Source organism: Paenibacillus solanacearum (assembly GCF_910593845.1).
Classification (GTDB): domain Bacteria; phylum Bacillota; class Bacilli; order Paenibacillales; family NBRC-103111; genus Paenibacillus_G; species Paenibacillus_G solanacearum.
On record NZ_CAJVAS010000002.1, the window covers coordinates 1 to 57,671 of the forward strand.

54 protein-coding genes (1 of these 54 running past the window's edge) are annotated in these 57,671 nt (G+C 53.4%); all 54 read right to left on the reverse strand.

Features of this window, described 5'->3' with window-relative positions:
* Positions 1-665: 665 nt before the first annotated feature.
* Positions 666-923, reverse strand: coding sequence for a hypothetical protein (locus KXG62_RS02305; RefSeq protein WP_218090311.1), 258 nt, complete (start codon positions 921-923; stop codon positions 666-668).
* A 65-nt stretch (positions 924-988) separates the two neighbouring features.
* Positions 989-2,998, reverse strand: coding sequence for an endonuclease MutS2 (locus KXG62_RS02310; RefSeq protein WP_218090312.1), 2,010 nt, complete (start codon positions 2,996-2,998; stop codon positions 989-991).
* Between the two features lie 405 nt (positions 2,999-3,403).
* Positions 3,404-6,010: an ATP-dependent helicase HrpB gene (gene hrpB / locus KXG62_RS02315; RefSeq protein WP_218090313.1), complete on the reverse strand. Its 2,607-nt coding sequence runs from the start codon at positions 6,008-6,010 to the stop codon at positions 3,404-3,406.
* 42 nt (positions 6,011-6,052) lie between these two features.
* A complete protein-coding gene (locus tag KXG62_RS02320) occupies positions 6,053-6,451 on the reverse strand; it encodes a YmaF family protein (RefSeq protein ID WP_218090314.1) in 399 nt (132 codons plus the stop codon).
* Between the two features lie 49 nt (positions 6,452-6,500).
* Complete coding sequence (locus KXG62_RS02325) at positions 6,501-6,695, reverse strand: YwbE family protein (RefSeq protein WP_218090315.1); 195 nt, start codon at positions 6,693-6,695, stop codon at positions 6,501-6,503.
* A gap of 20 nt (positions 6,696-6,715) precedes the next feature.
* Positions 6,716-6,901, reverse strand: coding sequence for a hypothetical protein (locus tag KXG62_RS02330; protein WP_218090316.1), 186 nt, complete (start codon positions 6,899-6,901; stop codon positions 6,716-6,718).
* A 125-nt stretch (positions 6,902-7,026) separates the two neighbouring features.
* Positions 7,027-8,469: a nicotinate phosphoribosyltransferase gene (locus KXG62_RS02335; RefSeq protein ID WP_218090317.1), complete on the reverse strand. Its 1,443-nt coding sequence runs from the start codon at positions 8,467-8,469 to the stop codon at positions 7,027-7,029.
* A gap of 69 nt (positions 8,470-8,538) precedes the next feature.
* On the reverse strand, positions 8,539-9,006 hold the full coding sequence (gene nikR / locus KXG62_RS02340; RefSeq protein ID WP_246627286.1) for a nickel-responsive transcriptional regulator NikR: 468 nt from the start codon (positions 9,004-9,006) through the stop codon (positions 8,539-8,541).
* 156 nt (positions 9,007-9,162) lie between these two features.
* Positions 9,163-10,176: a zinc-binding alcohol dehydrogenase family protein gene (locus KXG62_RS02345; protein ID WP_218090319.1), complete on the reverse strand. Its 1,014-nt coding sequence runs from the start codon at positions 10,174-10,176 to the stop codon at positions 9,163-9,165.
* 249 nt (positions 10,177-10,425) lie between these two features.
* Positions 10,426-10,590 carry a hypothetical protein gene (locus KXG62_RS02350; RefSeq protein ID WP_218090320.1) on the reverse strand — a complete coding sequence of 55 codons (165 nt, stop codon included), beginning with the start codon at positions 10,588-10,590 and terminating at the stop codon, positions 10,426-10,428.
* 153 nt (positions 10,591-10,743) lie between these two features.
* Positions 10,744-11,217 (reverse strand): YlbF/YmcA family competence regulator, encoded by a 474-nt coding sequence (locus KXG62_RS02355; protein ID WP_425517325.1) that lies wholly within the window; start codon positions 11,215-11,217, stop codon positions 10,744-10,746.
* 30 nt (positions 11,218-11,247) lie between these two features.
* Positions 11,248-12,834 (reverse strand): tRNA (N6-isopentenyl adenosine(37)-C2)-methylthiotransferase MiaB, encoded by a 1,587-nt coding sequence (gene miaB, locus KXG62_RS02360; RefSeq protein WP_218090321.1) that lies wholly within the window; start codon positions 12,832-12,834, stop codon positions 11,248-11,250.
* A gap of 251 nt (positions 12,835-13,085) precedes the next feature.
* Positions 13,086-13,655 carry a phosphate propanoyltransferase gene (pduL, locus tag KXG62_RS02365; RefSeq protein WP_218090322.1) on the reverse strand — a complete coding sequence of 190 codons (570 nt, stop codon included), beginning with the start codon at positions 13,653-13,655 and terminating at the stop codon, positions 13,086-13,088.
* Between the two features lie 105 nt (positions 13,656-13,760).
* The gene (locus tag KXG62_RS02370; protein WP_218090323.1) at positions 13,761-14,627 is read right to left on the reverse strand and encodes a 2-oxoacid:ferredoxin oxidoreductase subunit beta; all 867 of its coding nucleotides are present in this window, start codon (positions 14,625-14,627) and stop codon (positions 13,761-13,763) included.
* The gene (locus KXG62_RS02375) at positions 14,615-16,366 is read right to left on the reverse strand and encodes a 2-oxoacid:acceptor oxidoreductase subunit alpha (RefSeq protein WP_218090324.1); all 1,752 of its coding nucleotides are present in this window, start codon (positions 16,364-16,366) and stop codon (positions 14,615-14,617) included. Before KXG62_RS02375 ends, KXG62_RS02370 begins: the two co-directional genes overlap by 13 nt.
* Before the next feature lie 241 nt (positions 16,367-16,607).
* Positions 16,608-17,558 carry a dipeptidase gene (locus KXG62_RS02380; RefSeq protein ID WP_343223417.1) on the reverse strand — a complete coding sequence of 317 codons (951 nt, stop codon included), beginning with the start codon at positions 17,556-17,558 and terminating at the stop codon, positions 16,608-16,610.
* Between the two features lie 109 nt (positions 17,559-17,667).
* A complete protein-coding gene (locus tag KXG62_RS02385) occupies positions 17,668-17,928 on the reverse strand; it encodes a stage V sporulation protein S (protein WP_006286829.1) in 261 nt (86 codons plus the stop codon).
* Between the two features lie 144 nt (positions 17,929-18,072).
* On the reverse strand, positions 18,073-18,867 hold the full coding sequence (locus KXG62_RS02390; RefSeq protein WP_218090326.1) for a TIGR00282 family metallophosphoesterase: 795 nt from the start codon (positions 18,865-18,867) through the stop codon (positions 18,073-18,075).
* A gap of 88 nt (positions 18,868-18,955) precedes the next feature.
* The gene (gene rny / locus KXG62_RS02395; protein ID WP_218090327.1) at positions 18,956-20,500 is read right to left on the reverse strand and encodes a ribonuclease Y; all 1,545 of its coding nucleotides are present in this window, start codon (positions 20,498-20,500) and stop codon (positions 18,956-18,958) included.
* 245 nt (positions 20,501-20,745) lie between these two features.
* Positions 20,746-21,441 carry a RecX family transcriptional regulator gene (locus KXG62_RS02400; RefSeq protein ID WP_218090328.1) on the reverse strand — a complete coding sequence of 232 codons (696 nt, stop codon included), beginning with the start codon at positions 21,439-21,441 and terminating at the stop codon, positions 20,746-20,748.
* A 327-nt stretch (positions 21,442-21,768) separates the two neighbouring features.
* On the reverse strand, positions 21,769-22,827 hold the full coding sequence (gene recA / locus KXG62_RS02405; RefSeq protein ID WP_218090329.1) for a recombinase RecA: 1,059 nt from the start codon (positions 22,825-22,827) through the stop codon (positions 21,769-21,771).
* 182 nt (positions 22,828-23,009) lie between these two features.
* A complete protein-coding gene (locus KXG62_RS02410; protein ID WP_218090330.1) occupies positions 23,010-24,257 on the reverse strand; it encodes a competence/damage-inducible protein A in 1,248 nt (415 codons plus the stop codon).
* 93 nt (positions 24,258-24,350) lie between these two features.
* A complete protein-coding gene (gene pgsA / locus KXG62_RS02415) occupies positions 24,351-24,938 on the reverse strand; it encodes a CDP-diacylglycerol--glycerol-3-phosphate 3-phosphatidyltransferase (protein WP_218090331.1) in 588 nt (195 codons plus the stop codon).
* Positions 24,935-26,263: a 30S ribosomal protein S12 methylthiotransferase RimO gene (rimO, locus tag KXG62_RS02420; RefSeq protein ID WP_218090332.1), complete on the reverse strand. Its 1,329-nt coding sequence runs from the start codon at positions 26,261-26,263 to the stop codon at positions 24,935-24,937. The genes pgsA and rimO overlap by 4 nt, the downstream gene beginning before the upstream one ends.
* 138 nt (positions 26,264-26,401) lie before the next feature.
* On the reverse strand, positions 26,402-26,893 hold the full coding sequence (locus KXG62_RS02425; RefSeq protein WP_218090333.1) for a YajQ family cyclic di-GMP-binding protein: 492 nt from the start codon (positions 26,891-26,893) through the stop codon (positions 26,402-26,404).
* Positions 26,894-27,016: 123 nt separating this feature from the next.
* Complete coding sequence (locus KXG62_RS02430) at positions 27,017-27,886, reverse strand: helix-turn-helix domain-containing protein (protein ID WP_281426606.1); 870 nt, start codon at positions 27,884-27,886, stop codon at positions 27,017-27,019.
* A gap of 57 nt (positions 27,887-27,943) precedes the next feature.
* Positions 27,944-28,735: a DUF3388 domain-containing protein gene (locus tag KXG62_RS02435; RefSeq protein ID WP_218090335.1), complete on the reverse strand. Its 792-nt coding sequence runs from the start codon at positions 28,733-28,735 to the stop codon at positions 27,944-27,946.
* Between the two features lie 88 nt (positions 28,736-28,823).
* Complete coding sequence (locus tag KXG62_RS02440; protein WP_218090336.1) at positions 28,824-29,660, reverse strand: hypothetical protein; 837 nt, start codon at positions 29,658-29,660, stop codon at positions 28,824-28,826.
* A gap of 108 nt (positions 29,661-29,768) precedes the next feature.
* Positions 29,769-30,023 (reverse strand): DUF3243 domain-containing protein, encoded by a 255-nt coding sequence (locus KXG62_RS02445; protein ID WP_218090337.1) that lies wholly within the window; start codon positions 30,021-30,023, stop codon positions 29,769-29,771.
* Positions 30,024-30,194: 171 nt separating this feature from the next.
* On the reverse strand, positions 30,195-30,953 hold the full coding sequence (gene ymfI, locus KXG62_RS02450) for an elongation factor P 5-aminopentanone reductase (RefSeq protein WP_218090338.1): 759 nt from the start codon (positions 30,951-30,953) through the stop codon (positions 30,195-30,197).
* Positions 30,950-32,236 (reverse strand): EF-P 5-aminopentanol modification-associated protein YfmH, encoded by a 1,287-nt coding sequence (gene yfmH, locus KXG62_RS02455; RefSeq protein WP_218090339.1) that lies wholly within the window; start codon positions 32,234-32,236, stop codon positions 30,950-30,952. The genes ymfI and yfmH overlap by 4 nt, the downstream gene beginning before the upstream one ends.
* The gene (gene yfmF / locus KXG62_RS02460) at positions 32,237-33,520 is read right to left on the reverse strand and encodes an EF-P 5-aminopentanol modification-associated protein YfmF (protein ID WP_246627265.1); all 1,284 of its coding nucleotides are present in this window, start codon (positions 33,518-33,520) and stop codon (positions 32,237-32,239) included.
* 115 nt (positions 33,521-33,635) lie between these two features.
* Positions 33,636-34,463, reverse strand: coding sequence for a spore cortex-lytic enzyme (gene sleB, locus KXG62_RS02465; protein ID WP_218090341.1), 828 nt, complete (start codon positions 34,461-34,463; stop codon positions 33,636-33,638).
* A gap of 127 nt (positions 34,464-34,590) precedes the next feature.
* Positions 34,591-37,182 (reverse strand): FtsK/SpoIIIE family DNA translocase, encoded by a 2,592-nt coding sequence (locus tag KXG62_RS02470; protein ID WP_218090342.1) that lies wholly within the window; start codon positions 37,180-37,182, stop codon positions 34,591-34,593.
* 73 nt (positions 37,183-37,255) lie between these two features.
* A complete protein-coding gene (locus tag KXG62_RS02475; RefSeq protein WP_218090343.1) occupies positions 37,256-37,486 on the reverse strand; it encodes a YlzJ-like family protein in 231 nt (76 codons plus the stop codon).
* A complete protein-coding gene (locus KXG62_RS02480) occupies positions 37,483-38,223 on the reverse strand; it encodes a ClpP family protease (protein ID WP_218090344.1) in 741 nt (246 codons plus the stop codon). Before KXG62_RS02480 ends, KXG62_RS02475 begins: the two co-directional genes overlap by 4 nt.
* A 160-nt stretch (positions 38,224-38,383) precedes the next feature.
* On the reverse strand, positions 38,384-40,060 hold the full coding sequence (locus tag KXG62_RS02485; RefSeq protein WP_218090345.1) for a ribonuclease J: 1,677 nt from the start codon (positions 40,058-40,060) through the stop codon (positions 38,384-38,386).
* A gap of 212 nt (positions 40,061-40,272) precedes the next feature.
* Positions 40,273-41,148: a 4-hydroxy-tetrahydrodipicolinate synthase gene (gene dapA / locus KXG62_RS02490; protein ID WP_218090346.1), complete on the reverse strand. Its 876-nt coding sequence runs from the start codon at positions 41,146-41,148 to the stop codon at positions 40,273-40,275.
* 19 nt (positions 41,149-41,167) lie between these two features.
* Entirely contained in the window at positions 41,168-42,382 is a 1,215-nt protein-coding gene (dapG, locus tag KXG62_RS02495) for an aspartate kinase (RefSeq protein ID WP_218090347.1), read from the reverse strand.
* A gap of 133 nt (positions 42,383-42,515) precedes the next feature.
* Positions 42,516-43,556: an aspartate-semialdehyde dehydrogenase gene (locus KXG62_RS02500; protein WP_218090348.1), complete on the reverse strand. Its 1,041-nt coding sequence runs from the start codon at positions 43,554-43,556 to the stop codon at positions 42,516-42,518.
* A 44-nt stretch (positions 43,557-43,600) separates the two neighbouring features.
* Entirely contained in the window at positions 43,601-44,194 is a 594-nt protein-coding gene (locus KXG62_RS02505) for a dipicolinate synthase subunit B (RefSeq protein WP_218090349.1), read from the reverse strand.
* On the reverse strand, positions 44,191-45,090 hold the full coding sequence (dpsA, locus tag KXG62_RS02510; protein WP_218090350.1) for a dipicolinate synthase subunit DpsA: 900 nt from the start codon (positions 45,088-45,090) through the stop codon (positions 44,191-44,193). The genes KXG62_RS02505 and dpsA overlap by 4 nt, the downstream gene beginning before the upstream one ends.
* 211 nt (positions 45,091-45,301) lie before the next feature.
* Positions 45,302-45,757, reverse strand: coding sequence for a dUTP diphosphatase (dut, locus tag KXG62_RS02515; RefSeq protein WP_281426610.1), 456 nt, complete (start codon positions 45,755-45,757; stop codon positions 45,302-45,304).
* Entirely contained in the window at positions 45,750-47,000 is a 1,251-nt protein-coding gene (locus tag KXG62_RS02520) for a M16 family metallopeptidase (RefSeq protein WP_218090351.1), read from the reverse strand. The genes dut and KXG62_RS02520 overlap by 8 nt, the downstream gene beginning before the upstream one ends.
* Before the next feature lie 43 nt (positions 47,001-47,043).
* Positions 47,044-48,087 (reverse strand): polysaccharide deacetylase family protein, encoded by a 1,044-nt coding sequence (locus KXG62_RS02525; RefSeq protein WP_218090352.1) that lies wholly within the window; start codon positions 48,085-48,087, stop codon positions 47,044-47,046.
* 262 nt (positions 48,088-48,349) lie between these two features.
* Complete coding sequence (gene pnp, locus KXG62_RS02530; RefSeq protein WP_218090353.1) at positions 48,350-50,452, reverse strand: polyribonucleotide nucleotidyltransferase; 2,103 nt, start codon at positions 50,450-50,452, stop codon at positions 48,350-48,352.
* A gap of 239 nt (positions 50,453-50,691) precedes the next feature.
* The gene (gene rpsO / locus KXG62_RS02535) at positions 50,692-50,961 is read right to left on the reverse strand and encodes a 30S ribosomal protein S15 (RefSeq protein WP_218090354.1); all 270 of its coding nucleotides are present in this window, start codon (positions 50,959-50,961) and stop codon (positions 50,692-50,694) included.
* A 164-nt stretch (positions 50,962-51,125) separates the two neighbouring features.
* Entirely contained in the window at positions 51,126-52,082 is a 957-nt protein-coding gene (locus KXG62_RS02540) for a bifunctional riboflavin kinase/FAD synthetase (protein ID WP_218090355.1), read from the reverse strand.
* Positions 52,083-52,146: 64 nt separating this feature from the next.
* Complete coding sequence (gene truB, locus KXG62_RS02545; RefSeq protein WP_218090356.1) at positions 52,147-53,073, reverse strand: tRNA pseudouridine(55) synthase TruB; 927 nt, start codon at positions 53,071-53,073, stop codon at positions 52,147-52,149.
* Positions 53,070-54,056, reverse strand: a complete 987-nt coding sequence (locus KXG62_RS02550; RefSeq protein ID WP_218090357.1) for a DHH family phosphoesterase — start codon at positions 54,054-54,056, stop codon at positions 53,070-53,072. The genes truB and KXG62_RS02550 overlap by 4 nt, the downstream gene beginning before the upstream one ends.
* Complete coding sequence (gene rbfA, locus KXG62_RS02555; RefSeq protein WP_218090358.1) at positions 54,053-54,409, reverse strand: 30S ribosome-binding factor RbfA; 357 nt, start codon at positions 54,407-54,409, stop codon at positions 54,053-54,055. Before rbfA ends, KXG62_RS02550 begins: the two co-directional genes overlap by 4 nt.
* A 6-nt stretch (positions 54,410-54,415) precedes the next feature.
* Entirely contained in the window at positions 54,416-57,229 is a 2,814-nt protein-coding gene (gene infB, locus KXG62_RS02560; RefSeq protein ID WP_218090359.1) for a translation initiation factor IF-2, read from the reverse strand.
* A gap of 24 nt (positions 57,230-57,253) precedes the next feature.
* On the reverse strand, positions 57,254-57,547 hold the full coding sequence (locus KXG62_RS02565; RefSeq protein WP_425517326.1) for a YlxQ family RNA-binding protein: 294 nt from the start codon (positions 57,545-57,547) through the stop codon (positions 57,254-57,256).
* Positions 57,540-57,671, reverse strand: partial view of an RNase P modulator RnpM gene (gene rnpM / locus KXG62_RS02570; protein ID WP_218090361.1) — the 3' end only. 183 nt of this gene lie beyond the right edge of the window; 132 of the gene's 315 nt are visible here — the last part of the coding sequence; its start codon lies beyond the right edge, outside the window; the stop codon is at positions 57,540-57,542. Before rnpM ends, KXG62_RS02565 begins: the two co-directional genes overlap by 8 nt.

Sequence of the window (57,671 nt, forward strand, 5' to 3'; positions counted from 1 at the left end):
CCTTTAAAATTTCCAGTACAATCTGAGCCTTCTCTTCGGGTGTAAATCTCCGTCTAGTAGATGACATACAACTAAAGAACTCCTTTTTTGCTGTCTAGATTCTATGTAGCATTATAATTTAATATATCCTGAGCTCATCACCCTAACTTTTTATGTTAGTCGTTTCAACACGCGCTATCATCATACTTGTTACATACCGCTTGGGCTAGCTTATTTGACATGCACTTAAACCAAACCGATTCACCCTGCTTCAATTCGCTTTTATTACCATTCTATCAGACTGAAAAAACTCCACCACAATAACAGGTGTCTGACCTCAAGGCACATGTTATTAGTAGAGTAGTCATTATGCTCTTCTGCCTGCTTTCTGAGCAAAGGGGATAGTGAGCATAAGCACTGAGAGAAGGTGGGAACTGTCTACTACTGTAACCAGCGAAACCTGCGGGTCAGGTTTTTAGATGTTTGTCGAACGGTCCTTTTTCATAAAGGCTATGCCAAACCTTTTTTGGTTCCTAAGTTGGCGATGACAGCTATATAGATATGAAAGAATTCGTCCCCCCGTTGGCATACTGCTTAACATCTGGAGTCAAACAAACATACTGTTCTCGCAAAAAAAGCCGCAGAGTCTTCTCTGCAGCTTCCTTAGAACCACTATATTTTTGCTGTTATAGCGAGCTTTTGGCCACGTCAACCAATTGTTCGAACACTTCGTCATTGTCCTCCAGCATTTCTTCTACCGCTTCCAGCTGCTCCTCGTTCCCCGATTCCTTCAAGAAGAACAAGCCGTAGCCCCATTCTTTGCCGTTTTTGCTGAATAACGTAATCTCGTAAGGGAGTTTATGCCCTTCGACTTGAAACCCCACTTTGCCGACATAACCGTCGCCTTTGTTATACTGCATCGTTGCTTCCAATACTTGAATCATGCCGATCACCCTTTAATGTAAAATGCGTTCCGGACCCTGCACTCATCAATTTGTGCGGATTTTACCTACTTGTCTTCCGCCGGTGTTATGATGAAGTTGCCGGGATCGTGTCGTTTGTTCATTTGCTTTCGTTTTTTCCTCGTATCCTTTGATTCAAACACGATGTCCATGTCGTAGCTCTCATCAGGATACAATTGTTTCTTTTCAATGTAAAGGGAAAGTCGTTTTCGGTTAATTTTGACCTTTTCCTTTTGAATCATAACCACAATGTTCCCTCTCTCGTCGGGTTGGCTGCATACGATTCCGGTACGCCGTAATGAATGGACCCAAACGCAATCCCCTAGCTCCAATACAGGCAGCGAAGCTTCTCGCTTTTGGCTTGCTGCTTGCCTGTCTTTTGCCGCCTCCTTCTCCGTTGATCCCGACGTTATACCGGAAGAATCGGGTTTATCTCCAGCGCTAACCGCTTCTGACCATACTGGAACGGCATCTGTCGCCATTCGATGCTCTGCAAGCGCCGCTTCCATCGAAACGAGCGGATCGCCCTGATGCCGGCTGTACGTGATCGCCTTGGAACGTTCGATAATATGGTTTGGAACGCCCAGCTTAAGAGCAATCTGGAACGCGTAGCTGCTGCCTGCAGCGCCGATGGTAAGCTTGTAAAGCGGCTGAAGCGTCTCCAGGTCAAAAGCCATGCTTGCATTTTGGAATCCCGGAGCTTCTTCCGCAAACCGTTTGATTTCATTATAATGCGTCGTCGCAATGACTGTCGCTCCACACTTATACAGCTCTTCCAGCACCGCGATCGACAATCCGATCCCCTCTCCCGGATCTGTCCCGGTTGCCAGTTCGTCCAGCAAAATTAAGGAGGAAGGGCCGGCCGTATGCAGAATGCGAATGACATTTTTGATATGCGACGAGAATGTGCTTAGCGAATGCTCCAAGCTTTGTCCATCGCCGATATCTGCCGATACGTCGGAGTATATGGCAAAGTCGCTTCCTTCATCTACCGGTACGAGCAGTCCGGACTGAACCATCATCGTCAACAGTCCGATCGTTTTCAACGCTACGGTTTTCCCCCCGGTATTCGGTCCTGTAATGATCAAAGCACGATAGCCGTTGCCAATCTCGAATTGAAGAGGCACGGAATGGTTACCCAGTAACGGGTGTTTCCCTCCTGCGATTCGAATGATTCCTTCCGTATTCAACCGGACCGTGCGCCCATCCAATGATCGAGCATACTTGGCTTTGGCTGTCAAAAAATCATAGTGCCCGATCGTTTCCAGGTTAATCGCAATCTCGTATCGATACGATTCCGTCAAATCGGTCAAATACGCAATGATCTTCATTTCTTCCGCAGCCTCGTCTGCGCGCCAGCCATTAAGCTCAAAGGAGAGCTGAGCCAGATCAGCCGGCTCGATAAAAACGGTCTGACCGCTCGCAGACTCATCCAGCACCGTACCCGGTATTAATTTTCTGTGTTCTTTCTTCACCGGAACTACGTAACGGTCTCCCCGCATGCTGACGACGTATTCTTGCAAATATGAACGGTACTTTTGCATGGTTCCGTCCAGCTTTTTCTTGATCCGCTCTTCGATAATGACCATTTTTTTGCGAATTTTGCTCAGCTCCGGGCTGGCCTGATCGGTCACTTGCCCATGGCGAATACAACGCTCGATTTCGCGCTTCAACTCGGTCAGATCATGCATGGATTGCGCATATGCGCTCACGTTAGGCGCTACCGATTCCTTCTTTGCCATAAACCGCTTCAGTTGCTCCGTGGCCTCCAGCAGTCTGCCGATCAATTGGAGCTCCTCGATCGATAGCAGTATTCCTTTTCCAAAGCCTGCGACGAGCTGCTCCATTCCATCCAGCGCCGGGATCGGGATGCTGGCTCCAAATTGGATGATGCATACCGCCTCTTCCGTCTCCTCCAGCAGCCGCTCAATGACTCGTTTATCTGTCAGCGGCACCATTTGCTTCACAAGATTTTTCCCGAGATACGACAAGGCAAAGTCGGTCAACCGAGCTTTCACTTTGTCAAACTCCAAGCGATTCGTTACATCAAAAACCATAGATCGTTCCTCCTTAAGATCTTTTGTAAAAAGCAAAAAAGCAGAAGACGAACAATTCGTTCATCTTCTGCCTGCATATCGATCGTATCCTATAGTTGGCGAATGACAAAGAGTACCCGAAAAAGGGCACAAAAAAACGTGCTGCAAGAGCACGGTTTCCGCCAATGGATCGACCTGTATAACGGCGTAAGGTTCCCGATGTTCTTAACTAGATTTCAATACCGCAACGTCATTGTGCGATTCACGCGTATATCCCAAAATGGACATACCTGTAGCGTTAACGCAATTCACGAAGCGATACTATGAAATTAATTAGTTAAGAACCCATCCGGACATCAAAATTTCCCCTTAGTCGTATTTACCGTTATCATATGACTTTTTCCCAGCATTGTCAATCCGCCGCGGTTAACTCCTCGGCTTCGCCCGGTTGGTCGGCATGGCGGCCAGCGGATCGTCGGGCCAATAATGCTTAGGGTATCGTCCCTTTAAATCTTTTTTCACTTCGAAATAAGCGTTCTGCCAAAAGCTTGCCAAATCTTTGGTCACCTGAACCGGGCGTTGGGCTGGAGACAGCAAGTGCAGCGTGACAGGAACGGTGCCTCTGGCTATACGCGGCGTATCCTGAAGGCCGAACATTTCCTGCAACCGCACGGATAGCACCGGCGAAGTCAGGTCGCTGTAGTCAACTGGAATGCGCGAACCGCTCGGAACGGTAATATGCGTAGGAACCGAAGCATCGAGCTCCCTGCGCTGTTCCCATGTAAGCATTGCCTCCAAAATGTCGGTAAGCCGAAGCCGTGCGAGATCGTTACGGCTCTTTAACCCGTATACATGCGGGCCAAGCCATTGCTCCAGCGCAGCTAGCAGCGCTTCATCGGACAAATCCGGCCAGGAAGCATCCACGGCATGCATGAAGCCTGCCCGGTGCTGAAGCTGGCGGGCTGCCCGGGTCCAAGGCAAGATGTCTAGCCCCTCTTCGGCGATCCCTTGCATGAGCGCAAACAGCAATTCCTCGGGTGTAGGACTTGCCGTCGGATGTTCCTTCAGCACGAGTGCACCAAGCTTATGCTTCGTAGTCGCCCGGACGCGGCCTGCTGAACGGTCCCACTCAACAGATTTCTCCTGCTTGATCAGTGATGGACAATACAATTCCAATTGCTCCGCATCTACCGGACTCGCCAAGTATATCCGACTTTCTGCACCACCGTCGTCCAGATCGACCGCAACAAGATACGATGCGGATGAGATAACCTGCGTACCGGCATCGGGCAATATCGCCCCGCGCCCGTTGCTCAGCAAATAGCGACCGTCAGCTCTTTTTTGAGCAATACGATCAGGGTAGGCCAAGGCAAGCAGCAGCCCGGAAGAATGAATATCTGCGACCGGCTCCTGATCCGCAGGCGGATGTGATTCGTAAATATGACGCCCCTCGGCAGCGATTCGGCGGCAAGCAGCGACATCCAGCGAATAACCGGGCAGTGCCGGACTCCGAAGGTTCGCGATCTGCCCATCATCTGAATGCGCCTGATCTACAGCAGCGGTCGGCTGCCCGGAAACGTACGGTTTATGCGGTTTGTGCGGGGAAGCTGACATGATCTTATGCACGGCCTCGATCCGGACGCGCAAATCGGCATCCGCCGTCCCCGTGTCTTTGCGCATGAAATCCCGTTCGTTTAGGACTGCCGCAATCATGCAGGCCAGTTTCGTTTGCTTGAGCGCAGCGGCCTGAACGAGCATATGGGCGAACCGCGGATGAAGCCCCCGCTCCGCCAAGTCGCGGCCGTACGGCGTAATGCTGCCCCGCTCATCCATCGCGCCAAGTCTGTGCAGCAGTTCCCTTGCATGCGCCATGGCTGCGGCCGGAGGCGGATCAAGCCATTGCAGCTCCGACGGATCGGCCACGCCCCAAGCCGCCAGTTCAAGCGCAAGCCCGGTCATATCGGCTTCCAAAATTTCCGGCGTGGACTGCTCCTTCAGATTCCGGTCCTCCTGGACCGTCCACAGCCGGTAACAGACGCCGGAATCAAGCCGTCCGGCCCGTCCTCGGCGCTGGTCCGCCGAAGCGCGGGAGACGCGAATCGTCTCCAGTCTCGACATCCCGGTTCGCGGCAAGAACCGGGGGACGCGCATAAGACCGCTGTCGATGACGATACGGACCCCTTCCACCGTTAAACTGGTCTCGGCAATCGATGTAGCAAGCACAATTTTCCGCTCTCCCGGCGCACAGGGAGCTAGAGCCGCATCCTGCTCCTCTTGTGACAAAACGCCAAACAACGGCGCGATTCGAAACTGACTCCCAAGCTTTCTTTCGCGCAACCGCGCTTCCACACGCCGGATTTCGGCCGCCCCCGGGAGAAATACAAGCACATCGCCCGGATCGTTCTCAAGCGCGTGCGCAACGCTGCGCACGATCTGCTGCTCGAGCCGTTCATCCGACGGCCTGTCCAAATAACGAGTCTCCACAGGAAAGCTGCGCCCTTCGCTTCTGACGATTGGCGCGGAACCAAGAAGACTCGCTACCGGTTCCGCTTCGATCGTTGCGGACATGACGACGATGCGCAAATCTTCGCGAAGCAGCTGCTGCGTCTGAAGACAAAGCGCGAGGCCCAGGTCCGCATGCAGGCTTCGTTCGTGAAACTCGTCAAAGATGACCGCCCCTATGCCTTCGAGGGCCTGGTCTTCCTGGAGCATGCGCGTGAGCACCCCCTCGGTTATGACCTCGATGCGCGTTCGGGCACCTACCTTCGTATCCATGCGCACGCGATACCCTACCGTTTCGCCGACATGCTCCCCGAGCTCCGATGCCATGCGCCTTGCGGCGGAACGTGCGGCCAGACGACGTGGCTCCAGCATGACGATGCGCTGGTTGCGGAGCCACGGCTCGTCCAGCAACGCCAAAGGGACGCGGGTCGTCTTCCCCGCGCCTGGAGGCGCAACAAGCACTGCGCTGACAGCGCTGCGCAATAGGTTCTGTAATTCCGGGAGGACCGGATCGATCGGTAATTGTTTCATTCTCTGCTCTCCATCAACTTCATCCGGTTATACCGGTTCCGGTCACCACCCCGGAGGCCAATAGCCGATACCTGGTCCGGTCGGACCTTCAAATGTATGTTCATGCCTGGGAATTCCGGTCTCGGTGGAGTAATAGCCTCCCTGAAACGAAAACGGCTCATCGTCTACCCGATCGTATACTTCATGGATATGGGACCCGTCCGGCAGCGGAATGGCCGGCCCGGTCGTACCGATGACACGGTGGAAATGTCCCCGGTTCACCATCGTATGTCCCTGATAGTTGTGTTGATGCCCATCATAAGCATCTCCGTTGGCCGGATAAACATAAAACTCCAGTATATGCGAGTGCCCGAGGCTGACGCTGGTGACGGCGCGGTAAAAATGCGCATGAGCCGGTTGTTCTCTCACCTTCTGCTGCGGCATAGCCGATTCTTTGTCCATGCTCTCCCCCCTTCATCAGCTTATGCCGATTCCGGAGGGTTTCATCACTTTACTTGATGATTTCCTTGACTCGTCCGACTTGACCGTCGGTCAGGCGAACCTTGATACCGTGCGGATGTGATGGTGAATTCGTCAAAATATCCTTGACCACACCGCGCGTCAGCCTTCCTGTCCGCTGATCCTGCTTCAGCACAATATGTACTTCCAATCCTGGGGCTATGTCTTTACGCGATTGTCCGTTCACTTATGATGTCTCCTTGCACTTTACTTTTCAGGCAGAGCAAGCCACCCGTTGTATATTGCATAATAGAACATGAACATGCTGATTAAACCGAGCGCCAAAAAAAGGAAGGCGATCTTCATTTTACGTTGAAAAAATAATACAAACGCTGCGCTCACTAATGATCCCATAACGAGCAAACAGAGCATCAGCACAATCGTCGCTGGCATAACAAACAGACTCCTCTCCGGTAAATCCGCGAAATATCTTTTTTAAGATAACATACCTGCGTGCGGCTGAACACCTGATTTTTCACCGGAAAATAACAATCCTGTTAACAATGCGACAATTCGGACTACTCCCTGTATTTTTCGATAAGGTCCATCTTCAGCTTCCATGCGGCGGGACTCAGAACGACCGGATAAATCTCCGGGTTGAGCTTGCGCAAATATTCCGGCCAGTAAAGCGCGAGCTGACGCTTATGATGCTCTCGAATATCCGACAATGCCGGCAGCGGATCCAGTAGCTTGCCGTCCGCATAAATTTGCCGAAGCAGTGGAATCGCTTCGTAATTGGAGATGTTTTTGCTCATATAGGGGTGCACCGGGTCGAACAGCTTTAACGGACGCTGCTCTTCAATATCCCGCTCTCCGGCCAAGGTAATGTAGTCCGCCTCCGCTTTTCCTGTTTCCTTATTAACGATACGGAATACTTCTTTACGTCCCGGCGTCGATACTTTTTCCGGGTTACCGGATATTTTGATGACGGGCTCCAGCTTGCCATCCCGCTCGCGGGCCACCAGCTTGTAGACGCCCCCGAGGGACGGCTGGTCTGCCGCGGTAATAAGCTGTGTCCCGACTCCCCAGGAATCGATCCGAGCCCCCTGCGCTTTCAAATGCAAAATAATGCTTTCATCCAAATCGTTCGACGCTACGATCTGAACATAATCGAGCCCCGCTTCATCGAGCATCGTGCGGGCCGTTTTGGACAAATACGCCAAGTCACCGCTGTCCAGGCGTATCGCTTTCATGCGTTTGCCTTTAGTCTCAAGCTGCTTCGCAATACGGATCGCGTTAGGGACTCCGCTTCTGAGCGTATCGTACGTATCCACCAGCAGTGTCACATGATCCGGAAGCGCCTCTGCAAAGCGCCGGAACGCCTCCTCCTCCGTCTCGTGATCCTGGACCCATGCATGCGCATGCGTTCCTTTCGTCGGAATGCCGAACAGCATGCCGGCGCGCATGTTGGACGTCGCATCGAAACCGGCGATATAGCTTGCTCTTGCTCCCCAGACGGCCGCATCTGCTTCCTGCGCCCTCCGCGTGCCGAATTCCATCAATATATCGTCCGGCGCGACTTGGCGAATTCTGGCCGCCTTGGTGGCGATCAGCGTCTGATAGTTCATGAAGTTCAGCAGAGCCGTTTCCACCAGCTGCGTCTCGAAAATTCGGCCTTCGACGCGAATCAGCGGCTCGTTGGCAAATACAAGCGAGCCTTCCTGTGCCGACCACAAGCTCCCGGTGAAACGGAACTGGCGAAGCGCCTCGAGGAAAGCGGGATCGTAATTTTCTTCTTGCGTGGCGAGATAGGCAAGATCGGCTTCGCTAAACCGCAGATCGCGAAGGTAAGAAACAATGCGCTCCAATCCGGAAAACACGGCAAAGCCGTTGCCGAACGGCAGCTTGCGAAAGTACGCCTCAAACACCGAGCGCTGATCCAGCGTTTGGTGAAACCAATGGGCGTACATCATGTTGATCTGATATTTATCCGTATGCAGCGTCAAATGTTCGCTGGACATGGAATCCCTCCCTCGTGTAACAACAGCGCTTACTGCACGGCTTGCAGTCTTTCGCCGCCGCACAGCGCATTACTCGTGATGATGCAAATGGCTGTGCGCATGGCCGTGATGCGCATCGTTATGCGTATGGCCGGAATCGGAATCATGGCCGTGTCGGTGGTCATCCACGAACGTAACGGACAGTTCGGCATAAAGCACGCCCTTCTGCACTTGAATTTTGTTCTTCAGTTCGCGAAGCTCCGACAAGACTCCGCGTACAGCGATGATTTCCAGACACTGTTCGTGATTCAAATGAACGTGCATATTCGAAATGATATGCTGATGATATTCGTGCTGCAGCTCCATCAGATCGAGCGGCAGGTTGGTCACATGATGATCGTAGACCAGGACGATGGTGCCGGCTACGAGCTGCTCCGAGTTCAGGCGCCCCGGTTCCAGGAGCACCTTGCGAACCAGGTCGCGAATGGCTTCGGATCGATTCGTATATCCTTGGTCGTTAATATATTGATCGAACTGCTTAATCAGTTCTTCCGGCATCGATACGCCGAATCGGGTCAATATGTCTTTCTCCAATCGGGATTCACCTCATCTATAAATGCATGCTATCGCTATTGTAACATACTCGGCGCCGCCGTATCGAAAACAGACCGCTGACCCCGTATCCAGGATCGAACGGTCTGATGCGCATGCCGCTTATAGTTCCACCATCGCTTTGATCACACCTGTCTCCGGCTTCAGCCATGTTTCGTACGCGTCCATCATCTCATCAAAGCCGACGCGATGCGTAACAAACGAATCGGTATCGACGCTTCCCCCGCGAATGCTCTCGATCACATGCTCAAAATCAAGCCGTGTCGCATTGCGGCTGCTTACGATCGACATCTCCCGTTTATGAAACTCTGGATCGCTGAACGAAATATTCGCCTTCACGAGGCCGACATATATGAGCCTGCCGCCGTGCGCCACGTATTGCACCGCGCTTTCCATCGACTTGGCATTGCCCGTCGCATCGAAGACGGCTGTCGGAAAGTCTCCGCCGGTAATCGCCCGGATCGCTTGCAGCGGATCGTCCTTCGCATGGACGACATAGTCGGCGGGCGCCCAGGCTTTGCAATATTGCAGCCGTTCTTCGTTGATGTCCAGCGCTATGACACTTACCCCGGCCAGCTTGGCGAATTTCATTACGCCGAGGCCGATCGGTCCCGCTCCGATCACGAGAACGAACTCACCCGGCTGCAGCGACGCTCTGCGAACGGCATGCGCGCCGATGCTGAAGCATTCGATTAAGGCGGATTGCTCGAGCGTAAGCCCCTCCGTCTTCAGCAAATGATCGGCAGGCACGGCCATATATTCACGCATGCCGCCGTCCTGATGAACGCCAAGCACGCTCATGCTCGTGCAGCAATTCGTCTTCCCGGCACGGCAAGCCACGCACGAGCCGCATTCGATATAAGGCATGATCGTTACGATATCCCCCGGCTGCAGCCCCTCGGCGTGTTCGGGTACTTCAACGATTTCCCCGCTTAACTCGTGACCCAGGATGCGCGGGTATTCAAAGTACGGCTGGTTCCCGCGGTAAGCATGCAGATCCGTTCCGCATATGCCGATCCGCCGAATTTTCACCAGCGCTTCCCCCGGCAGCCTGACAGGCAATCCCGCTTCTCTGGAAACCAAACGGTTCGGTTCCTCGCATACGATCGTTCTCATTCGCACTCTCCGCCTCTCACCCATGAAATGCAGATCATCCCAGATAACAATACCATATCAATTGCCATCCGATTCGTCAAACGAGCCTGCAACCGTTTGCATGTTTCATTTTTCAAAAAAAAGAAAAACCCCTTATCGGAGTTTTTCCAGGCCGCCATCGTTAGCAGCATCTCGTTTTATTAGCACGAAGCTTGATCATGACCTCAGGATTTCGCGCTGCTGTGCGGCGATGGGCCGGGACCGCCTTGCTTAGTGCAGCGGTTCGTCCGAGGCTTCGTTCCATTCGTTCAGCTCGTTCACAAGCTGCCGCATTTCCTCGTCGGATAGTGACGCATGATTGTTCATATCTTCGATTAGCGCTTTAAGCTCCGTTTCGCTCCGAGTGTTCAGCGTAACCTTTACGATGTTGTCCATCGAACATCCTCCAATGTGTAAAGCATCCGTTTCTTAACAAGGATTCCCGTCAAAAAGCGATTTTATGCCTGCTGCGATAAACAACGAAAAGACCGGTCTGCACCCCTTCGGCTGCAAACCGGTCTTCTGAACCTTGCCCAAACTGCTAAAGACTTACTCGCCGTAGCCGGATCCGGCCGCAACTTTTCCTTCTTCCACGGTGATTTTATCCGATATCGTGTCGCGAATGACGGACATGACAAGCTGCAGCAAGTAATTGATATCCTCCTGCGTTTGCTTGAACTCGCTGACAATCGGAATGGAGTCAAGCTGCTCCTGCAGCTCGACGACTTCCTTCTCGATCTTGTCGACCATCTTTTGATTTTCAAACGATTGGAATGCGACGAGTTCCTTCTGCTTCTTCTTGATGCTGCTGATCAACGTCTGAATGTGATCATTGCTTGCGATTTGATGTTCCGCCTTCTGGAAAAACTGCACCTCATTCGAAGTCGAGATCAGCTCCGCCAGCTCTTTGGCTTTGAACAAAATGTCCTCCCGGACGATCATTTCCGTGTTCGTAAAGCACTCCATACCGCATTCGTTCGTATGCGGATGCGAATGACTATGATTATGCTGATGTTCCGCCATCGTTGTTAGCACCCCTTCGCTAGTATCTTTTTATACTGCCGCTTCCTGCTCCCGGACCCATTCGCCTTTAATGTAAAATGTCGGTGTTTCCGTTATATGAACATGTACGAATTGGCCGATCAGCTCTCTTGGTCCTTCGAAGTGAACAAGCTTGTTCGTCCGGCTCCGTCCGGCCAGTACGCTGGCGTTGTTTTTGCTCTCGCCTTCGACCAGCACCTCCAAGGTAAGCCCCTTCAAACCTTCGTTGTTCTTCTTGCTGAACTCGTTGAGCACATCGTTTAACCGGTAAAGCCGCTTGCGCTTCACTTGCTCCGGCACGTTGTCCTCCATACCGGCGGCCGGTGTGCCTTCCCGTGGAGAATAAATGAACGTATAGGCGCTATCATAGCCGACTTCCTTCACAAGCGAAATCGTTTCCTCAAACTGCTCGTCCGTTTCTCCCGGAAATCCAACGATAATATCGGTCGTCAACACAACGTCCGGGATCGCCGTTTTTATTTTTTTGACGAGCTCCAGATAATGCTCTCTCGTATATTTACGGCTCATCCGCTTCAGTATTTCATTGCTGCCGGACTGCACCGGTAAATGAATGTGCTCCATGAGATTGCCTTTTTTCGAGAGCACCTCGATCAGATGGTCGTCAAAATCGCGCGGATGCGACGTCGTAAAGCGTACGCGCGGCAGATCGATCTTGCGGATATCGTCCATCAAATCGCCGAAGCGGTACTCGATATCTTCAAAGTCTTTGCCATACGCATTGACATTCTGGCCGAGCAGCATAATTTCTTTATAGCCTTGCCGCGCAAGCTCCCGCACTTCGGCAATCACATCGTCCGGTCTGCGGCTTCGTTCTTTCCCGCGCGTATACGGCACGATGCAGTACGTACAGAATTTGTCGCAGCCGTACATAATGTTCACCCACGCCTTGATTCCCTCGCGCTTCTTCGGCAGGTTCTCGATGATATCGCCTTCCTTGGACCATACCTCGATGACCATCTCTTTGCTGAATACCGCTTCCTTCACGAGATGAGGCAGCCGGTGAATGTTATGCGTTCCGAAAATAATATCGACGAAAGGATGCTTCTTCATGATCCGCCCGACGACAGATTCTTCCTGCGACATACAGCCGCATACGCCCAAGATTAGCGACGGCTTCTCCCGCTTCAGGTGGCTCAAATGTCCCAGCTCGCCGAACACTTTATCCTCGGCGTTTTCGCGGACGGCACACGTATTAAGCAGGATGATATCGGCCATATTCCGATCGTCCGTCGACGCATACCCCATTTGTTCCAGCAGACCCTTGATCGTTTCGGAGTCGTGCTCATTCATTTGACAGCCATAGGTCATAATATATGCATATTTGCCTGCGCCGAATTGCTTCATCTCTTCGGGCAATTCGAAATCGTAATGCACCTTGATTTCTTCTTTGCCGCGCTGTTTCTCTTCTTTATAATCCGGAGCCGCATTGATCTGAATCGTGCGTCCTTTGATACGGTACGTTGCTTTTCCGTCTTCTTCCCGAATGAGCTTGGCATCCGAGAAATCGAAGTATTTGGAGTAGTCTTTATCACCCTTGCCAGATTTTAAGTCTGGTGAGTTCTTCGTCTCCTTGTTCATGGTGTGTCTCACTTCCTTATTTCAAATGTCCTGAAACATCATATCGTAAACATATCGCCTAGCATCGATAAAAAATTATACCACAATCCCCTTAACGAATCCATCGAAGTCCTTATGTAAAGTGCTCCTGCCCTGCGCTTCATTTGGCAAAAAAAGCACCTATTCCTCCCTGCCGGAATAGGTACGTAAGACAGATGCAATCTATCCTTGTCCGTGCGATCGCATCGTTATGATAAAGTCGCCGCTTTGTCCTACTTTAAAATGACAGCTGTATCGCCCGTCTTCACTCCGGCCGCATTCGCTTCGTCCGTATCGATGTGCATATCCAATGCAAATTGCTCCGACACGCGAGCAACGACGTTCTCGAAGATCAGCGCGCGCTCTCCTTCCACGCGAACCGTTAGTTTCTGCTTGTCGGCAATCCCCCACTTAGCTGCATCGCTCGTGTGAAAATGAATATGCCGCGCTGCGACGATCACCCCTTCGGGCATGTCCACTTCCCCTGCAGGGCCGATGACCTTAATCCCCGGCGTGCCGGCAATGTTGCCTGATTCGCGAACCGGAGGCGCAATGCCAAGCGCGAACGCATCCGTTTGGGATACTTCCAGCTGCGTTTTTCCGCGGGCCGGACCCAAAATTCTTACTTTATCAAACCGCCCTTTCGGGCCGACAACGGCTACCGTTTCTGTCGCGGCGAACTGCCCGGGCTGCGATAGCTCCTTGAGCACCGTCAACTCATAGCCGCTGCCGAATAGGATCGCAATATGCGCTTCCGATAAATGAATATGTCTGGCGGATACGCCGATTGGCACTTGGTACATAACAGCCACCCTTCCTCATTGAAGCTTGCTCTTCTCCCCCATTATACCCATCATCGACAAAAAAAGCATACAGCCGAAGCCGTATGCTTTGTAAAGTTCGGAAAATTATTTAAATTCCGCCACCAATTTATCAAATTCTTGCTCGGAGAGCTGGATATTTTGCTTCGCAAGCGCTTCTGGCTTGAAGCCGTATACCATGTTCTCGTAGCTCTTTCTTGATTTATCTTGATAAATGAGGCCTGTTACAAGGCTATTCGTTTCCATGATCTTCGTCATCGCCGCAACGCGGTTGGACGCGTCGTAATCCGGGGTTTCTTCCAGGTCGACGATATGTTCCTTAAACCACTCGTATGTGTTCACTTTGTTGAACGTTACGCAAGGGCTGAATACGTTGATGAAGGAAAAGCCTTCATGCTTCATCCCTTCTTCGATCAGTGTCGTCAACTGCTTCAAGTTGCTCGAGAACGATTGAGCAATGAACGTTGCGCCTGCCGCCAAAGCAACTTCCAGCGGAGACAATGCGGACTCGATGGAACCGGACGGCGTCGATTTCGTCTTGAAGCCTTCCGCGCTTCGCGGCGAAGTTTGGCCTTTGGTCAAGCCGTAAATCTGGTTGTCCATGACGATGTACGTAATGTTGATGTTGCGGCGAATCGCATGAACCGTATGGCCCATCCCGATCGCAAATCCGTCACCGTCGCCGCCTGCGGCAACAACCGTCAGCTCGCGGTTTGCCATTTTCAAGCCTTGCGCGATCGGCAGCGATCTGCCGTGCACGCCGTGGAAGCCGTAAGCGTTAATGTAACCGGAAATCCGGCCGGAACAGCCGATACCCGATACGACGGCCAGCTGCTCAGGCTCCAAACCTACGTTTGCCGCCGCTCTTTGAATCGCCGCTTGAACGGAGAAGTCACCGCAGCCAGGACACCAGTTTGGTTTAATATTGTTGCGGAAATCTTTTAACGTTGCCATACAAGGTTCAACTCCTGACAGTATTTAGTGATTTCAGCAGGCAAGAACGGGTTACCGTTATATTTCAGCAGGCTCTTGATTTTCTCAGCGTAGCCTACGTTCAGTTTGATTAAGGAAGCCAATTGGCCCGTAGCGTTGTTTTCCACGACGACAACCGTCTTGGCTTTCTCCATGTAAGGCTTCAGCTCGTTTGCCGGGAACGGATGCAGCAGACGAACCGTAACATGGTTCGTTTTCATGCCGCTGCTCGCAAGGCGCTGTCTTGCTTCGTCGATCGTACCGCCCGTCGAACCCATGCCAATAATCAGCAGATCCGGCTGCTCGTGCGGCGCGTCTACCAGAATCGGATTCGTTACCTTCATGTTTTTCAGCTTGCCCAGACGCTTATCCATCATCTTTTGACGATTTTCCGGACTTTCGGATGGACGGCCGTCTTGCGCGTGCTCTACGCCGGTAACATGGTGAATGCCGTATTTTTGCCCCGGAACGACGCGAGGCGAAACGCCGGAATCCGTAAGCTGATACCGCTGGAACATTTGATGCTCCGGAAGCTGCGGAAGCTCGCCAGTTTGCAAGGTGCCGCGTTTAATCTGGACTTTCTTGTAGTCGAGCATTTCGGACGTTTGCTTACCAAGGGAAAGCTGAAGGTCCGTCAGCAAAATGACCGGTACTTGATATTCTTCGGCGAGGTTGAACGCTTCGATCGTGTCGTAGAAGCACTCCTCAATCGAGGATGGAGACAGCACGATCTTCGGAATTTCGCCGTGCGTGCCGTGAATCATCGCGAGCACGTCGGATTGCTCCTGCTTCGTCGGAAGACCCGTACTTGGACCGCCACGCTGTGTATCGACGATGACAACCGGCGTTTCCGTCATGCCTGCCAGACCGATCGCCTCCATCATGAGGGACAGTCCCGGACCGGCGGACGAAGTCAGTGCGCGAACGCCGCCGTAGTTGGCGCCGATCGCCATCGTACAAGCCGCAATCTCGTCCTCCGTCTGAATAACCGTACCGCCGAATTTCGGCAGCGTCTTGATCAAATACTCCATAATTTCCGATGCCGGTGTGATCGGGTAAGCAGGCATAAAGCGGCAGCCTGCAGCCACAGCGCCCAGACCGATGGCATCGTTGCCGATCATAAACAATTTTTGCTTGCCGTCCGCAGGCTCGAGCTGGAACTCCGGCAGCGGACCGCCATTCATTTCAAGGACGAACTCTGCTGCTTTGCGAACCGCTTCGATGTTTTTCTCTACGACGGCAGCGCCTTTGCGGCCGAACTCTTCTTCAACTGCTTTATTAAACACCTCAAGCGGCAAGCCGAGCAAAGCCCAGGATGCGCCGGAAGCGGCCATGTTCTTGAATAAGGATGTACCGAGCTCTTCTGCAATCGCAGTGATCGGTACCGGGAATAATCTTGCTTTAACACCTTCGGGCACAACAGGCTTCACTTTCGCGTCGGCTATAATAACGCCGTTCTCGCGCAGCTCGTGCGCATTCAGATCTATCGTCTCCTGGTCAAATGCAACGAGGATGTCCAGATCGTCGGAAATGGCTCGAATCGGCTTCGTACTGATCCGAATTTTGTTGTTCGTGTGGCCGCCCTTAATCCGCGAGGAAAAGTGACGATATCCGTACAAAAAGTAGCCGAGTCTGGTCAATGCCGTGGAAAAGATTTTATCTGTACTTTCCACGCCTTCCCCTTGTTGTCCTCCGACCTTCCAAGATAATTGGCTTATCACCGTTGTCCACTCCTTTAGATAATCGCTGACGATGCAGCTAACCATTAAACTGTCAGAAATGTTCTATAATTTCCCGAAGCCTTTTATAAAATATTTCTTTCAGTGTCAACCAAATTTTATGATCTTCCCGAGTAAAAAGCAAGGGTTTTCGGCATTTTCGACGCATAGTTATTTTAGATCATATCCATATCGAATATAGATCAATCTTTTATTCTTATATCTGAAAAAAAGATGTAAATTTTTAGTGAACGGGCAAGTGGCGTTCCAAAAACGAAAACCAGTTGCCATTCAAAAACCGCTGTACTTGCGTACCGGAGTATCTTTTCTCCAATGCGTCTACCAAATTCACATACTGTCCGGCATGCTCCAGATTCGGAATGGCGCGGCTGATGCCGTCAAAATCCGATCCGAATACGAGCTGCCGTTCACCGCCTAAAGCGCCGATGTAGTCGATATGCCTAAGAACCCCGTCGATCGTCGCATTTGCACTGTCTACAAACCACGGCACGAACGTCACGCCGATTCGCCCGTCCCGACGAATCAGTTCGCGAAGCTGATCGTCGTCCAGGTTTCTCGGATGCCCGCACAGCGCCTTGGCATTCGAATGCGTCGCTACGAACGGTTTGGCCGTTGCTGCAGCCAAATCCCAAAATGCCGCTGCGGACAAATGGGACGCATCCAATAGGATGCCCAAATCGCAGCAATCTTTAATAAAGCTTTTTCCGCGATTCGAGAACCCGCTCTGCCGCGGCTCCAGGATACCGTCCGCCGCCCAGTTCCCGTAATTCCAGGTGACGCCGACAAAGCGCACACCCAGATGATACAGCGTCCGGGTATACAACGGGTTGCCTTGGACCGCGTCCGCCCCTTCAAGGGTCAAGATCGCTCCAATCTGGTCGCTATGCCACACCGCATACAAATCGTCGCGGTTTTTAATCAAACGAACCCTTCCATCACATGTGATTTTTCGATAAAAAATATTTATATACTCCAAGTAATGGTCAAATTGGGGGACAGTTATACGTTCCGGCAAAAAAATCGCAAAAAATTGAATCTTTACGTTCGCTTGTTTTATCCGCGCATAAGACACATCCAGTCCCGCCGCCGGATCGTAAAAATCAATAGAAGGTTGCTCGAACATTTTGTACAGCGCGTCGCAGTGCCCGTCGATAATTCTTACTCGCATCATCATTCGCCCCCCGAATATAGGTTCCTTGATGCATCCGTCTCGTCCCAGCCCAATACAAAAAACCTGTCTACAAAGTAAACAGGTGTTTGGATAAAGCTTATGGAAGATCGACTTATCTCGGCTCGACAATCAATTTAATGGCGGTCCGGTCTTCACCATCAATGACGATATCGGTAAACGCTGGTATGCAGATCAAATCAACCCCGCTGGGAGCAACAAATCCTCGTGCGATCGCTACCGCTTTGATAGCTTGATTCAATGCTCCGGCCCCGATCGCCTGGAGCTCCGCGGCCCCGCGCTCCCGCAATACTCCAGCGAGTGCGCCAGCTACAGAATTTGGGTTGGATTTTGCTGAAACTTTTAATACTTCCATGAAAAGTACCTCCTCGGGAATGATGATAGCTTCCAGTACTATTCATATTCTAGGAATTTGCAGTTAATTCCTGCTCTCCGAAGAAGTCGTTTTCTAATTAATTCGAATTTTTAGATTATTTATTCTTTTATTATCAAGACGCTGCTACTCAAACAGCAGCCGGTCCTCATCCATCCGAACCATGCTGATTTTGCGAGCCAAACCTGTTGCCGGATCCAGGTCGATCACAGCGGCATGAAAATGCCACTTGCCTTCATCCACCACGAAACGGACCGGGAGCTGGGTTTTGAATTTTTGCAGCACTGCGTTTCGTTCCATTCCCAAAATGCCGTCTCGCGGACCTACCATGCCCACATCGGTTACAAAGGCCGTGCCTTGCGGCAGTACGCGCTCATCATTCGTCTGTACATGTGTATGCGTACCGACCACGGCAGTTACTTTGCCGTCCAAATGCCATCCCATGGCAATTTTCTCCGATGTCGCTTCCGCATGAAAGTCAACAAGAATGAATTTGGTCCGTTTCCGCGCTTGCTCCACCAGCTTATTCGCTTTCTCGAACGGACAATCCAGCGGCGGCAAAAACGTGCGTCCCTGCAAATTAATGATCGCCAGCTCCGCATCTTTCAGTTTGATGTAAGCGAGTCCGCGCCCCGGTGTACCTTCCGGGAAATTGGCCGGGCGTACCATTCGCTCCTCTTTGTCGATGAAGTCGAAAATTTCTTTTTGATCCCATGTATGATTGCCCATTGTGATGCCCTGGACGCCCTGCTCGAACAATTCTTTCGTAATCGCGGCAGTGATGCCTCGTCCTGCAGCCGCATTTTCTCCGTTCGCAATAATCCAGTGCGGATTGTATTTCGCCTTAAGCTTGGGGAGATAAGTTTTAAGCGCTTGCCGGCCGACGGAGCCGACAATATCGCCGATAAATAAAATACGCATGGCGTTCTCCTCTCGATGTACCTGTTTCGTTATTAGTGTACAAAAGAAAAGTGGCTTATTCAGCCACTTTTCTGTAGGGCGTATGCAATTATTTGGCGTATTCCACGGCCCTGGTTTCACGGATGACCGTTACCTTGATATGACCGGGATAATCGAGCTCGTTCTCAATCTTCTTCGTAATGTCCCGAGCCAAACGGAATGCTTCCGTATCGTCCACCTTCTCCGGTTGAACCATAACGCGAACTTCCCGTCCCGCTTGAATCGCATACGACTTTTCCACACCCTCGAATGATTCCGAAATCTCTTCGAGCTTCTCGAGACGCTTGATGTATGTTTCCAGCGTCTCGCGGCGGGCGCCCGGTCTTGCTGCAGACAACGCATCCGCAGCGCCTACGAGCATTGCGATAACCGATGTCGCTTCACAGTCGCCGTGGTGCGAGGCGATGCTGTTAATGACGACCGGATGTTCCTTATACTTCTTGGCAATCTCAACGCCGATTTCCACATGTGAGCCTTCGACCTCATGGTCGAGTGCTTTCCCGATGTCATGAAGGAGTCCGGCACGCTTCGCCAATGTCACGTCTTCTCCGAGCTCTCCTGCCATCAGTCCAGCCAAATAAGCAACTTCCATGGAGTGCTTCAGCACGTTCTGTCCGTAGCTTGTACGGAACTTGAGACGACCCAAAATTTTGATCAGATCCGGGTGCAGGCCGTGAACGCCGGTCTCGAATGTGGCTTGCTCGCCGTATTCGCGAATCCGTTCATCCACTTCCTTACGGGATTTCTCCACCATCTCCTCGATCCGTGCCGGATGAATCCGGCCGTCAGCCACAAGCTTCTCGAGCGATGTGCGGGCAATCTCCCTCCGAATCGGGTCAAAGCCGGACAAAATAACCGCTTCAGGCGTATCGTCAATAATGAGGTCGATGCCGGTCAAGGTCTCCAAGGCGCGAATGTTACGGCCTTCGCGACCGATGATGCGGCCCTTCATTTCCTCATTCGGAAGCGCTACGACGGAAACCGTGGTCTCGGCTACGTGGTCGGCTGCACAACGCTGAATCGCCAAAGTAATGATCTCTCTGGCCTTCTTGTCGCCTTCCTCTTTTGCCTGCTGTTCGATTTCTTTGATCAGCTGAGCGGTTTCATGCCGAACTTCCTGCTCGACGTTGGTTAATATGATGTTTTTTGCATCCTCCATCGTCAACGTGGAAATCCGTTCCAGCTCAGAAACTTGATCTTTGTAAATCTGATCAATTTGTCCTTGAGTTTCTTCGATACGTTTCTCTTTGTTGGCGACCTGCTCTTCTTTTTTCTCGAGAGAATCTAATTTTTTATCCAGCGACTCCTCTTTTTGCAACAATCGTCTCTCTAGTCGTTGAGTTTCATTTCGACGATCACGAATGTCTTTTTCAGCTTCGGTTCTGAGTTTGTGGATTTCATCCTTGGCCTCAAGAACCGCTTCTTTCTTCAGCGCCTCTGCCTCTTTGCGTGCACCTTCCAAAACTTGTTCGGCAGCATGTTCAGCACTGGAAATCTTCGCCTCTGCAATGGACTTGCGGATAAAATAACCAATCCATAAGCATAGAGCACCAACAACGAGAACGACCAGAATCCAGATGGCCGTGTTCGGCATCCAGTTCACCTCCTCGTTGTTTCTCCAAGGGGTAAGCTTGGGATAATTCGGTTTTTATCCGTTCTACTAACGCAAGAAAAAGTAAAAATTGGCGATTTTACTTTGATGAATCGTTCCCGTCATGTCCGGGTCGACTCCGTTGTATAATGAATATACACGTTTATTTTATCTTTTGACAAAGAAGCTTGTCAAGGTTTTGTAATTTTTGTTCAATGCGATGCGATTCACAAGCAGTTCGCGCCCCGTCACAACTCCTCGCCGAATCCGTCCGCATCCCATTCTTCCTCGCCCTGCGTGCCGGCCGGCAATTGCTTGAGCACCCTGCTGACAACCGTTCCAGGGTACCCTCTGCGCTGAAGAAAGCCGGCAATTTTGCGTTTCGCTTTGACCGGATCGCGGCTTAGCTCGTTCGCGTATCTTTTTTCCGCCAGCCCGAACGCCATGCGGAATTCCGTCTCTTCGTTGACGAGCTCCATCGCTTCATGAATCGTATCTTTCTTGATCCCTCTTTGCTGAAGCTCCTGACGAATGAAATGTCTCCCCTTCTTCTGCGATTCCAGCCGCTGCCTCGTCAACTGCTCGGCAAACAGCTCATCGTCCAAGTATCTCTCGCTTTGCAGCCGATCCACCGTCTTGCCGACGATAGCCGGCTCGTATCCTTTTTGCTTCAATCTTGCGCGCATTTCATGCTCCGAACGCAGCCGGCTCGACAGCAGCCGGAGGGCGTCCAAATACGCTCGGTTGGCTTCGTCGGCGTGCAATATGTCCTGGAGGTTCGATTCCTCCATACACTCCCCTTTCAGAAGCCTGTATTTGATCAATATATCCTCGTGCACGGAAAAAGCGTAGTTCTCGTCAACATATATGTTATAGCGGTGTGGCGACCGTTTCTGGCGTTCTACTTTCGTTATAATACCTGCCTGATGATTCTCCTCGGACATCGTCTGTTCTCCTCCCCGGAATGAGGCAAGCTTCCGTTCGAAGCATCTCCGTAGAAGACACGTGGCGTGCCTTATGATGAAGTTTGCTTTCTTGTCCCCGCTGATTGATGAAGTTTTTCTTGAAAGATCCGAACCTTGACCGCTCCTTGACCCCGATCTGGTTCCGGTCCTTTAAGAAAAGCTCCCCGACATTCGTTTCCTTTGCTATAAAGGCAGTAAAGGCACCTTTAACATTCATTAAAGGTGCCTCCCTTACCGTTCTTCATTCGATGCATGGATTGCCGCTGTTGTGTAGCCAGTACGTTTCTGCGTGCTTACGCACGACTACTATTCAAACGAAGATGCGAGCAGGTCCTGCTCATCTTCTTCTTCATCGTCATCTGTATTCGGGCCGATCGCTACGATCAAATTGCTATTCTCGCGAATTTTCTTCTCAATAATATCCGCCAGCTGCGGATTTTCTTTCAAAAACTGCTTCGCATTTTCCCGGCCTTGACCAAGACGATCGTTATTGAATGAGTACCATGCACCGCTCTTCTGAATAATATCCATCTCGGTCGCGATATCGACAATGCTGCCTTCCTTCGATATGCCTTCGCCATACATAATATCGATATCCGCTTGCTTGAACGGAGGAGCTACCTTGTTCTTGACGACTTTGATCCGGGTGCGGTTACCTATCATGTCATTGCCCTGCTTGATCGTTTCTACCCGGCGCACGTCCAATCGAACAGACGAGTAAAACTTAAGAGCGCGGCCGCCCGGCGTCGTCTCCGGATTGCCGAACATAACGCCTACTTTCTCGCGGAGCTGGTTGATAAAGATCGCGATAACCTTGGATTTGTTGATCGCCCCTGACAGCTTGCGAAGCGCCTGCGACATGAGCCGCGCTTGCAGACCGACGTGGGAATCGCCCATCTCGCCTTCGATTTCCGCTCTCGGCACAAGCGCTGCAACGGAGTCGATAACAATGATATCCACAGCGCCGCTGCGGACGAGCGCTTCGGCGATCTCGAGCGCCTGCTCGCCTGTATCCGGCTGCGACAGCAGCAGCTCGTCGATATTGATGCCCAGCTTGCTCGCATACAGCGGGTCAAGCGCATGCTCCGCATCGATGAAAGCAGCAGTACCGCCGGCCCTCTGCACCTCTGCGATCGCATGCAATGCTACCGTCGTTTTACCGGATGATTCCGGTCCGTATACTTCAATAATTCTACCGCGCGGATAACCGCCGATACCAAGTGCAATATCCAATGCCAGCGAACCGCTGGGGATCGTTTCTACCTGCATGTGGGTGGATTCACCCAGTTTCATTATAGAGCCTTTGCCAAACTGCTTCTCAATTTGGCGAAGAGCCGCTTCCAAGGCCGCTTTGCGATCTGCCAAGAGACTCACTTCCCTTTTCTCGTATTCGATAGTTATATCATAACCGCTTTTTGTTCCGTTGCCAAGCTTTTTTTCGAACATACATTCGCTTCTTCGGCAAAAGAAAAACCGTAACAAATGGCTGACTTGTTACGGTGCTTCCGTTATTGCTATTATATTGTATTTTCTAGCGGATCGCAACCCTACGAATTCAGCCGTTTCCATAGATGATAGAGCGCGCTCTTCGCGGATCGGAGCTTGATCGTCTCCCTGTTGCCGAACTGCTGCAGCTGCTTCACCGTCGTTTCGCCGTCACGCGCGGCTACGCCGACATACACCAGGCCGACCGGTTTGCCTTCCGATTCACCCGGTCCGGCTACCCCGGTTACGGATACTCCGTAGTCCGCGCCGGTCAATGCCAGGACCTGTTCCGCCAGCATGCGGGCCGTTTCCTCGCTGATAGCGCCCGGCGCCTCAACCCCTTCCAGCTGCTCCATCGGCACGTTCAGCAGCCCGTGCTTCACCCGGTTCGTGTAGCAGATGATCCCGCCCGCGAAGGCGGCCGAGCTGCCGGGAATGTTCGTCAGCAAATCGCTTAGCAGCCCGCCGGTGCAGCTCTCCGCTACAGCCAGCGTACGGCCCTGATCGGCGAGCCGCCGCAGCACCGCTTCCTCCAGCGCAATGTCCTCGGCGGCGTAGACGTATTCGCCCACCCGGCGGCGAATGTCCGCCTCCAGCGGCTGCAGCTTCGTCTGCGCTTCCGCCTCGGAAACGGCGCGGGTCGTCAGCCGGATCGCGACCTCTCCCTCCTTCGCATACGGGGCGATGGTCGTATCGCCCTGCGCTTCGATCAAATCGATGAGCGCATGCTCCAGCTGCGATTCGCCGATGCCCGCGAACTTGAGCATGACGGAATAGAGCGGCTGCACGCTCTCCATCCGGGAGACGATCCATGGCTTGGCGTAGCGGTCGAACATCGGCTTCATTTCTTTCGGCGGACCCGGCAGCAATACGTAATGCGTGCCCTCGTGAGTCAGCGCAACGCCAACGGCCAGCCCGGTGTCATTGGCTAACGGCTCGCTATGCTCCAGCATGAGCGCCTGCCGCGCATTGCTTTCGACCATCGGCACGCCGCGCGCTTGGAACATCTGCTCGATTTTGTCCATCGAGGGGGCGTGCATAACCAGACGCTGGCCGACCGTTTCAGCCAGCACATCTTTGGTCAGATCGTCCTGCGTCGGTCCAAGCCCGCCGGTGCAAATAATGACGTCCGCGCGTCCTTTGGCGATCCGCAGCGACTCCTTCATCCGCTGGACATTATCGCCGACAACGGTTTGAAAGTATACGCCGACGCCGATGTCCGCCAGTCCTCTCGATATGTACTGGGCGTTCGTGTTGACGATTTGGCCCATCAATAGCTCCGTGCCTACCGCTATGATTTCCGCTCTCATCCAGCATCCTCCTTCGGATTAGAAAAGCATGACAAGCTTCTGTCCAAGCCTTCGATGAAGATTATGCGCAAACAAAAACAATAGGCGGGAAACCTATTGTTTTTGTTCATTCCAGTTAATGACATCCTTGTTTTTCATAAAATAATCGAACCCGGAGTACATCGTGATGATCGCCGCCACCCAGCTGGCAAACAGATCGAACCGCACATGGATGAATTCGAAAGGAAAGTTGTTCAGCAAAAGCGCGATAATCGCGGTAATCTGAACGCCGGTCTTCCATTTCCCCCATTTGCTGGCTGCCACCACCCTGCCTTCCAGCAGCGCGATTTGCCGCAGGCCGGTCACGGCGAACTCCCGACTGATGATCACGATGGCCACCCAAGCGCCCAGCTTTCCCATTTCCACGAGAGAAACGAGCACCGCCGATACAAGCAGCTTGTCGGCAAGCGGATCAAGCAGCTTTCCCAGATTCGTAACCAGCTTCCGTTTCCTTGCAATGTAGCCGTCCAAGCTGTCTGTGCTGGCGGCAACGATAAAGATTAACGCTGCGATAATTTGGTTATAGGTAATCGTGAACTGCTCGATCCGGATATGGGGCGTTTTCACATTGACGAGCAGGAAAAACATAATAATCGGAACTAAAAAAATTCTCGCCAAAGTGATCCGGTTGGCCAGATTCATGCGACAACCTCCCCGGATAAGTCAAACTCGAACGAGTGCGTAATGCGCACCTTCGCTATTTCCCCGATATTCAGCTGCGCGCCGCCAACGAACACTTCCCCGTCGATCTCCGGCGCGTCGAATTGCGAGCGCCCGATGTAGACGTCATTGCGGCCGTCGTATTTCTCGATCAGCACATCGACCACTTGCCCGATCCGCGAGCTGCCGCGCTCATTCGAAATTTCGCGCTGAATTTCCATCAGCACGTTCTGGCGGTACTCCTTCACCTCGTCCGGCAGTTGATCCGGCAAACGGGATGCCGGCGTATCCTCTTCCTTGGAGTAAGTGAACACGCCCAGACGGTCAAAACCGACGTCGCGGACGAACTGCTTCAAATTCTCGAAATCTTCCTCGGTTTCTCCAGGGAAGCCGACAATGATCGAGGTGCGCAGCGAAACGCCCGGAATCCGCTCCCTGATCTTCTTGATCAATTCGCGCGCATCGCGCTGGCGTCCCGGACGGCGCATCCGCTTCAGTATGCTGTCCTCGCTGTGCTGCAGCGGCATATCGACGTATTTGCACACTTTCGGATTGTTCGCGATCACATCGATCAGCTCGTCCGTGAAAAATCCGGGATACGCATAGTGCAAACGCACCCACTCGATGCCCGGCACTTCACTTACTTTATTCATCAGCGTCGGCAGCATGAAGCTGTCGTACAGATCCGTGCCGTAGTTCGTGGAGTCTTGAGCGATCAGGCTGATTTCTTTGACGCCTTGCGACGCAAGCTGCTGCACTTCATCCAGCACCGATTCCATGCTGCGGCTGCGGAATTTGCCGCGCATAATCGGTATGCTGCAGAACGTACAGGCGTTGTCGCAGCCCTCCGCAATTTTGATGTAGGCGGTATATCTTGGCGTTTCCATCCTCCGCGGCAGCTTCTGTTCGTAATTGAACACCGGATTTCCGACGTACACCGGCTTGCGGCCTTTGAGCGCCTCATCGATAATGCCGTTGATGTTATGAAAATCGCCTGTGCCGACGATGCCGTCGATTTCCGGCATTTCCTTCATCAATTCTTCCTTGTAGCGCTGCGTCAGGCAGCCCGAAACGATCAAGGCTTTCAGATTCGCGGTTTGTTTCAGTTCCGCCATATCGAGAATCGTATTTACCGACTCTTCTTTCGCCGCGTCGATAAATCCGCACGTATTTACGATAATGATCGTTGCCTCTTCTTTTTCCGATACAAGGGTGTAGCCGCGCTCGTGAACGAGGCCGGACATGATTTCAGAATCGACCAGATTCTTCTCACATCCCAGCGTCACCACTTTAACTTTCTCTGTCATGTATAGTCCTCCCAAACGGTTTGAAGCTTTTTCGCATGTACTTTTCGTAACAAGTATAATATAAGCCCGTTCGGAGTGTCAAAAGCGGGGAAGCCCCTGCGAATGGATTCATTCCCAAGGGCTTGTACGGCGACGGCCTTATTTGAAATTGTTAAACTGCAGCTCCAGCGGCAAATCGGCTTTGCGCAGCAGTCCCATTACTTGTTGAAGGTCATCTTTACTCTTGCCGGTCACCCGAATTTGATCGCCTTGAATCTGGCTTTTAACCTTTAATTTGGAGTCGCGAATGAGAATGTTGATCTTTTTCGCATTGTCCTGGTCGATGCCTTGCTTTACTTTAATGCGCTGGCGCACGGTTCCCGATGCAGCAGGCTCGACCTTGCCGTAGTCCAGGTTTTTAAGGGAAATGCCTCGTTTTGCCATCTTCGATTGCAAAATGTCAAGCACGTTCTGAAGCTTGAAATCGTCATCGGACACGACGACAAGCTCTTCCTTCTCCAGCGCAATGCTGCTCTTGCTGCCTTTGAAGTCAAATCGGGTGGCGATCTCCTTCTCGGCCTGATTGATGGCGTTCGCTAACTCTTGCGTATCCAGCTTGGACACGATATCGAATGAATTTTCACTGCTCACGGCGGTGCCCCTTTCCTTCAAAACGAATTTCAAAATTCGTCTGTTCATCTTTCCAAATATTATAGCAAAAAAAGACACGCCAGCACAAAGCTTCGTGTCTTTTCCTATAGCACAACTGCACGCTTACAGCTGCGCGAACTCGATCTGCAGCTTCTTGACGTTCGCTGCGTCGCCTACAATGACCGGCGTACCGTTAATTTTAAGTTCCACGGCATTCGCTTTGCCGAATATCATATACGCCGCATTGTCCAGCTCCCATGTCTTCGTATTGCCGTTCTGGAACGTTCCCTGTTCCACCATTTGCTTGGTAGCGCCGAGGGAATCGAGCTGAATCCAGCAAGCGTCGCCGCTGATGTTCATCTCGATCTTCAATTTCTTCGTATTGGATACGGTATAATAATCGGTACCCCGGTCGCTTTTCACCAGCTTCACTTCCATGGCCGGCGGCGGAGGCGTTTCCGGCGGTTTCTCCGGCGGCTTGCTCTCGGCCAGCGCAGTGGTACCGGAACCGCCTTCGGTCTGAGGCGCAGGCGCAGACGGCTCCGTTTTATCGGTCAGCTTCTTGGACTGTTCTTGCTGTGCATCATTGGCCGCGCCGCCTACATAGCTTTGATTAATGTAGTAATAGATGATCCCGAGGATCAGCACGACGAACGAAATCATCATCACGTTCGATGCCCATTTTCCGATGCGCTCCGTATTGCGGGTCGTTCGTTTGGTGCGGATCGGTTCGATATGCTCAGGCTCCGGCGATGGGATCACGTTCTGGTACAAGCGAAGCACTTCGTTCGGATCGAGACCCACCGCCTCGGCATAGCTCTTAATAAAAGCGCGGACGTAGAAGTTGCCGGGCATAATTTTGTAGTCGCCTTCTTCAATCGCTTCCAAGTACCGCTTGCGTATTTTCGTTGTTTCTTGCAAATCATCCAGTGAAATCTTATTTTCCATCCTGGCTTTTCTAAGCAGCTGTCCAAGGTCGGACACGTCTTTCACCCCTTCCCGTTCATATGGGAACGATCAAGTAGCGGAGGCAAGCCCCGCTTCCAAATCTTAATAATCGTCGAATCCGCTGGTGAACGTTTCGTACGTAATCTCTTCGTCCGGCGTATTGCGCAGCTCTACGATGCAATCGAAATGATCGTACGTATACTGCGATTCGCGAATGAAAATATCCGGATGCTCGATGACTTTCGTCGACGGCATGGCCATAATTTCTTGCAGCAGCGCGTGGTGCTTCTCGTTGGAGCGAAGCGTCGATACGATGCCGTCGATAATAAAGACGTTGTTCGGGGTCATCTCGTCCTCGGAAAGCTGGCTGCGCACCGTTTGCCGAAGCAGCGTAGAAGAAACGAACGTCCAGCGCTTGTTCGAGCAGACGCTGCCGGCAATAATCGATTCGGTTTTGCCCACGCGCGGCATGCCCCGCAATCCTACGACGCGGTTGCCGTCCCTCTTGAACAGCTCGCCCAAAAAATCGACAAGCAGACCCAATTCGTCGCGAGTAAACCGGAACGTCTTGCGATCGTCCGAATCCCGTTCGATATAGCGGCCGTGGCGAACCGCCAAAATATCGACCAGCTTCGGAGGTCTTAAGGCAGTAATAGTTATATTATCCACCTTTTTCAACATTTTACCCATAAGTTCAATTTTTTCTTCATCATTGGTTTGCAAAAGCAACCCTCGGGTACGGTCTTCCACCCCGTTGATCGTCACGATATTAATATCGAGCATCCCCATCAGCGAAGCGATGTCGCCAAGCAGACCGGGGCGGTTTTTATGAATACGGTATTCCATATACCATTGTTTCATTTCATTCGAGTGGCTGTTCACTTCTGGGATCATAGTAACCAAGTCTCCGTTCTAATTTTGTCAGTTGTTACGAAAATATTCTACAATATTCGCCAAACTCCTCCCTAGGGACAAAATAAAGTTACAAATTCTTTACGATCTTTACTTCATTGTCCGCATAAGGCTGATTGCCGGGCTTCCAGCTTCTATTTTGCATCATGTCGAGCAATCCTGACAGGATGGCATCCCACTGCTGTTCGACGCCGGTAGCGGCCATATTGACGATCGGTATCGACAAATTTTTCAAACGGTTCATGGCCGCTTGTTCGAGCGTTGCGTAAGTGACAATCCAGCTTGCTCCATGCTGCCGCGCCTGAAATTGAAACTGGGGATACCAGCCTTCGGCATCCGTCAGCGTTATGTATTCGGCTTCCTCGGAGGGAGCCCAATCCGATGGAATCGGCTTGGTCGATTGCGTAACCCATTCGATGATTCGCCCGGAGACAAGCTGCTGGCGTACCCATACGTCCCATTCGGCATGCAGCCGTGCCTGAGGCACCTGCTTCAGCATGATGTGGTCGAATGGCACCGCCGTCGCCTCCTGCGCCGGCAGGTCGTCAAGCATAATCCATTTTCGGCTGGTGACTTGCTGTGCCGTCGGCAGCACACTCTCCATCAGCGCGTGGCCGATCACTACAATATAATCGTACGGAACGGATTTGATTTTATCCCACTGCGCTTCCGACAGTTCGCTCGTATCGCTCATCCATTCGAAGGCAATGTGGTTCGTATCTCTCCATTTCACCAGGGAAGCGTTCAGCTTGCTTTTCGCCGCATCCGGGAATGCAGAGCCGGTAATGACCAATAAGGAAGACTTGCTTTGCAATAGCTGCGGATCGATTGCGGGAATGTGTTTGCCGCAGGCCGCTAGCATTACTAAGATACATATGCAGACAACGATCGTTTTTGCCAATCTCATGAATCTTTTCCTACCTCTTTCCGCTTATGGACAAAATGTGATTTCATTATAGCAGAAATCGTAAGGAAAAGCCCCCTTGGCAGGAGGCTTCAAATAATAGCGTATAAGTTAGGCGTTGGCTTTGGCCAGCTTGACCATCGCTGTGGCCAGCACTTTGCGTTCTTGCTCGTCGCATACGTCCCACAGCTCTTTAAGCACACGCTCTTCTTTGTTTTCCGGGTCGATTTTATCGGACAAAAATTCACCGATCTGGAAGGCGAGATTGGAGATCGTTTCTTCCGTCATACCCGCTTGTTCAGCTTGCTTCACACGTTCACCCAAAAATTCTTTCCAGCGTTCAAATACTTTCAGCACTGTGGCCATGCTCGATTCCTCCTTTGGTTTGTTGATCGCCGCAGATCGGCTGCGTTTGGCACGCAGCACGAGCATACGTGGTCGTTACAAAGTTAATGTTCGCTAAAGGAGCGGAATTTATTCTGACGGCACACCTTCTTGCTTAGGCAAAGATCGCTGGAAATGATGCCATTGCTCGGGTCAAGTAAGAAAACCGCCGTTCGGGCTTATGATTTGCCCCGTAATATAGCTGGATTCCGGCAGGGCGAGAAAATAAACGAGCGAGGCGATTTCATCGGGCTGAGCAAACCGGCCCAGCGGAATTTCGTTCTCGATGGCTGCTTTTTCCTGCTGGTCAAAGCCGGCCATCATCGCCGTATCCACCACGCCGGGCGCAACCGCATTCACGGTGACGCCGGAAGGGGCGAGCTCCTTCGCCAGCGCTTTGGTGAAAGCATTGATGCCCCCCTTGGCGGTGGAATAAGCCACTTCGCACGAGGCTCCGGCAATGCCCCAAATCGATGAGACATTGATGATCCGGCCGTATTTTTGCGAAATCATCGGCTTCATGAACTGCTGCGTCATCAGAAACGTGCCTTTCAGGTTAATGCTCATCAGCTCGTCCCACTGCGCCTCGGTCATATCCGATAGCAAGCCGTAATGGGCGATCCCCGCATTATTGACTAAAATATCCGGAATCATCCCGTGATGCTCCAGCTTCTCGCGCATCCGTTCGATCTGTTCCAGCGAGCGCAAATCGGCAGTGACCGTCAGCACGCGCGAGCCTTGCTTCATGCAGCTGCGGGCAATTTCGTTGGCAGCCTCATGCGATTGCAAATAATGAATGATAATGTTCATGCCGACGGAGGCAAAACGATGGGCGATCGCCGCGCCAATGCCGCGGCTCGCCCCCGTAATCAATACCGTTTGCTCCGTAAACGGCTTCGGATGATTCGTCACTTCGCTTCACTGGTCACAAGCGAGACCGCCATCTGGTTCCAGTTAAAATGCTGCTTCAATAATTCGTTCACGTCCTCTATCGTCAAGCTTTCGTACACCGGCAAAATATCGAACAGATCGACCCCTTTGAACCGGTATTGCGTAAACTGGTTGGCAATCGCTTCCGGTGAGTTCAACAGCCGCAGGAAGGCACCGATTTTTTTCTTCTTGCTGCGCTCGAAGTCGGCCGCATTCACGCCCGTTGCCTTCACTTTATCGATCTCTTCCCGAACCATGGCAATCATCTGTTCGGGATCCTTCGTGTCGCCGCCGAGGACGGAAAACGCATAGCCCTCGGCAATGTTGTATTCGGAACCGAAGTTATCCGAAATCAACTGCTCGTCGTACAGCTTCTGATAAATGGCCGAGCTGGGGCTAAGGAGCAGATCGAGCAGCACTTTCATCGCAAGCTCCCGCTTCAGCATCGGAGTACCGCGCAGCGGCTGATCCGGCTCCTTGCAGCCGAACAAGCATTTGGGCAATGACACGGGCAGCACGGTGACTTTCTTCGGCTCTTTGACCGATGCCGGTTCATCCTCGAAGTAACGATGAATCGTCCCTTGCGGACCGTACGACTTGCCGTTCTGGTTCGCCCGGACCAGCTCCATGATCTCTTCGGCATTCACCCCGCCGACGACGAACAGAATCATATTGCTCGGATGATAAAACGTATGGTAGCAATCGTACAGCATTTCTTTCGTAATCTTCGCAATGGATTCGATCGTCCCCGCGATGTCGATATGAACCGGATGCTTGTGATACATCGTTTCGATCAAGCCGAAATACGAGCGCCAGTCAGGATTGTCCTCGTACATTTTGATTTCCTGGCCAATAATGCCTTTTTCCTTCTCGACGTTCGCATCGGTGAAATAAGGATTTTGCACAAAATCGATCAGCGTGGATAAATTTTCTTTAATTTGTCCGGTCGCGGAAAACAAATAGGCTGTGCGATCGAAGCTCGTAAACGCGTTCGCCGAGGCGCCCTGCGCAGCAAACACCGAGAAGATATCGCCTGTCGGCTCTTCGAACATTTTATGCTCCAGAAAATGGGCGATGCCGTCCGGAACATGCTGCTTCGTTCCGCCTTCCACTTGGAACGTGTTGTCGATCGAACCGTATTTGGTTGTGAACGTCGCGTATGTTTTCTGAAATCCTTCTTTGGGCAAAACGACGACCGTCAGCCCATTCGGAAGCTGCTCCGTATAGAGCGTCTCGCGTACGTGAGGATAAGGGACGACTTGCATTTAGGCTTCCCCCTTTTTATCGCGCAAAAAATAAACGGTATCCAGTTCCACTTGCGCTGCCATTTCCTGAATGCGGCTTTTGTCGATCGCTTCGACCGCTTCAATCAAAGCGGGAACGGTGCGGCTGGCTCCCGACAAGATGTTGTTGAAATCGAAGGAGATCAGCTCGAATGCGGAATCCTGCAGCTCGCGCAGATGGCTCGTGATCATTGCCTTGGTCTGCTGCAGCTCGGTGTCGCTGATCCGGCCTTCTCTCATCGCCTGAAGCTGTTCCTTGATGATGGTAACGGCTTTCTCGTAATTGCCGATCTCAATGCCCGACTGAATCGTCAAGATGCCCTTGTGGCCGTCCAGGCGGGAAGAAGCGTAGTAGGCCAGGCTTTCTTTCTCGCGCACGTTTGTAAACAGTTTCGAATGCGGATAGCCGCCCAGAATGCCGTTATACATTAATGCGGCTGCATACGATTCGTCGCCATAGGAAGTGTTGATGCGCAGCCCCATATTCAACTTGCCTTGATTGACATCGATGCGTTCCACGACTTCCTTGATTTGCGCCACATTGCGGTGCTCCGATTTTCTGGAATAGGCCGCCGATGTGCCGCTATGCACGTGAAAATAACGCTCGATCAGCGGAAGCACCTGCTGCAAATTCGTATGCCCGACGACGTAAATATCGATCGGCGAGTTTTGCAAAAACGAACGGTAGCGGTCCATGAGGGTATCGGCGTCAATGTGCGGCAAATCTGCGATTTTGCCGAGCGGATGCAGCTTGTAGGGCTCTTCGCTGCACATCTCTTCGATGCAGCGCTCCGCGGCGTAACGGATTTTGTCGTTCACGATGGCTTCCAGCCGTTTTTGCAGCGTCGTCTTCTCCGATTCGACGTACTTCTTCACGAATGTATCGCCTTCAAGCGCCGGCTGCGTCACCGCCTGGCCAAGAAATTCAACCGCCTGCTCCAATAGCGATTCGCTGCTCGAGACGAATGCGTCCTGGATGACATCCATGCGGAACTGTACCATCTGATAATCGCCACGCTTGTAAATATCGAAGCCGAAGCCGGCACCGTACAAATTATCGAGCTGCTCGCGGAACCGTTTCGTCTCAGGGTAGGCCTGGCTGCCTCTGCGCAGCACGAACGGAATGAGCGCCGTCGCCGTCACCGTATCTTCCTCCAGCGGGCATCCGATATAGACGGAAATCGCGAATGTTTTGAACTGCTGTGTAGGAAGCACGTGAACGCGTATATTGCCCGACGTACCGCGCTCGAAATGTATTTGCTTCAAAGGCGAAACAACTCCCTTCATAGTCCGTGATTACCTTCCTTTCATAACTATTCCATTATATTCCTCCAGAAATAGAAGAAGCAACCTTCGGAACAGGTTACTTCTATCCAATGCCTTATTTACAAAAAATATGTTTGCCGATTTGCTTCACTTGCGGCCGGCTCCAAATCCACTTGGACGTTGCTGTGACCGGGTTAAAGTAATAAATGCAGCCCCCGGTCGGATCGGAACCGTTCAGCGCTTCCAGCACCGCTTTTTTGGACGATTCGTCCGGTGTCAGCCAAATTTGGCCGTCGGCGACCGCCGTAAATGCCCCCGGCTGAAAAATTACGCCCGAGACGGTATTCGGGAAGCTGGCATGCTTCACCCGATTCAGAATGACCGCAGCTACGGCCACTTGGCCAATGTACGGCTCGCCCCGCGCTTCGCCGTGCACAGCATTGGCCATCAGGTTCAAATCCTGCTCCGACAAGCCGAGCTTGGTCGAAGGCGCCATGCCGGCATTCGTCGAAGCAGGCGGCTGTACGGCTTCTCCCCCTCCGCCGCCACCGGCGCCTCCGGCAGCCGATCCCGTGCCGCTTTGCGAACCTGGCAGCCAAGGCGGCAAATCCGCGGCGGACGCTTTCCAATCCTTCGTCGCTTCCCACAGCTTCAGCTTCGTCTTGCTGCCGGCAACGCCGTCCGCCTGCAAGCCAAACTCGGACTGGAACCATTTGAGCGATTTCAGCGTCTTATACCCGAAATCGCCGTCGACCTTGCCGCTATAAAAGCCCAGATGCTTCAATCGCCCCTGGAGCTCATATACATCCGCCGTTCCGCTGGCGCCGTAGCGAATTTCATTGGCGCTGAACGTCTGCGTCGTATTCATTCGATGTTTCAGCTCGATACCGGCGATTAATACCAGCACCAAGCACACGGTAATCACGATCAATCGCTTGTTCATTTCCGATTACTCACCCTTCTCTCCAACGTAATTGGCAACCTTTTTAAGGTTATTATGAGAAAGGGAGTCAGCTTCTATTCAGCAAAAAGAGGGAATGCTTGGGCATTCCCTCTCGGCGGATCGCCTATTATGAGCTCATCCGGTTGATCTGATACTGTTCCATTGTTACGAGTACTTCCCTCGGCTTGCTCCCCTCGTAAGGGCCGACGATGCCGCGGGCTTCCATCGTGTCGATCAAACGGGCAGCCCGTGTATAGCCGACGCGCATTCTGCGCTGCAGCAGCGAGACGGACGCCTGCTTCGCCTCCAGTATGATTTGAACGGCCTGGTCGTACAGTTCGTCCTCGAACTGATCCTGCCCTTCCGGCTGCTCTTCCACTTGCGGCACCATGTCTTCGACATAGTTCGCTTGACCTTGCGTCCGCACGTAGTTGACGACCGCTTCAACCTCCGGATCGGACAAGAACGCGCCTTGCACCCGAACCGGCTTGGAAGCGCCCATCGGGAGATACAGCATATCCCCGCGGCCGAGCAGCTTCTCGGCGCCGACCATGTCAAGAATCGTCCGCGAGTCGACCTGGGACGATACGCCGAACGCAATCCGCGACGGAATGTTCGCTTTGATGACGCCTGTAATGACGTCGACCGACGGACGCTGCGTAGCGATAATCAAGTGAATGCCGGCGGCCCGCGCCATCTGCGCCAAGCGGCAGATGGAGTCTTCGACGTCGTTTGCCGCCACCATCATCAAGTCCGCAAGCTCGTCCACGATGACGACAATATACGGCAGCGGAGCGCCGCTCTGCGTCTCGACCAGCATCGAGTTGTAGCCTTCGATGTTGCGCGTGCCGCTCTTGGAGAACAGCTCGTATCGTTTCTCCATCTCCACCACGACTTTTTTGAGTGCCAGCGACGCCCGCCTCGGGTCGGTCACGACCGGCGCGAGCAAATGCGGAATTCCGTTATAGACGTTCAGCTCGACCATCTTCGGGTCGATCATCAAAAACTTCACTTCATCCGGCTTGGCTTTGTACAGTACGCTTGTAATAATGCCGTTGATGCAAACCGACTTACCCGAGCCGGTAGCTCCGGCTACGAGCATATGCGGCATACGCGCCAAATTGCCGACGATCGGCTGTCCGGAAATATCGCGGCCGAGCGTGATGGACATCTTCGCGGCCGAATCCTGGAATGCCGGACTTTCCATGACTTCGCGCATGGTAACGACCGATACTTCCGTATTCGGAACTTCGATGCCAATCGCGGACTTGCCGGGGATCGGTGCTTCCATCCGAATGTCTTTGGCTGCCAGCGCCAAAGCGATATCGTCAGTCAAACTGACGATCCGGCTCACCTTCACCCCGACGTCCGGCTGAATCTCATAACGGGTGACGGCCGGGCCGCGCACCACTTCAAGCACCTTCGCGCGAACGCCGAAGCTCTCCAGCGTCGCCTCCAGCTTGCGCGCCACTGCCTTGTAGTCGAGCGCATCCGCCCCTTTGCCTACCGCCGGCTTCGCCAGCAGCTGCAGCGACGGCAGCTCGTAAGGGATTTCGAGCGGCTTGTTGCGGATATCGAATTCTTCTCCGGACAGATCCTCTTCTCCGTCCGGGGGCGCGTCGGCGTCTGCCGCTTTGGCCGACTTGGGTTTCGCCGCTGGTGTGGAGGATGCCGCAGCAGCGGCAGACGGCTTGGCCGCGATCGAGCCGAGCTCGTTCTCCTGCTTGACCTGCTCCTGAAAATCGCGGATAACCGGTATCGCATAATCCGCTTCCGGCTCTTCGTAATCCGCTGCGCCGCCCTTCAGGGTGTCGGGGTAGGCCGGGTCCGGCTCCGCGGAATAGACGGTAACCTCTGCCGGGACTTCCTCTGCGGCACGGCTGCCCGCCTTCGCCGGTTTCCCCTCTTTGCCTGCGGAAGGATTGATCAATTCGAAGAACATCGAACGCTTTTTGCCTGTCTTCCGTTCTTTGCGCTCCGGACGCAGCGTCTCCTCGTCGAACTCGTCATCCATCGGGAAAAAGGCAGGCTGCGGCTTCTTCCTCTTGTCCTGCGGCGCTTCCGCCGCTTTTTTCCGCGGCTTGCTTTGCTGCATGATTCGTTTTATGTATTGGCCCAGAAGCGTGTCCGCGAACGACTTGCGTCCCCGAATCCGCTCCACCAAATCGCCCACCGAGATGCCGGTGACGAGGATGAAGCCGGAAACGAACAACGTGTATTGCAGCAGCCGCGCTCCCAGGTTATCGAACAGAAAGTGAAACACGGCGTACAAGAACGCGCCGATCATGCCGCCCCCGACCCCATCGGTGAGGATCGTTTGTCCCCCGGGCTTGGAGCCCAGCCCCGATACCAGGCTTGACCAGGTTTGGGACAAAATTTGCCCGTCCGTAAAATTCCCTTTGGGAAACAACTGGGCGAACAGGCTGATATGGCTCATCAGCAGCAGCGAAAGCAAAATGAGCAGCACCCCGGTCTTGCGGGACGTTCGCCACACGGGCCATTCCCGTTTCATCATCACATACAGTCCGGCATATATGAATATCAGCGGAATGATAAAATCCCACGTTCCAATCACAAAACGGAACAAATACGTCAGCGAACGGGCAACCGACCCTTCCCGGGATAAAGCGATAATCGATAATGTCAATATGACGATGCCGTATAGTTCGAATTTCAGGTTCGTCTTGATGCCTTTGCCTCGTTTTCTGCGTTTGGCCAAGGTCGCTCACCCCCAAGACACTATTATACCATAAACTGGGGAAGAGCTGAAACGAGCCTTTTGCATCTTGTTGTTAGCCCTGCAGTACCGGTTGAAACTCAATCATTCTTCCCGGCGCATACTGCGGGTTCAAGAAATCTTGCGGGTTGCAGCTCAGAAGCCGAACGATCATCGCCTGATGTCCGTTCATCGGCTGTACCTGCATCGTTACCCCGTTAATGGCGATTTCGACTGTCTGGGACTGCTCGACCGCCTCCATATTGTCCATAACCGCTTCCAGCGGAAGAATGCTGTAGTGAATCATTGCATCAGACCTCCCGATTGGCCGTTGCGCCGTTCCTCAATCAACCGGTTCAGCTCGCGGATGCCTTCGCCGATCCCGCCAAGCCGGTTGATCAACCCGTACTTCACCGCATCCGGGCCGACGACGGTTGTTCCGATGTCTCGCGTCAGCTCACCGGTCTTGAACATCAGTTCCTTGAATTTCTCCTCGGAAATTTGGGAATGCCCGGTTACGAAGCGAATAACCCTCTCCTGCATCTTATCCAAATATTCAAATGTTTGCGGTACGCCGATGACGAGGCCGTTCAGACGAATCGGGTGAATCGTCATCGTCGCCGTCTCTGCGATCAGCGAATGGTTCGATGCGACGGCAATCGGCACGCCGATGCTGTGCCCGCCGCCTAATACGAGCGTGACCGTCGGTTTGGACAACGTGGCGATCATCTCGGCGATGGCAAGTCCTGCCTCCACATCTCCGCCTACCGTGTTCAAGATGATCAGAACACCTTCGATTTTCGGATTTTGTTCGGCCGCCACGAGCTGCGGGATCAAATGTTCGTACTTGGTCGTCTTATTTTGCGGCGGCAGCACCATATGCCCTTCGATTTGTCCGATGATCGTCATGCAAAAAATGTTCGATTCGCCGGACGGCGTTGCGGTTTGCCCCAGCTGCTGAATCGTTTCGACGGCTGCGCTCTTTTTGGCTTCCTCGGCCGATGGCGGCTGCTGTTCCAATTTATTGTTAGACAATGTGTACATGCCGGGTATCCTCCCATGGTCTGATTTCTCCCATAGTATGGTTGTCCCGCCTTAAATTATGCACCACCTCGCATAAAAAAGACCTCGCGAATGACACACTCGCAAGGTCGGTGAACGGTTAAGCTATATGCAATGAACGGGCTATGACTGGTGGTTTGAATCAAACTTCCATAATAATTGGAAGAATCATTGGTCTTCTTCTGGTTTGTTCATATAAAAATCGTCCTAATGCGTCTTTCACATGTGTCTTCAGCGAAGCCCATTCGTTAACGTTCTCGTTCATCAAACGTTGAAGCGTGTTCGTTACGATACGGTTCGCCTCGTCAAGCAGCCCTTCGGATTCGCGCACATAGACGAAGCCGCGCGAAATGATGTCCGGGCCGGACAAAATAGCGCCGTCCTGCTTGCTGAGCGTTACGACGACGACCAGGATGCCGTCCTGCGACAGCAGCTTGCGGTCGCGCAGTACGATATTGCCGACGTCGCCTACGCCGAGGCCGTCGATCAATACGTTGCCTGCCGGCACTTTGGAGCCTTTACGGGCTGCGCCATCCTGAACTTCGACCGTGTCGCCATTGTCGATAATGAAAATATCTTCTTTGGCTATGCCGACCGATTCCGCCAGCATGCCGTGCTGGCGAAGCATCCGATATTCCCCGTGAATCGGGATGAAATAGCGCGGCTTCATGATGTTGAGCATCAACTTCAGCTCTTCTTGGCTTCCGTGTCCGGAAACGTGCACGCCGGTGATCGAACCCGGACCGTAAATCACATGGGCCCCGATCCGCATCAACTCATCGACAGTTCGTCCCACGTACCGCTCGTTCCCTGGAATCGGCGTCGCAGCGATAATGACCGTATCTCCCGGCAAAATATCCACTTTGCGGTGAGTCGAACGGGCCATCCGGGTCAAAGCCGACATCGGCTCTCCTTGGCTGCCGGTGGACAAAATCACGACGCGATCCGCCGCAAGCTTGTTCACTTCTTCCGGCTCGATCAGCATTCCGTCAGGAATACGGAGATATCCAAGCTCGCTGGCGATCGTTACGACGTTCACCATGCTGCGTCCGATGACCGTCATTTTCCGTCTCGTAACTTCAGCGGCGTCGATCACCTGTTGAATCCGGTGAATATTGGATGCAAACGTCGCGATAATGACCCGCTGCTTCGCTTTGCGAAACACTTCTTCGATCTCCGTGCCGACGCTTCTCTCCGACCCGGTATATCCCGGCCGCTCTGCATTCGTGCTATCGGACAAGAGTGCGAGCACGCCTCTGGCTCCGATCGCCGCCATCCGGTGCAAATCGGCATACTGCTCATTGACCGGCGTTTGATCGAACTTGAAGTCGCCCGTGTGCACCACATTGCCTTCCGGCGTTTCGAGGCACACGCCTACGGAATCCGGAATACTATGGTTGGTCTTGAAGAACGTGGCGTTCATGCAGCCGAGCTTCAGCTCCGAATCCGACGTAATAACGACACGTTTCGTTTCTCCAAGCAGATTGGCTTCTCTCAGCTTCGTTTCGATCAAACCCAGAGTCAAGCGCGTTCCGTATACAGGAACGTTCAAATGCTTCAGTACATAAGGTAATCCGCCGATATGGTCTTCGTGACCATGGGTGATGATAATGCCTCTGACTTTATCCCGATTCTCTGTCAGGTAGGAAATGTCCGGGATTACAATATCGATCCCGAGCATGTCTTCCTCCGGAAATTTCAAACCGCAATCGATCACTACGATATCGTTTGCGTACTGCACCACATACATATTTTTGCCGATTTCACCCACGCCGCCCAGGGCGAAAATCGTAAGTTTGTCTATATTTTTTTTGGACAAGTAAATAAACCTCCTTGGAATTAATTGACGACGATATTTTTGTATGAACAAAAAACCAATATACCGCACCAGTCACTTGCCATCATTATACATGATCAAAATAAGCAATTACAAGTTAGCTGCCTTCAAGGCCGAATCCCCTCGGTAAGCGTATTGTTTCCCAAAACAATAAAACCGATGCCGGAATGGCACCGATTTTGCCTCAAAAGAGCTCATTCAAACAGCGTTGCAATGAACTGTCCTTCTTTTTCGGTTACATCCACGAGCGGCAAGCGTACGCTTCCAACCCTAATGCCTTTATGGTTCAATGCGAATTTCACAGGAGCCGGGCTCGGTACGCGATGCGGACAAAAGAACAATCCGCGGAATACCGGCAACAGCTTGCCGTGAAGCTTCGCCGCCTCTTGAACATTTCCCTGTAAATAGAAGTTTATCATACTTTTCATTTCTTTTCCAATGACATGGCTCGCAACGCTTACGATGCCATGGGCGCCAACGGCCAGTGCAGGCAAAGCCGAGCTGTCGTCTCCGCTGTACACCGTAAATCCTGGCGCAGCCCCGCTTACAATCTGGGTCAGCTGGTCCGTGTCAGCGCAATCTTTCGTAGCCACGACATTCGGAATGTGCGACAGACGGATGGTCGTATCGGGATCAATGTTGATTCCCGTGCGCCCCGGAACGTTATAAAGAATAACCGGGATGCTGACCGACTCGGCAATCGCCTTGAAATGCTGGTACAGCCCTTCCTGCGACGTACGGCTGTAATAGGGGGCGACAAGTAGCAGCGCATCGACGCCGAGCTTCTCCGCCTCCTGCGACAAATGAATCGAATGGGCGGTATCGTTGCTGCCCGTTCCGGCAATAATTTTGTAACGGCCGTTGGCGTGCTTTACCGCCGCGGCGAACAATCCAAGCTTCTCTTCCTCTGTCAACGTCGGCGATTCGCCCGTCGTGCCGCAAATAACGAGGCTGTCGCTTTGCTGCTCGTCGATCGCGTAATCCATCACCTTTTCGAATGCGGCCCAATCTACCTGCAAGTTGTCGTCAAAAGGCGTTACCAACGCTGTTATCAGTCTTCCGAAATCCACGACAAGTCCTCCTAATCATTCATCTGTGCAATGCAAACTGTCTATGAAGCGCGCGCACCGCCTTCGCCATGTCTTCTCCCTGGACAAGCACCCAGATCGTGGCATGCGAATCGGCGGATTGCAGTATCTGTATATCTTCACCCGTCAATGCTTCGACAATATTCGCCATAATGCCCGGCACGCCGCTCATTCCTCCGCCGATGACGGACACTTTGGCGCAGTGTGGCGTAAGATAAGGCTCGTAGCCAAGCTGGCGCAGCGTGTCCGCCGCTCGCCGTGCTTCATGATCGAATACGGTATACACGACGCCGGACGGGTTGACATTGATAAAATCGACGCTGATCCGCTGCAGCGCCATCGCTTTGAATACACCGAGCTGCAGGTCGTAGCTGCCTTCCTGCGCCAGCACTTGGATTTGCGTAATATTCGCGGCGTTGGCTATACCCGTCACGAGGCGGTCCTGTACTCCGGCTTCGCCCTTGATCGCATCCGGGTGCGTCACAAGCGTTCCCGGTTCTTTCGTGAACGTCGATCGTACGCGCACCGGAATGTTCGCGTGCATCGCCAGTTCGACGGCGCGGGGATGAATCACTTTGGCGCCGAGATGCGCCATATTGCATATTTCCATATACGATACGGCGGACAACGGTTTGGCCTCGGACACAATGCGCGGATCGGCTGTCAAGATGCCGCCGACATCTGTGAAAATATCGACGATCTCCGCCCGGAGCGCCGCGCCGAGTGCTGTCGCCGACGTATCGCTGCCTCCCCGGCCCAGCGTAGTGAAATCCCCTGCTTTGGAAGCTCCCTGAAAGCCTGCGACAATGACAACGTTTCCTTGATCCAGCAGCTTCAGGATGCGTTCGGGATGAATCGACAATATTTGCGCATTCCCGAAGTCGTCATTCGTTACAATCCCCGCCTGCGCTCCGGTCAATGCGGCCGCCGGAATGCCCTCGGCCCGGAGCAGGCTGCACAAGGTAGCCGCAGAGATCAGCTCGCCGCAGCAGAGCAGCATATCTTTCTCCCTGTCGGGCAGCCCTTCGCCATTATGGCTTATCCAATCCAATAAAGTGTCCGTTGCGTAAGGCTCTCCCTTACGCCCCATAGCCGATACGACGACGACGAGTTTGTATTGTTGCTGCAGCGCATCTCGGATGTGTTCGATAACGTGTGCTCTGGCTTCGGCTGTGGATAAGGACGTGCCTCCGAATTTCTGCACCAAGATCTTCATCCAAAGATCCCCCTTCTCCATCAAAGCCTGCAATGAAATAGGCAAAAACCTGGCTTCCCATGCGTCACAGGAAGCCAGCATAAACCGACAGCGGCGCGCCTAATACCGGGGCGAATCCGCTGTGGCGTATCGATTAGTTTTCTTCTATAGCAATATATTCCGCAATCTGCACCGCATTCCAAGCCGCGCCTTTCAGCAGATTGTCGGAAACGATCCACATGTTGAGCGCGCGCGGGTTGCTCAAGTCGCGGCGAACCCGGCCGACGAACGTCTCCAGTTTGCCCGCCGCTTCGGTTGCAAGCGGATATACTTGCTCCGCCGGATTGTCCTGGAGCACGATGCCCGGCGCATCCGCAAGCAGCTGCTTCACTTCTTCAACGTCAAAATCCGACTTGAGCTCGACGTAGACCGACTCGGAATGTCCGTAAACTACGGGTACCCGCACACAGGTTGCAGTCACTTCAAGGGAGTCGTCGCCCATGATCTTCTTCGTTTCGTTGATCATTTTCATTTCTTCGTAAGTAAATCCGTTCTCGACGAATTTGTCGATTTGCGGAATCGCGTTAAACGCGATTTGATGCTTCTTCGGAAGCGCTCCGACCGGCAAAATTTGCGGTTCTACTTCGTTGCCGTTCACGATTTCCTTGGATTGGCGCAGCATCTCGTCAATCGCGCGCGCGCCTGCACCGGATACCGCCTGATACGTCGAAACGATGATGCGGGAGATGCCATACCGGTCATAGAGCGGTTTCAGGGTTTGCACCATCTGAATCGTCGAGCAGTTCGGGTTGGCGATGACGCCTTTATGTTCGTTGATTTTGTCCATGTTGACTTCCGGCACGACAAGCGGCGTCTCCGGATCCATACGGAAAGCGCTCGTGTTGTCGACGCATACCGTTCCGCGCTTGATCGCCTCCGGCACGAGCGCCCGGCTGACGTCGCCGCCAGCGCTGAACAGCGCAATGTCGACGCCATCGAAGCTTTCCGGCTTCGCTTCTTCCAGCGTAATTTCACGGCCTTTAAAGGAAAGCTTCGAGCCTGCGGAACGGGCCGAAGACAACAGCTTCAATTCGTTAATGGGGAAATTCCGTTCTGCGAGCAAGCGGAGAATTTGTTCTCCTACGGCACCTGTTGCGCCCACGACTGCGACATTGAATAACTTTTGATTCGACATAAGTTGTCTCTCCCCTGCGGTCATGAATATATCGTAAGTGGGAATCAGTAATTGAAGCGCTCAATCAGCATCGGCTGCAGCTGCTTGCCTTGAAGCGCGGCTTCGCACGTTTCCATCACCAGATCCATTCGCGCGACTAGCGAATTGGGCTTGGCGGCAGGCGCGTCCTGACCGAACGGCACAAAATAGATGTTCTTCGTAATCAGCAGCTTGCCGACGTTCATCGCATTCAGTCCAAGTCCGTCATTGGTAGAAATCGCCAGCACAAGCGGCCGCTGATTGCGCATTTGCGCCTTCGCAGCCATCAGCACCGGACTTTCCGTTATGGCGTTGGCCAGCTTGCTCGTCGTATTTCCCGTGCAGGGCGCGATCAACATGACGTCCAGCAGCTTGGAAGGGCCGAGCGGCTCTGCATCTACAATTGAAGAAATAATATCATTTCCTGTGATGTCTTTCAACTGTTTTTGCCAATTTTCCGATGTCCCGAACCTCGTATCGGTTGTCATGAGCGTATTCGATACGATCGGTACGACACGGGCTCCGGCATCGACAAACCGCTGTACTTGCGGCATGACTTCAGCAAACGTGCAATGCGATCCGGTCAGCGCAAACCCCACCGTTATGTTATGCCAATTCACTCCACATTCCTCCTCATCTCTGCATCTTCCATCACGATGCGGGTTAGCGTGTCGGCAATGATGCGGCCGGCCGTTTTGGGCGCTACGATGCCCGGAAGCCCCGGCGCAAGCAGCGCTTTAACGCCTCTGCGCTCGGCGTAACGAAAGTCCGTTCCTCCCGGTTTCGAAGCAAGGTCGATAATGAGCGCGCGATGCGGCAAATTGGCAATCACCTGCGCCGTCACGATCATGGACGGGATGGTATTGAATAAATAATCCACTTGCGAAACATGGGAAATAAGCTCCTTGGAGTAAAAAGGATTCAGGTTCATTTCCACCGCGCGGGCAAAGTATTCCGGCTTGTTGACGCCCATTCGTACCTTCGCGCCCATGCCCTGCAGCGTTCGCGCCAGTGTAATGCCGGTTCTGCCGAATCCGAGCACCATCGAGTTCGAACCGTGAATCGTGATGTCGGTATTCTGGATCGCCATCATAATGGCGCCCTCGGCCGTCGGTATGGAATTGTAAATCGCCACATCGTCCCGGTCGAACAATTCGACGAGACTGATTTGATGCTTTGCGCACAAGTTGCGCAGGTACGGCTTCGCCATCCCCGTAAACACGCGGGCATGCTTCGGCAGCGCTGCAATATGTTCGTCTTCAAGCTGCAGCTCCTTCGATGAAAACAAACTCTCGACCGTTCCCTGTTCATCGGTGCCTACCGCCGGCAATATGATGGCATCCATGCTCACAAGCGCTTCGGGGACCAGCTCCGCCTTGGTGATACCGCTAAACTGGTTTTGCAAATTATCGAATCCGATCAAGCAAACGGATGCGTCCAGCTCGGAACATTTCAAGATCACCTCAAGCTGGCGCGCGTCGCCGCCGATCAGCGCTACTTGAATCCCGGTCAGCATTCCATCTCACCTCTTTCTTGTCGCCCGTCGGCGCCCCTGTCATTCCTGACGCTGCCGCTGCGACGTATGTCGTTCTCGGTAACTCATTTTATGCGACTGCCCAGTGATGGGTTACAGTCCCCGAAACGAAAACAGCACCCCGCTTCATCCGGCGCGACGGCCGAAAAGCGAGGTGCTGCATCATGCGATTTCATCACATTTATTTGAAGTTTTATTTCGTTCCGGTGTGTCCGAAGCCGCCGGCGCCCCGCTCCGTGTCGTCGAGCGACGATACCTCTAAGAGCCGGATGCTCGGCACAAGCTGAAACACCATCTGGGCAATCCGTTCCTTGCGCTGCACGACGAACGGCTCACGGCCGTGATTGATCAGCAGCACCTTCACTTCGCCGCGGTAATCGGCATCGATCGTGCCAGGCGAGTTGAGCGTCGTAATGCCGTGCTTGAACGCCAGGCCGCTGCGCGGGCGAATTTGCGCCTCGAGCGCTCCCGGCATGGCGAGGGCGAAGCCGGTAGGCACCAGCGCCCTGTCACCGGGAGCGAGCGTAAGCGGCTCTCCGATCGCAGCGTACAGGTCGAAGCCGCTGGCCAGCTCGGACATTTTTTGCGGCAGCGGGATATCTTCATTCCCTGGAAGCCGCATGATTTGAACTTGAAATGCGTCAGACAAGCTGATCCCTCCTAAATCCTTGAATCGCTTGATCCGACGAGCCGACCATCGCCAGCGCGAACGGATGCGACATCATGTCCGCCGTCAGCTCGCGGATCTGATCCATCTCTACCTCTTCGATCCGTGCGATCATCTCATCGAGACTGTAATGGCGGCCGAGCATCAGCTCGTTTTTGCCGAGGCGGTTCATCCGGCTGCTGGTGCTTTCCAGGCTGAGAATGAGACTGCCCTTCATCTGTTCTTTCCCTTTGCGCAGCTCCGCCGGCGTTAATCCCTTGTTCTTGATCTCACTGAGCAGTTCGAGCGTGACCTTCAACACTTCCTCCGTCTGCTTAGGCGCCGTTCCCGTATAAACGGTGAACAGGCCCCCGTCCTGATACGAGGAATGGTACGAATAGACGGAATATGCCAGCCCCCGCTTCTCGCGGATTTCCTGAAACAGTCTGGAGCTCATTCCTCCGCCGACCGCGTTGTTGAGCAATATCATCGCGTACAGACGCTCGTCCTTGGCCGACAAGCCGGGCAGCGACAGACAAATATGGTTTTGCTCCGTCTTCTTCTGCTTGTACTGCAGTTCGTGGTGGAAGCCGAGCGGGTCGGTAGCGGCCGACGAGCCTTGGACGGCAAATGCGCCGAAATGCCGCTCGATCAGTTCCATCACATCGTCATTCACGTTGCCGGCGATGCTGATGACCGTATTCGCGATCGTATAATGCTTCGCCATATAATCTTTCAACGTGTTCGAACTCATGCCGGACAAATTTTGCTCTGTGCCGATGATCGTATAGCCAAGCGAATGGTCGCCGAACGCTGCCTTGGCGATCAAGTCATGCACCATATCGTCCGGCGTGTCGTCGTACATCGCGATCTCTTCGAATATGACGTTCTTTTCTTTTTCCAGCTCCTCAGTGTCAAAGACCGAGCGGAAAAACATGTTCGACAGCACTTCAACCGCCAGCGGCAAATGCTCATCCAGCACTTTGCAGTAATAGCACGTATACTCCTTGGATGTAAAGGCGTTCACGTTGCCCCCGATGCCGTCGAAAATTTCGGCGATATCCTTGGCGGAGTATGTATCAGTTCCTTTAAAGAGCATATGTTCGATAAAGTGGGAAATGCCGTTATTTAGCGCCGTTTCGTTTCTCGATCCGGTTTTGACCCAAATGCCGAAAGCAACGGAGCGACAGGTCGGAATTTTCTCCAGCACGACTCTGAGACCGTTGTTAAGCGTATGTTTTTCCAAGCAATAGCCTCCTCGATGAAGCAATAATATTTAGATATTAACATTATTGACCTGTCGACTCAACCTCGGGGATTCTGTCCGGCGACAATACTTCGCTGACCGTTCCAAGCGCCAGTCCTTTGCTCTTGACCGTCTGGATGATCCCCTTCAGCGCCCGATTGCTCGTATCGGTCGGATGCATCAGAATCAAGCTTCCCGGCTCCACCCGGTCGGAGATCTTGCGAATGACCGACGAAGGGGGCGGTTTTTTCCAATCGACCGTGTCCAGCGTCCATAAAATGGTCTTCAAGTTCAGTTCATGCGCAACGTCGACCGTCATTTTGTTGTAATCGCCCGACGGCGGCGCGAACAGCTTGTTCTTCAAGCCCGCTTCCTTCAACAGCGCTTCGGTCCGGGAGATTTCGGCTGTCTGCTGGGCGCGTCCAAGCTTGCTCATATCCTTGTGGGTGTACGCGTGATTGCCTGGTTCGTGTCCAGCCTCCACAATTTTTTGCGCGGTCGACCTATTTTTTTTCAGCCAGGTGCCGTCAAAAAAGAACGTCGCATGCACCTGTTCGCTGCGCAGCGTCTCGAGCATCGGGGCCAAAAACTCGTCGCCCCAAGCGACATTGATCATCAACCCAACCATCTTCTTGTTCGGATTGCCCTTATAGATCGGCTGCGAGCCGAGCTCCTCCAGGCTGACCTTCGGCGCAATTTCGCGGTACACCAACTGCAGCGGCTCCGCAAACGCCCGCTGCTCGGCCAGCTCCAGCGTACGCTCAATATCGACTTCCAGCCCGTTATATCCCGGAATCGCTTTCCACACCGAATCGATTTTGGCGTCAATCGGTTCCACCCGCCGCTTCTCGGCCTCCGCTTTAATCTGCTCCAGCACCAGCGCTTTGCGCGTTTCGTGATGCTGTGCCGAGCCGCTCCAAATACCGCCGCCTTGGGACAGCTCCACCGCCCCAGAGCTGCTGGCCGCCACTTCCCCGGAATGATCGTATGCGTACTGGACAAACCGGTCAATCGCCGACGATTGCTGCAGCCCCAGCGTCACACCGCAGAAGCATAGCGCCGCAAACCATAATTGATTTCGCTTCATGACACGACTCCCGTCATTTTGCTTGATGGTCCCATACTTATGCGGCTCGGGACAAGTTTAGACCACTTGTCCTTCAGCAGCCTAGCGAAAATAAGCGCGCTCAAGCCGAGCTGCTGCCGATTCGAAGGTATAGCGAGATTCCTTAGGTCTGGAAAGCGACCGGTTCCGTACGTACCGGCATGAAGACATAACAAAAAAGAGACAGACAACTCTGGCTCTTTCTTCTTGCTGCTTAAGGGAAAAAAGCTCCCTTAAGCGGATATTAAGCTTGGGCTGGCGCTTCCGCGGTCAGAACCGCTTTACGCGACAAATTGATGCGGCCTTGGGCGTCGATTTCGGTTACTTTCACCGTAATTTTATCGCCGATTTTCACGACGTCTTCGACTTTAGCTACGCGCTCGGTGGACAGCTGGGAAATGTGAACCAAGCCTTCTTTGCCCGGCAATATTTCGACGAACGTACCGAACTTCTCGATGCGTTTAACGGTGCCGAGATACACTTCACCAACGATGACTTCGCGGACGATGCCTTCGATGATTTGACGTGCTTTCTCGTTCATTTGCGCGTTGGAAGAAGCGATGAACACACGGCCGTCCTGTTCGATATCGATTTTCACGCCGGTCTCTTCGATGATTTTGTTGATAATCTTTCCGCCTGCACCGATGACATCGCGGATTTTATCCGGATTGATCTGCATCGTGACGATCTTCGGCGCATATTGGGAAAGCTCCGTCTTCGGCTGCGAGATACGTTCCAGCATTTTGCCCAAAATGTGCATGCGGCCGGCTTTCGCTTGCTCCAGCGCTTGCGTCAAAATGGCGCGGTCGATGCCGTCGATTTTAATATCCATTTGCAGCGCGGTTACGCCTTTGTCCGTGCCTGCCACTTTAAAGTCCATATCGCCGAGATGGTCTTCCATCCCTTGGATATCGGTCAAGATCGAGAAATGATCCCCATCCTTGATCAGACCCATGGCTACGCCGGCAACCGGAGCTTTGATCGGAACGCCCGCATCCATCATAGCCAGCGTGCTTGCGCAAATGCTCGCTTGGGACGTCGAACCGTTCGATTCGAGCACTTCGGATACGAGGCGAATCGTGTACGGAAACTCGACTTCCGAAGGGATGACCGCAAGAAGTGCGCGTTCGCCGAGGGCGCCGTGACCGATTTCACGCCGGCCTGGCGGGCGGAGTGGTCTAGCTTCCCCTACGCTGAACGGCGGGAAGTTATAGTGATGCATAAATCGTTTCGTTTCTTCGAGGTCGATGCCGTCGAGAATTTGCACATCGCCGAGCGCACCAAGCGTACATACGCTGAGCGCCTGCGTTTGACCGCGCGTGAACAGGCCGGAGCCATGCGTACGCGGCAGCAAGTTGATGTCGCATTCGATCGGACGAATTTCGTCCAGCGCGCGTCCGTCCGGACGTACTTTATCATGCGTAATCAGGCGGCGCACTTCTTCTTTGACGATATCGTACAGCGTTTCCTTGACGTCGGCAAGCAGTCCCGGCGTCTCTGCATATACTTCGGTGAAATGCTGAACCGCGTCAGCGTTGACTGCGTCAATCGCTTCTTGTCTGGCATGCTTCTCCGGAATTTTGATCGCTTCGACAAGACGCTCTTTCGCGAATGCGCGAACGGCTTCGTTCACTTCGCTGTCGACGCTGTGCAGCTTCACTTCCATCTTCGGCTTGCCTGCATCCAGAACGAGTTGCTCCTGGATTGCCACGATTTTGCGGATCTCGTCATGCCCGAACATGATCGCTTCCAGCATCACTTCTTCCGGCACTTCGTCCGCTCCGGCTTCAACCATCATGATCGCGTCCTTCGTACCGGCCACAACCAGATGAATATCACTCTTCTCCGCTTGCTCCAGCGTGGGGTTAATGATGAATTGACCGTCAACGCGTCCTACGATCACGCCGCCGACTGGACCGTTGAACGGCACATCGGAGATGCTGAGCGCCGCGGACGTACCGATCATCGCCGCGATTTCCGGCGCGCAATCCTGATCCACGCTCATGACCATCGCTACGATCTGCACATCGTTCCGGAACCCTTCCGGGAACAATGGACGAATCGGCCGGTCTGTCAAACGACCTGCCAAAATCGCCTTCTCGCTCGGGCGTCCTTCGCGTTTAATGAATCCTCCGGGAATTTTCCCGACAGAATAAAGCCGCTCCTCGTAGTTTACAGTGAGCGGGAAAAAGTCAAGATCTTTTGGTTCCGAAGAAGCTGTAACCGTACACAGCACGACCGTGTCCCCGTAGCGGGCGACGACGGCTGCATTGGCTTGCTTCGCCAGTCGGCCGGTCTCCAGGGTGAGCGTACGGCCTCCCAGATCCATCTGCACTTTTTTCTCCATATTCAACCTCCTTAATATTGATCGCGTCGCATCCGGGACGCTTGTCCCTCGGAACGGATCGCTTATGTATCACATCTATCCATTTCTGCATACTGGCTAGTATTTCCTTCTTTTCGCCAAAACATTAGGAAGCTCTTGCGCTTCCATATGAAAAACAACCGCGCCGCCCCGGCGCCCGATCGCCGAAGGGCGTTCGCGCTACCTGTGACAAGCGTGGTTGTTTTGTTGTTCGCTGACGATTAACGGCGCAAGCCGAGTTTTTCGATCAGGGCGCTGTAACGTTTTACGTCTTTGTTTTTCAAGTACGTAAGCAGTTTACGGCGTTGGCCGACCATTTTCAGCAGACCGCGACGAGAATGATGATCCTTCTTGTGCGTCTTCAGATGGCTGGTCAGGTTCACGATGTTTTCCGTAAGGATCGCGATTTGTACTTCAGGGGATCCCGTGTCGCTCTCATGTGTCTTGTGCGTTTGGATCAGTTCCTGTTTCCGCTCTTGTGTCAATGCCATGCTGAGTCACCTCCATATAAATATAGTATGTTATCTATCACCCAAAGCCCAGAGCCCGTCGGAGTGCTCGGCGCTCCATGCCAAGGTGGCGCTTCGGATCCGGCCAGAGGCGGATCGACAACGTTTCAAAGTATAACACATCTCATGCCTAAAAGTAAAATGAATTACGAGCTCTGTACGGATTTCACTTCGCGCACGACGTGGCGGGCTTGATCCGCGTCACTTGCGATCTGCGCAATCAGCTCCTGAATGGAAGAAAACTTGCGTTCCTGCCGTATATATGCGAGCAGGCTGACCTCCACTTCTTCGCCGTAAATCTCTTGTGCGAAGTCGAACAAATGAACCTCCAGCGTAGGCTCCGCCAAATCCGCCTCGAACGTGGGCTTCACCCCGATGTTCATGACGCCGCCGTACACCTTGCTCCCGACGCGGGCTTCGACGGCATAGACGCCGTTGGCCGGGATGACATACGGATCGGAAACCTGAAGATTGGCGGTCGGGAATCCGATCGTTCGCCCCCGGGCCTCGCCATGCACGACCGTCCCGCGCAGACGGTACGGCCGGCCCAGCAGCGCCGTCGCCTCCCGCACATCGCCCCGCAGCAGCTGTTCACGGACCAGGGTGCTGCTTACTTTGCTCCCGTGCAGCGAAAACTGCCGCACGATTTCGACGGTAAAGCGTCCCTTTGCAAGCTCGCATAAGGTGTCCGGCGTGCCGGCGCCTTTATGGCCGAACGTAAAATCGAAACCGACAAATACGCTGTTGACACGGAGCGGAATCAGGATGTTTTCCACAAATTGCTCCGGCGTCAGGCGCATAAACGTCTCGCTGAAGTTCACAATATAGGTCGTATTTACGCGAAGCTGCCGCAGCAGCGACTGCTTGGCGGCCAGCGGCGTAAGAATCTTCGTATACGTATCCAATCCGAGCATTTGTCTCGGATGCGGATGGAACGTCATGATGGCCGCAGGCATATGCAGCTCAACCCCTCGCTGCACAGCCCGCTGAATCACTTCCTGATGTCCGAGATGCACACCGTCGAAGTCTCCGATCGCAAGCACCTGCGGACCGGCGTTGGGTTCAACATTCTGCAGCGGATACTGCAGCTCAACCGTTTGCATGGAGATTTCGTCACCTACATTTCATGTCTGACAAGCAATTCACATCGCCGGGTACCGGCATGTCTTATGAAAATATTTTGGCCGGTGTCAGCCGATGCTCCGCTTCTTCCCAGTCGAAGATGCCAAGCAGCTTGCCGTCCTCAGATAAACCGACCAGCTGAACAACGCCATCCGCCGATGCGTTGGCAAGGCCGTTCGGACGGTTCATGCGAAGCTTCTGTCCTTGAAGCGCCCGCTGTGCTTGCTCTGCGTTCAATCGAACGGACGGCATATGCGCCAGCGCCTGCTCCATGGTTAGCAGCCTGCTGTCCAGCTCGCCGCGCACATGAAGCTCTTCGATCTGCTCCAGCGTGAGGCAGCTTTCCGGACCGATGGCGCCCGTCGACGTGCGCACAAGCTCGGCCATGACGGCGGGAACGCCGAGCGCTTTGCCGATATCGACGCACAGCGTGCGGATATAGGTTCCCTTGGAGCACAACACGCGGAAGCGCACTTCCGGGTAAGTGCCGGTCCAGGAGGTTTCCATCACATCGATGCGGTATATCGTGACGGTCCGTGCTTTGCGCTCGACGACGGCCCCTTCCCGGGCCAGCTCGTACAACCGCTTGCCGTCTACCTTCACAGCCGAATACATCGGAGGCGTCTGCTCGATGTCTCCGACGAAACGGGCAATCGCCGACGTCACCTGCTCCGGCGAAAGCTTTCGCCCCGCATCCTCGTCGCGGGCGATGACCGTTCCCTCGGCATCCTCCGTGTCCGTCGCTATGCCAAGCCGCAAGCAAGCCTCGTACTCCTTCGGCAAGTCCTGAATATATTCGACCAGTCTCGTCGCCCGCCCGATGCAGAGCGGAAGCACACCGGTAACGGCCGGGTCCAGCGTCCCCGTATGACCGATCCGTTTAATTTTTAAAATACGCCGCACTTTGGCCACGACATCATGGGATGTAAAGCCTTGCGGCTTCCATACGGGCAGTATGCCTTCCAGACTCATAGGAGCGCCTTCCCTACTTCCTTCACGACCTGATCGATCGCTTCAATCAGAGAACCGGATACCGTACAGCCGGCCGCGCGGACATGTCCCCCGCCGCCGAACCGCTTGGCGATTTCGGCCACATCGGCTTGTCCGCCCGAACGCAGACTTACTTTGACGACACCTGGTTGTTTCTCCTTGAACAGCATCCCCACTTCGACGCCTTCGACATTTCGCGCGTAATTGACCAAGCCGTCCATATCGTCATTCGATGCGCCCGTTTCGGCCAAATCATTTAAAGAAACCGACAGCCATGCCACCCGGTTGCCGTGCGCGAACGAAAGCGTGCTCAACCCTTTGCGCAGCAACGATACTTGCGGAACGGTCATTTTCTCCAGAAACATTTCTGCGAGCACATGTCCCTTCACGCCGCGGGCCAGCATGTCCGCCGCAATCTGAAGCACTTTGGGCGACGTGTTCGAATAACGAAAGCCCCCGGTATCGGTCAAAAGTCCGGTATAAATGCAATCGTTCAGCTCCGCCGTAAACGGGATGCCGAGCGTGACCGCCAAATCGTACAGCACCTCGACGGTTGCCGCGGCATCAGCCCGAACGAGGTTGACGGCCCCGAACGCATCGTTGGTCGCATGATGATCGATGTTGAGCAGCAGCATGTTGTCGTCCAGACAGTGCTGCACTTGGCCGATTCGCCCGAAATCCGCGCAATCGACGGAAATGACTATGGCGAACTTACGTTCCGGCGGCTGCAGCGCATATTGAACGACGGAATGCTCGCCACCCAGAAATTGAAACTTTTCCGGGATCGCTCCTTCATTGATCAGCGTGTAGCGTTTGCCGAGCGCCTGCAGCATATACGCCGTAGCAAACGTAGAACCGGCAGCGTCCCCGTCCGGTTGGACGTGGGACACTACCAGGAAATCGTCATGCTGGCGAATAAATGCCGCCGCTTCCTTCAAATGCACTTCGTAGGAATCCGCCATCATACCTCCGGCTTCTCCTCATTGATTTGATGCAGCAGGTTTTCGATCTTGCTGCCGTAATCAATCGAAGCGTCGAACTTGAACAGCAGCTCCGGAATTTTGCGCATCCGGATTCGCTTGCCGAGCTCGGAACGAAGAAAGCCGGAGCTTCTCGTAAGCGCCTTTAGCGTTTCAGCTTTTTGCTCATCGCTGCCGAGCACGCTCAAAAATATTTTGGCCTGGGAGAAATCATTCGTTACGTCAACGCCTGTAACGGTGATGAAACCGATACGCGGATCTTTCAATTCCGCTTGAATCAGCTGACTGAGTTCCTTCTTGATTTGCTCCCCGACTCTTCCGACGCGTATTTTGGCCATGCCGTATCACCTCTCAACAGTTTCCATTACGAAGGCTTCAATGATGTCCCCTTCTTTAATATCATTAAATTTATCGAGAGATATACCGCACTCGTAGCCTTGCGCCACTTCTTTAGCGTCATCCTTGAATCGCTTCAAGGAATCGATCTTGCCCTCGTACACGACGATACCGGCGCGAATCAGGCGCGCTTCCGCGTTGCGCGCAATTTTACCCGAGATAACCATGCAGCCGGCGATTGAGCCGACTTTGGTCACTTTAAACACGTTGCGCACTTCCGCTTGGCCGATGACCACTTCTTTAAAGGTCGGATCCAGCAAGCCCTTCATCGCCTGCTCGATTTCTTCCATTACTTTATAGATAATGCTGTGCAGGCGAATGTCGACTTTTTCCTGATCCGCCGTATTTTTCGCTTGCGGCTCCGGACGAACGTTAAAGCCGATAACGATCGCATTGGATGCCGATGCCAAAATAACGTCGGACTCGGTAACGGCACCTACGCCGCTGTGCAAAATTTTGACGCGCGCGCCTTCAACGTCGATCTTCTCGAGCGAGCCTTTGAGCGCTTCGGCCGAACCTTGCACGTCAGCTTTAATGATCACATTGAGGTCTTTAATTTCACCCTCTTTGATCTGTTTATACAACTCGTCGAGCGTCACGCGTGCGTTCGCGCCCATCTCGGACTGGCGCAGCGTCACGGCGCGCTTCTCCGCAATCGCTCTCGCTTTCCGCTCGTCCTCGAAGGCGAGGAACGGATCGCCGGCTTGCGGCACTTCGGTCAAACCGGTAATTTCCACCGGTGTGGACGGACCCGCTTCCTTGAGACGTTTGCCTTTGTCGTTGACCATCGCGCGGACGCGGCCGAAGCATACGCCGGCAACAAAGCTGTCGCCTACCTTCAGCGTGCCGTGTTGGATCAGTACCCGGGCAACCGGTCCTTTTCCTTTGTCCAGCTCCGCCTCGATGACCGTACCTCTAGCGCGTTTGTTCGGATTCGCTTTGAATTCCTGAACTTCCGCTACGAGCAGGATCATGTCTAGCAGGTTATCGAGCCCCATACGCTGCTTCGCGGAAATGTTGCAAAAGATTGTGTCCCCGCCCCATTCTTCCGGTACCAGCTCGTATTCGGTAAGCTCCTGCTTGATCCGGTCCGGATTGGCTTCCGGCTTGTCGATTTTGTTGACCGCCACGATAATCGGCACTTTGGCCGCTTTCGCATGAGCAATCGCCTCGATCGTCTGCGGCATAACGCCGTCGTCTGCAGCTACGACAATAATCGTAATATCGGTCACCTGCGCGCCGCGGGCACGCATCGAGGTGAACGCTTCGTGGCCCGGTGTATCGAGGAACGTAATTTTCTTCCCGTTCGTTTCCGCTTGGTACGCACCAATATGCTGCGTAATGCCGCCAGCTTCGCCTTCCGTGACGTTCGTTTTGCGGATCGCGTCCAGCAGCGTCGTCTTCCCGTGGTCGACGTGCCCCATGATGGTTACGACCGGCGGACGTTCGAGTAAATCTTCTTCCTCGTCTTTTTCCTCAAACTGCTCGAACTTGTCTTCCTCGACTGGAATTTTCAGTTCAACTTCCACACCGTAATCCGAAGCGAGGAGTTGAATGGCGTCGAGATCAAGCTCTTGGTTGATCGTTGCCATCACGCCCAGGAACAGCAGCTTCTTGATTACTTCGGAAGCATCCTTATGCAGTGCTTTGGCAAGCTCGCCGACCGTCATCGTGCCGCGCACGATAATTTTCTTCGGCGTGTTATCGATTTTCGGCTTCGGCGCCTCTTGTTGATTCCGACCGCCGCGGCCCTGATTTCTGGAATTGCCGCGGAACTGGGAACCCCGGTTGCCGCCAGGCTTATTATCGTCAAACCGCTTCTGGCTCTGGTTCTGCCTTGGTTTCTTTGCCGCCTTGTTTTTGTTTGCATCGTCCCCATCGGCATCGATCGCCGGCGGTGTGAATTGTCGTGAAGGCGCAGGCGCACTAAAACGATTGTTATCGTTGCTGCGATTGCCATTGTTGCTGCTGTTATTGCCGCTGCGCTGCTCAAAACCGCCGCTGCGGCGTTGGCCGCCACCTTGGCCACCTTGACCTTGACCCGCACCTTGGCCTCCTTGCGGACGGCCCTGGCCTGGTCCGCGGCTTCCTTGTCCGCCGCCGGACGAGCCTTGCTGGCCGCCGCGGTTGTTCGGATTGCCGCCATAGCCTTGCCCGCCGCCTTGGCCTTGCGGTCTGCGATCGCCTTGGCCCTGGCCTTGATAACCGCCTCCGCGATTGCTTTGTCCGCCGCCTTGGCCTTGATAACCGCCTCCGCGGTTATTTTGACCAGACTGACCTTGTCCTTGCCCACGATTCCTGTCATACCCTTGACGGTCGCCCTGCCGTTGCTGGCCGCTGCCGCCCTGTCCTTGACTGGAACGTTGTTCCCCTTGGCCTTGTTGGCCTTGCGGTCTGCGATCCGTCTGCGACGATCCGTCTGCCGGTCTTGGCGTTGCCGCCTGCACCTGCGCCTGCTGCCGTTGCTCCGGCTTCGGCTGCACGGCTACCGTCTGCTGCTTGTTGTCGTTTCTCGGCTGTTTGTCTTGCGGTTTGGCGCCTGCGCCTGAACCGCCATCTCGTTTGGCTGCTGCGTTTGCTTTCACGTCTTTAAAAAATTTCTCTACACTATCCACCGCATCGTTCTCCATTACGCTCATATGATTGTTAACCGGTATTCCAATTCGCTTCAAAATCGTAATAATTTCCTTGCTGCTCATGTTCAAAGACTTTGCATATTCATATACTCTGAGCTTATCTTTATTATTGTCTTGTTTCGTCAATACTGTCCACCTCCGTACAATTTCCTACTGCTTCATCAGCATCCGCGCAAAGCCGGCGTCCGTAACCGCAATCGCGACCCGGGCCTCCTTGCCGATGCTATCTCCCAGCTGTTCCCTTCCGCCGGTTTGCAAGAGAGGAACTCCGTAGTAGCTGCACTTATCATTAATCTTTTTGAACGTATTATCCGACGCGTCTTCGGCCACGATCACAAGCTTCGCTTCCCCGCTGCGCACCGCCTGAATGACCATTTCCTCACCGGTAATGATCTTCCCGGCACGCATCGTCAGCCCGAGATTGGAAAAAAAGTTTTTATTCATCCTCGTCATCCACCGCGTCTTTTCCGGCAATAAATTCGTCTTCCACTTTGATGAAATCTTGTTCAAGCGCGTCGTATATTTCCGGCGATACCGCAGATTTCAAAGCGCGGTCGAGCGCACGCGA

Bases quoted from the DNA above. Each gene is read 5' to 3' on its own strand.
- KXG62_RS02565 (WP_425517326.1), bottom strand. From the start codon at position 57,547: ATGAATAAAAACTTTTTTTCCAATCTCGGGCTGACGATGCGTGCCGGG.
- rny (WP_218090327.1), bottom strand. From the start codon at position 20,500: ATGCCGAACACGGCCATCTGGATTCTGGTCGTTCTCGTTGTTGGTGCT.
- KXG62_RS02475 (WP_218090343.1), bottom strand. From the start codon at position 37,486: ATGATTCACTACAGCATTCTTCCGCTGGAAGCGGTTATGGACAATATG.
- hrpB (WP_218090313.1), bottom strand. From the start codon at position 6,010: ATGAAACAATTACCGATCGATCCGGTCCTCCCGGAATTACAGAACCTA.
- rimO (WP_218090332.1), bottom strand. From the start codon at position 26,263: ATGACAGAGAAAGTTAAAGTGGTGACGCTGGGATGTGAGAAGAATCTG.
- dpsA (WP_218090350.1), bottom strand. From the start codon at position 45,090: ATGCTGACCGGGATTCAAGTAGCGCTGATCGGCGGCGACGCGCGCCAG.
- pgsA (WP_218090331.1), bottom strand. From the start codon at position 24,938: ATGAATCTGGCCAACCGGATCACTTTGGCGAGAATTTTTTTAGTTCCG.
- KXG62_RS02335 (WP_218090317.1), bottom strand. From the start codon at position 8,469: ATGTCCAGCGAACATTTGACGCTGCATACGGATAAATATCAGATCAAC.
- KXG62_RS02525 (WP_218090352.1), bottom strand. From the start codon at position 48,087: ATGAAGCGAAATCAATTATGGTTTGCGGCGCTATGCTTCTGCGGTGTG.
- KXG62_RS02445 (WP_218090337.1), bottom strand. From the start codon at position 30,023: ATGGCCACAGTGCTGAAAGTATTTGAACGCTGGAAAGAATTTTTGGGT.
- pnp (WP_218090353.1), bottom strand. From the start codon at position 50,452: ATGGAGAAAAAAGTGCAGATGGATCTGGGAGGCCGTACGCTCACCCTG.
- KXG62_RS02480 (WP_218090344.1), bottom strand. From the start codon at position 38,223: ATGTACACATTGTCTAACAATAAATTGGAACAGCAGCCGCCATCGGCC.
- KXG62_RS02370 (WP_218090323.1), bottom strand. From the start codon at position 14,627: ATGGCAACGTTAAAAGATTTCCGCAACAATATTAAACCAAACTGGTGT.
- sleB (WP_218090341.1), bottom strand. From the start codon at position 34,463: ATGAACAAGCGATTGATCGTGATTACCGTGTGCTTGGTGCTGGTATTA.
- KXG62_RS02355 (WP_425517325.1), bottom strand. From the start codon at position 11,217: ATGGCGGAACATCAGCATAATCATAGTCATTCGCATCCGCATACGAAC.
- KXG62_RS02540 (WP_218090355.1), bottom strand. From the start codon at position 52,082: ATGCAAACGGTTGAGCTGCAGTATCCGCTGCAGAATGTTGAACCCAAC.
- KXG62_RS02305 (WP_218090311.1), bottom strand. From the start codon at position 923: ATGATTCAAGTATTGGAAGCAACGATGCAGTATAACAAAGGCGACGGT.
- KXG62_RS02400 (WP_218090328.1), bottom strand. From the start codon at position 21,441: ATGTCCGAGGAGAATCATCAGGCAGGTATTATAACGAAAGTAGAACGC.
- KXG62_RS02435 (WP_218090335.1), bottom strand. From the start codon at position 28,735: ATGATCCCAGAAGTGAACAGCCACTCGAATGAAATGAAACAATGGTAT.
- rpsO (WP_218090354.1), bottom strand. From the start codon at position 50,961: ATGGCATTGACACAAGAGCGGAAACAGGAACTGATCCAAACGCACAAG.
- nikR (WP_246627286.1), bottom strand. From the start codon at position 9,006: ATGCCGGAAGAACTGATTAAGCAGTTCGATCAATATATTAACGACCAA.
- KXG62_RS02310 (WP_218090312.1), bottom strand. From the start codon at position 2,998: ATGGTTTTTGATGTAACGAATCGCTTGGAGTTTGACAAAGTGAAAGCT.
- truB (WP_218090356.1), bottom strand. From the start codon at position 53,073: ATGAGTCTGGAAGGCATACTGCCCGTATGGAAGCCGCAAGGCTTTACA.
- KXG62_RS02345 (WP_218090319.1), bottom strand. From the start codon at position 10,176: ATGAGAACGATCGTATGCGAGGAACCGAACCGTTTGGTTTCCAGAGAA.
- miaB (WP_218090321.1), bottom strand. From the start codon at position 12,834: ATGAACAAGGAGACGAAGAACTCACCAGACTTAAAATCTGGCAAGGGT.
- KXG62_RS02380 (WP_343223417.1), bottom strand. From the start codon at position 17,558: ATGATGATGCGAGTAAGAATTATCGACGGGCACTGCGACGCGCTGTAC.
- dapG (WP_218090347.1), bottom strand. From the start codon at position 42,382: ATGAAGATCTTGGTGCAGAAATTCGGAGGCACGTCCTTATCCACAGCC.
- KXG62_RS02350 (WP_218090320.1), bottom strand. From the start codon at position 10,590: ATGGACAACATCGTAAAGGTTACGCTGAACACTCGGAGCGAAACGGAG.
- KXG62_RS02410 (WP_218090330.1), bottom strand. From the start codon at position 24,257: ATGAGAGCGGAAATCATAGCGGTAGGCACGGAGCTATTGATGGGCCAA.
- KXG62_RS02390 (WP_218090326.1), bottom strand. From the start codon at position 18,867: ATGCGTATTTTATTTATCGGCGATATTGTCGGCTCCGTCGGCCGGCAA.
- KXG62_RS02500 (WP_218090348.1), bottom strand. From the start codon at position 43,556: ATGTCGAATCAAAAGTTATTCAATGTCGCAGTCGTGGGCGCAACAGGT.
- KXG62_RS02440 (WP_218090336.1), bottom strand. From the start codon at position 29,660: ATGAGATTGGCAAAAACGATCGTTGTCTGCATATGTATCTTAGTAATG.
- pduL (WP_218090322.1), bottom strand. From the start codon at position 13,655: ATGTACCAAGTGCCAATCGGCGTATCCGCCAGACATATTCATTTATCG.
- KXG62_RS02320 (WP_218090314.1), bottom strand. From the start codon at position 6,451: ATGGACAAAGAATCGGCTATGCCGCAGCAGAAGGTGAGAGAACAACCG.
- rbfA (WP_218090358.1), bottom strand. From the start codon at position 54,409: ATGGCCAAAATACGCGTCGGAAGAGTCGGGGAGCAAATCAAGAAGGAA.
- KXG62_RS02385 (WP_006286829.1), bottom strand. From the start codon at position 17,928: ATGGAAGTATTAAAAGTTTCAGCAAAATCCAACCCAAATTCTGTAGCT.
- KXG62_RS02330 (WP_218090316.1), bottom strand. From the start codon at position 6,901: ATGCCAGCGACGATTGTGCTGATGCTCTGTTTGCTCGTTATGGGATCA.
- yfmH (WP_218090339.1), bottom strand. From the start codon at position 32,236: ATGCAAGTCGTCCCTTATCCTCACGTACGCGAGACGCTCTATACGGAG.
- KXG62_RS02550 (WP_218090357.1), bottom strand. From the start codon at position 54,056: ATGATGGCGGATTCCTACGAAGTGCATTTGAAGGAAGCGGCGGCATTT.